This is a genomic window from Micromonospora sp. BS32 (assembly GCF_059089345.1).
The window spans coordinates 1-49,509 of sequence record NZ_JBSSHR010000032.1; the positions used below are offsets into that span (position 1 = coordinate 1).

Below are 49,509 nucleotides of genomic sequence, written 5' to 3' on the forward strand. Positions count from 1 at the left end.
GGGGAGGGGTGGTCAGGGGAGGGGGTGGGAGATGTTGCGGGCGTGGTCGGCGAGGGCGGCGCCGACCACGGTGGCCTCGATCGGCAGCACCTCCAGACAACGGCGGACGGCGGCGGCCATCAGCGTGTTGGGCACCCGCATGGAGAGCGTGCAGTGCGGCACCCACCGCCCCGGCCGGTAGTGCTCGAGCAGTTCGACGCCGGCCCGGCTCAGCCGGCCGTGCACCAGCGCCTGGTGGGCGAGCAGCTCGGCGGTGGGCGTCACGCCGAGCCACAGCACCCGGCCGACGAACTGGCCGGCGTGCTGGAAGCTGAGCCGCAGCGGCGCGGCCACCACCGTTCCCGCCAGTGCCTCGGCCACCCGGGCGGGGTCGAAGCGGGGTGCGACGGCGAGCGAGACGTGCGGCCGGTGCCGCTGCGCCAGCAGGGAGCGCAGGCTCTGCACCCCTTCGGCCTCCAACGCGTCCCAGAGCACCCGGATGCGCCGGGTGGCGTCGGTGTCCAGATACAGCTCCAGGGCCGCGACCACGTGATCACCCTACGGCCGGGTTTGCCGGCCCCGGTCCGCGGTACCAGAGTCAGGTCCGCCTGAGAAGGAGTGCCTGGTGAACGTCGACGACCTGCTCACCGAGATCTACGACCGGCTGCCCGCCCTGGTGCGGGCGGCGGTGGACGGGCTCAGCCCGGAAGAGCTGCGCCGGGCGCCCGGGCCGGGCGCCAACCCGGTCGGCTGGCTGGTCTGGCACCTGACCCGGATCCAGGACCACCACGTCGCCGATCTGCTCGGCGCGGAGCAGATCTGGATCACCGGTGGCTGGCCGGTCCGTTTCGGCCTGCCCGCCGACCCCGACGACACGGGTTACGCCCACGGCCCCGAGCAGGTCGCCGCAGTACGCCCGGAGAGCGCCGAGGCGCTGGTCGGGTACCACGAGGCGGTGGTCGGCCGGACCCGACAGTTCCTGTCCGGCCTGACGGCGGCGGACCTGGACCGGGTGGTCGACGAGGCCTGGGATCCGCCGGTGACGCTCGGCGTCCGGCTGGTCAGCGTGGCCGAGGACGACCTCCAGCACGTCGGCCAGGCCGGCTACGTCCGCGGTCTGATCCGCTCCTGAGGGCGCTCCGCCCGGCGCAACGGTGCCGACCCGTCCCGGCCTCAGCCGCCGGCCCGGCGTCGGGCGGCGTGGGCGAGCAGGTGGAAGGCCTGCGCCTCGGCGGAGGTGCCCGGGTGCGTGAAGTCCGGCGCGCCGCTGACCGGGGTCACCAGCCCGTACCGGTCGACCTGCCGGTCTGCGGTGGCCAGCAGGTCCCGCCCCGTGTCCGCGTATGACGGGGGGAGCCAGCCGTCGGCGGCACCGGTCAGCGCGGTGTAGGCCAGCATCTGGGCGACGTTGGTCTCGACGTGGCTCGCCGGGTCGTCCAGGACGTCGTGGAAGAGCCCGTCGGGCCGCCGGTGGGCCAGCGTGGCGTCGAGCACCGCCCGGGCGTGCCCGACCAGTTCGTCCCGCCGCCCGGCCGGCCAGTCGGCGCGCAGCCGCAGCGCCCGGGCGATGCCGGCGACCACCCAGCCGGCGCCGGTGCCCCAGTGCTGGGGGTGCTCCAGCCGCCCCGAGTCCTCGTCCCAGCGGGCGGCGTAGAGGCCGCTGGGCTCGTCGTACAGCCGGCGGCGGTGGCCGTCCAGCTGGTCCGCCGCCGCGTCGGGGTGACCGCAGAGAGCGAGCAGCGGCACCACCATGTAGACGGTGTCGGCCCAGACCTGCCGGCTGCCGAGCAGGTGGAACAGGGTCCCGTCGGCGGCCCGGGGCGCCCGGATGAGCAACCAGTCGAGCTGCCGGTCCAACGCCGCCGACCAGCGGCCACCGGGATCGGTCCGGGCGGCGTGCCGGACCGCCTCGCCGCAGGCCGCCCCGTTGACCGCGCCCAGTTCGCCGGAGACGTCGCCGAGCCGGCCGTCGGGGTGCTGCCGGGTCACCGCGGCGTCGGCCAGCAGCACCGCCTCCTCGGGGCGACCCAGGTCGAGCAGGGCGTGCCCCGTCACCCCCTGCTCCCACGACTGCCGCTGCATGGCCAGCAGCGCCGTCAGCACCCGGTCCAGCCGGGGATCGTCCAGTCCGCGCATCCCGCCCTCCCGCTCCTGCCGTACCCGGATCGAACCGGTTCCCACCCCCGGCCCGGCGGCCGGTTCACCCGATCCGGGTGAGCCGCGCTCACCCCGGTGACTGCGACCGTGCCGGACGGGAACTGCGAGGAGGGAGGCGGCCGTGGCGACATCGGCGGTGGAACAGCTGGAGCGGCTCGGCCCGGAGCGGCGCCCGGAGCTGCCCGAGGCGACTCCCGGCACGCTGCGCCTGGACATGCGCGAGGAGAACGGCCGCACCGAGCACTGGTACCTCAACGTGCGCGACCAGCGGGTGGACGTCACCCGCTCCGCCGCGGACGCCGAGCTTGTCGTCCGCGCCGACCGTGAGGTCTTCGACCGGATCGCCGGTGGGCGGACGCACCTGGCCGCGGCGCTGCTGCGCAACGAGCTCACCGTGCAGGGCGACATGCGGCTGCTGACGCTGCTGCGCCGGATCTTCCCCGGCCCGGCCGAGGCGCGGCATCCCCGGGACGTCGGCCGGGATCGGGACGTGCACCGGTGAGGCAGGAACGGGTCCACGTCGTCGCCGGCAACGCCTTCGCGGTCAGCGACGCCCAGGGCGACATGGAGATCGACCCGCACGCGCCGGTGGGACTCTTCTCCTTCGACACCCGGTTCATCTCCCGCTGGGTGCTCACCGTTGACGGCGAGCGGCTGAACGCGCTGTCCCGCGACGACATGACCTACTTCGAGACCCGGTTCTTCCTCGTCCCCGGAACGGCCAGCCACTACGTCGACGCGAACGTCACGGTGATCCGGCACCGCTCGATCGACGACAGCTTCAACGAGCGGATCACCGTGCTCAACCACTCCGCGGAGCCGGCCGACCTCCTGGTCCGGATGGAGATCGGCGCCGACTTCGCCGACACGTCGGAGATCCGCAGCCCGGTGCCCCGGCTGACGGCGATGAGCGCCTCCTCCGCGGACGGGGTGCTGCGGCTGCGCTACGAGCGCGAACGGTTCGCCCGGGAGGCGATCGTCTCCACCACCGCCCCCGGCAACGTCGACGAGGGCGGCATCTCGTTCCGGATCACCGTCCCGCCGCGAGGGCAGTGGATCACCGACCTGCACGTCGGGATGACCATCCGCGGCGAGGCCGGGCGCGACCTGCGGGCCAGCCTGGAGCCGCACCGGGAGCAGGTCCGCCACAACATGCGCGCCGACCTGGGGGAGTGGCTGGGCCGGGCGCCGCACCTGGTGGCCGAGCGGGACACCCTCCCGACCGTGTACGAGGGGGCGCTGACCGACCTGGCCGCGCTGCGGTACGTGCCGCTGACGTACCCCGGGCGGGTGCCGGTCGGCGGCATGCCCTGGGCGATGGCGCTCTACGGCCGGGACGCCATGGTCACCTGCCTGCAGACGCTGCCGTTCACCCCCGAGTTGACCCCGACCACCCTGCGCCTGCTCGCCCTGCTCCAGGGCGGACGGTTGGACGACTACCACGACGAGGAGCCCGGCAAGATCCTCTGCGAGCTGCGCTACGGCGAGTCCGCCGCCTTCGACGATCAGCCCACCGCGGTCTACTACGGGGCAGCCGACACCAGCCCGCTCTTCGTGATCCTGCTCGACGAGTACGAGCGGTGGTCCGGGGACGTCGCACTGGTCCGTGAGTTGTGCCACCCGGCCCGGATGGCGCTGGACTGGATCGACGAGTACGGCGACCTGCTCGGCGACGGCTACCTGCGCTACCAGCGGCGCAACCTGCGCAACGGGCTGGTCAACCAGACCTGGAAGAACTCGCCTGGCGCGATCGTGCACCGCGACGGCCGCGAGCCGGGTTTCCCCCGGGCGACCTGCGAGCTCCAGGGGTACGCGTACGACGCGAAGATCCGTGGCGCCCGGCTGGCCCGGGAGTTCTGGGGCGACCCCGCCTACGCCGACCGGCTGGAGCAGGAGGCCGCCGCGTTGAAGGAGCGGTTCAACCGGGACTTCTGGCTGCCGCACCGGGAGCACTACGCGCTGGCGCTGGAGCGGGACGGCACGCCGGTCGAGACGCTCACCTCCAACCTCGGCCACCTGCTGTGGAGCGGAATCGTCCCCGCGGAACGGTCGGCGGCGCTCGCCGCGCACCTGCTCGGGCCGGAGCTCTTCTCCGGCTGGGGAGTACGCACCATGGCCGATGGGCAGCTCCCGTACAACCCGGTGGGCGCGCACGTGGGTTCGGTCTGGCCCTCGGACAACTCGCTGGTCGCGGCCGGGCTGCGTCGCTACCACCACGACGACGAGGCGGCCCGGGTCGCGGCCGGCATCTTCGCCGTGGCGGAGCGGCTCGGCGGCTCGCTGCCCGAGGTGATCGCCGGCTACCCGCGCCCGGTGACCACGTATCCGGTGCGGCTGCCGGTCGCCGGCCGACCCCAGTCCTGGTCCGCCGGCGCGCTGCTGATGCTGCTCGGCACCCTCCTCGGGCTGCAGCCGTGCGGGGAGAATCTGCTGGTAAAACCCGCTCTGCCGGAGGGCTTCGGGTGGATCGAGCTGCTGGACATCCCCGGCCGGTGGGGGCGCTCCGACGCGTACGGCCGGGAGCGGTCCGCCGCCGCCGACGGCGGCCACCGCGGCCGGTTGCGCTGACCGGTCGGCGCCGACGGCGGTCAGGAAGGGGTGCGGTCCGGACGCCCGTCGGTCAGCGCTGCCCGACCGCGGCGTCCGTGGCGCTGTCGGCGGCGTCCTCGGGCGCCGCGCCCTGACCGGGCACCATGGCGTTCCCGGGGACGGCTGCTGGCGCGGGTCCGACGCTCGGGGCGCCCGGGGCGGGCCCGTCGGCCGGCCGGGCCGCGCCCCGCCGGGACAGGCCACGGTCGAGGCCCACGAAGAGGAGGCCGAGCAGCCAGAACGTGAAGGCGAAGAAGACCGCGCTGACCGAGACGCCGTCGTAGCCGAGCTGTCCGGCGTCGATGAACGGGTACGGGTAGCGGTGCACGACCAGGCCGCGCAGCAGCGCGAAACCCAGGTACGCCAGCGGGAACGCCAGCCACCAGGCGGCGTGCCGGATCCGGAGCCGGCCCCGCTGGTCGAACAGTGCCCAGTCGGCGATCGCGAGCACCGGCACGACGGTGTGCAGGAACTGGTTGCCCAGCGCCTCGCCGAGCGCCCGCTCCGGCTGGGTCATCGCGAACGGGCTGGCGGGGTTGGCGAGCACCAGGTGGTACACCACCCCGGTGATGGTGATGTAGAGCGTGACCGCCCCCTTGAGCGCCGACGGCGGTTCGGGCTGCCGCTGCCAGGCCCGCCAGGCGGCGTAGCCCGCGAAGAGTCCCACCGCCACGTTGCTCTGGATGGTGAAGTACGGCAGCAGGCCGCTGACCGTGGCCGGGCCGAGCGCGGTGAGCACGATCCCGGCCAGCACGCTGACCACGATCGCGATCCGGAAGGCCACCGCGAGGCGTCGACGCCGCAGACTCATCGGGGCAAGCTATCAGCCCCACCGCCCGGGCTCACCAACCGGCGGTGCCCGGGGCGCCCTTGAACGGCCCGGTGACGTCGCTGGTGATCCAACCGCCGTAGAAGTCGCCCGGCTGGACCGCGGCCCGCTCGCCGTCGACCTGGCACTCGTCCACCCGCCCGGGATAGAAGGCGACCGCGCCGGTCAGGTCGGCGTACGCCGGGGTGGGGTGCTCGTACGACCAGGCCGCCTCGCGGACCCGAACGTCACCGACGACCAGGTCCCAGTAGCTGGCCTCGCCCTTCCACTCACACCAGGTGCGCCCGGGCGACGGCGTCAACCGGCCGCCGGTGACGTCGGCCCGGGGGACGTAGTAGACCGGCGGGTGCGACGTCTCCAGCACCCGCCAGCAGCGGTCGCTGTCGACCACCGTCACCACGGCGTGCCGGATCATGATCCGGCGTGGGGTCCGCTCCAGGCGGGGCGGACGCGGGTAGTCCCAGACCGATTCCATCCCGCCACGGTACCCAGCCGCCCCGCCGTCCGGCCTGGAGAGCCGGCCGCTCGCCGGGTCAGCGCGGGCCGGACGTCGAGACCGTTGAGGGCGTCGACGGGGCGGGGTCGGTCGGGTGGGCCGGCGGCGACGTCGAGGAGATGGAGGCGCGGGAGGGCCGGGCGTCCGGCCGGGCGGTCGCTGGCGGGGGCGTGCTCGCCGGGGCGCTCGGCCTGGTGGGGCTCGCCGGCTCGCCGGTGACCTGGTCGCAGTACCCGGCCACCTTCTCGCGACCGCCCGCGTTGCGGATCAGGTCGGAGAAGACCGGGTTGTCGAGGGCCCGGCCGGGGTTGTCGCCCGCGCCCGCCCGGTAGGCCCGACACAGACCGATGCTCGATGCGCTCGCCCTCGGCCGGGTCGGGTCCACGGTGGACGGCGTGCCGGCGGGGGACGGGTGGCCGGTGGCGGAGGCAACGCCGGTGGGTCCGACGGACGGGACGACGGGACGGACATCGGGGCGGTGCAGCGGCCCGGGCAGGGTGCCGGTGGCGGCGGCGAGCGCGACCCCGCCGGTGGCGGCCACGGCGAGGCCCGCGACGGCGACCTTCAGCCCGGCCACGCGGCCGAGCAGGCCCGGGCGTCCGGCGCGGGCGGTCACGGGTACGGCCAGCGGCGCGCCGGCGCGGGCGAGGCGGAACGCCTGCATCGCGGCGTGCTCCCCCCGCAGCTCGGCGGGGCGCGGGGCGGCGCGGACCGCGGTCAGCAGCGCCGCGAGCGGCTCCCGCCCGTCCCTGGGGTCCACGACCGGCCCGACGAGCAGCCGCTCGACGGTTTCCTGGTCCATCCGATGTGCCTTCATCTCGTGTCCCTCAGCGCCAGCGGACCTTGAGACGTCACATCCCGGCCATCGGCGTGGCGCCGATCACGCTCGGTCGGCCGGTCACGCATCCGAGGGCAGCGTCGGCGTCCTTGCACTGTGTGGCCGCCCGGGTCCGCGGCCGTGGCCGAGGCGCGGGTGGCGCCGGGCGACCGGGTGGGGACCGAGGACGGCCTTTGCTGGTCGGGCTGACCCGCTGCGTGGTCGACCGCCCCCGCTGATCCGCCCCCTCAGCCCATCGTCTTCTGGCCGTCGATCGACTCGCGCAGGATGTCGGCGTGCCCGGCGTGCTGCGAGGTCTCGGCGATGACGTGCAGCACCACCCGGCGGAACGACCAGCTCGCGCCCGGCTCGAACCAGGGCGCGGCCGGCAGCGGCCGGGACGCGTCCAGGTCGCGGGTGGCGATCAGCTCGTCGGTGCGGGCGGCGACCTCGGCGTAGCGGTCCAGGAGACCGGCCAGGGTGTCGCCCTCGGTCATCCGGAACACCGACTCCCAGTCGACCTGCTCGCTCTGCATGGCCTCGGCGCCGCCGACGGCGAACCGCATCCAGCGTTCCTCGACCAGCGCCACGTGCTTGATCAGCCCGCCCAGGCAGAGCGCGCTGACCGTGCTGCGGGTCGCCGCCTGCTCGTCGGTCAACCCGCGCACGGTGTGCCGCAGGAAGCCGCGCTGCTGGGTGATGCTCTGCAGAAGGTCGGCCCGCTCATCGGTGCGGACCTGCTCCGAAGTGGTCATCCGCCCACCCCTTCCTCGATTTGTCGGGCCTCACGATGCCACGGGTCACCGACAGTTCCGGGGCGCCGCGCCTTCGCCAGCGGTTGCCGATCCGGCCGTAGGGCGGTGCACTGAATGACATGGCTGTGATTAAGGTCGGCACCTCCTCCTGGGCGGACCAGACCCTGCTCCGCTCCGGTTGGTATCCGAAGGCGGCCCGGACCCCGGCCGACCGGCTCGCGTTCTACGCCCGGAACTTCCCACTGGTCGAGGTGGACACCTCGTACTACGCGGTGCCGGCGCCGGAGACCACGCACGGCTGGGTGGACGCCACCCCGCCGGGCTTCACCTTCGACGTCAAGGCGTTCAGCCTCTTCACCGGCCACCCGACCCCGGTGACGATGCTGCCGAAGGATCTGCGTCCCGCCGCCGGCCCGACCCGGATCCGCTGGCGTGACCTGCCGGAGGCGGCGTACGAGGAGCTGTGGGACCGGTTCCGCGTGGCGCTGGAGCCGCTCGCGGCGGCCGACCGGCTCGGTGCCGTGCTGCTGCAGTTCCCGCCCTGGCTGGCCCGGAGCGAGAGCGCCCGGCGCCGGATCCTCGACCTGGCCGCCCGGTGCCGGCCCTGGCGGGTCGCGGTCGAGCTGCGGCACGGCTCCTGGTTCGACGGTGACGCGGCGGCCGAGACGGTGACCTTCCTGGCCGACCGCGACCTCTCGATGGTCTGCGTGGACATGCCGCAGGGGCACCCGTCGTCGGTGCCCCCCATCATGATCGCCACGGCAGAGCCGGCGGTGGTCCGGTTCCACGGGCACAGCCCGCACTGGGCGGGCGGCAGCAAGGAGGACCGGTTCCGGTACGCCTACTCCGACGGCGAGCTGCGCCGGTGGGCGGAGCTGCTCACCGACCTGGCCGACCACTCCGGTGAGCTGCACGTGTTGTTCAACAACTGCTGCGAGGGACAGGCCCAGCGTGACGCCGGCCGGCTGGCCGAGCTGCTCGGGGTGGCCCCGGTCCCGCAGCACGCCCCGGTCTGACCGGTTTGTCGCCCAACGGCGCGGGTACCGCCCGGGGGACGGACGGAGGAGCGCATGACGCACGAGGAACAGCGGCCGGGCGTGCCGGACGACGCGCGGGCCCGGCGGGTCCGCGAGGCCGAGGAGGCGCACGGCGGCAGCATGGCCCCCGGGTTGGTGGACGAGACCGGTCGCCCGGTCGCCGAGCCGCCACCCCCGCCCGCCGACGAGGTGGACGGCACCGGCTCCTGAACCGGGCCGGGAACGGATGACGCCCGGGGCGCCGCGTCGGCGGCGCCCCGGGCGTCCGTGTGCCCACCGTCACCGGCCGGCGGACCTCGCCGGACCAGGCGCGGCACGGCGCGTGGAAACAGGCTCGTGAACCCGGCCGGCGAACGCGGGGGACCCCGCTCCGACATGGACGTTCAGGCGGTGGGCCCGTCCGGCCGCCGGCGCCCGTCGGGTGCCCGGTCCGATGATCGCGGTACGGCTCAGACGGTGGCGCCGTTCAGCGCCGGCAGGTAGCCACCGGAGTGGCCGCTGGCGTTCGGGTGGTACGACTCGACGATCGGCCAGGTGGTGCCGTTGATCCACGGGCTGGCGGCGCAGACCCCGTGGCCGGCGAAGCGGCCGCGCACGTCGACGTAGCTGAACCCGGCCGCGCCGGCCCGGGCGGAGATCACGCCGGCCATGGTGTCCGAGCCGCCGTTGAGCAGGTTCCGCTTGTACTCGCTGATGCTGCCGAACCCGCAGTAGCCGAGCTCGAACCGCCGCGGGTAGCCCAGCACCACCACCCGCGCGCCCGGCGCCCGACCCCGGATCGCCCGGTACGTCTCGTCCAGCCGCCCCGGCAGGGTCCCGGTGATGTACGCCTTCGCGCTGCTCACCGCGCTGGCGCAACTGCTGTCGCTGCCCAGCCGGCAGGTGGTGACCACATCGGCGAAGCCGGCGTCGTTGCCGCCGATCGTGACGGTCACCAGGTCGGTGCCCGCGTCCAGGGCGCCCAGTTGGCCGTTCAGCAGCTCCCGGGTGGTGGCCCCGGAGCAGGCCACGAAGCGAAAGGTGGCCACGGTGTGGGTGTTCGCCCAGAGCCGTGGATACGCCTTCGGGCCGCGCAGGCAGGAGCCGCTGGTCCCGTCGTAGTTGTTGGTGCCGACGCCGGAGGAGTACGAGTCGCCCAGGGCGGCGTAGTCGGTGCCGGCGGCCGAGGCGGGGGTGGCCAGTCCGAGGGTGAGCAGCAGGCCGGCGACGAGGGCGGCGGCGGCGGGAGGGAGACGGAGACGCATCGGTGGACCTCCAGGGGGGTGGGAGTCCACTTCGTAACATGTCGTCTACTCGCTGGTAACATTCGTCGGGCGCGATCCCGCGCCTGGCGGAAAAGTCGCTCGGCTCGTGTTGCCGGCCGGGCTTTCATCGATGAAGATGGATGCGCGCGTGCCGGTCGTCAGGTCGTACGCGTCGCGGCGGCCCGGAGGATCCGGACCGCCGCGTGGTCGTTCGTCGTGGCAGAAGCGGGCCGCCGTCGGCCCGCGCAGGGTCAATGTGTCGTCCGGGTGCGAGCGGGCCATGGCCCGACTCCGGCCCCGGACCCGACCGGTCACACCGGCCGGATCACTCCCTGCTCACCCCCTCCGGGTGCATCCCGGTCGACTCCTCCAGGGAGTTGTCCGGCAGGTCGCCGCCGGCCGTGTCGTCCGGGAACGACCGCAGCGAAGGCGCCGGATCCGGCGGTGCGCCCGGCCCGGCCTCGGTGGTCCGGGTCGGTTCCACCGGGCCGAAACCGTGCCGCCCGGCGCGCCCGGACGGTCCCGGCGTCGCGCCGGCGCGGCGCTCACCGCGGTGGCCCTCCGGTACGGCCGTCTCCTCGCTGCCCTCGTCCATCGGGTCGTCCCCGCCGGTGCCCCAGGGCGGGTCCGCGTCGAAGCCGTCGGTGGTGCCCCACGGGGCGACCGACTCCGGCCCGCGCCCGCCGTCGCGCCTCGGTCCCTTGTTCGCCGTCATCGCCACCTCGCTGCTCATGTCCCGCCCGGGGCGTCCCACCCAGGGCAAGGCTCGCGTCCCGCCGGCGCGGGGCCCGCCGTCGACGTCGCGACGGCCGGGCCCCGTACCGGCCGGTCCCGGCGGGCCGGTCAGCCGGCCATCGCCATCCGGCGCTTGCTCGCCCCCATCGCCATCATCTTTCCCATCGCCCCCGGCGCGCTCATCAGCCCACCCGCGCGCCCCAGCATCCCGCGGAACACCTGGCCGGGCTTCTGCTGCTCGCCCATGTACGCCGAGACCACCACCAGCGCCCCGGTCAACGCCGGGATCGTCCACTGCAGCACCTTCATCTGCCGCTGCTGGGACGCCACGTCCGAGGGCGTCTGGTAGTTGGGCTCGGTGGTCCCCTCGACCGGCGCGTTGCCGGCCTTCTCCAACCTCATGCCGAGCAACCGGCTGTAGCCGGTCACCGCGAGCGCGCCGACGGTGAGCGCCGTCTTGACCGCGCTCATCTTGCCCACCCCCGACTGGGCCATCACCCGCGGGCTCTCCGTGGCCAGCTCACCGACCGCGCCGGCCAGGTGCGCGCCGATCGCCGCCGCGTTCACCGGCGTCCACCGGGACCACCCGGCCGAGGCGGCCGGGAGTCGCTGGGTCGAGTCGCTGATCTTCGCCGCCGCTCCGTTCACGCCAAACGCTCCCATCAGGGAGCCACCGAACCAGGCCGCCAGGCCCAGATCGTGCATCGAGCGCAGTGCGGTGTGCCGTTCGGACATCTGATCCCCCTCCACCATGTTCGGGCGCAGCGGCATACCCACCGATCGCGCGGTTACGCACCGAAGCCCGGGACGCCCGTCCCCACGTCGTTCGTGCCGGGGTGCGGCGTGCCGGCCAGGCGTCGATCGGCGGTCGCCGGGTAGGCCACGGCACGGAGACCGACCGTGAGGAGGCGACATGTCCCAGCCGGACGAGAGCCGCGAGAAGACCCCGTCCACCGACGCGGTGCTGATGCACCCGGGCAACGACCCACGCCGGGAGACCGCCGAGCAGAAGCCGCCCGCCGAGCGCGGCGAGACCCGGGTCGAGCGGAACGGCAAGATGATCCCTGTCGACCAGGTGGAGTGATTCCGGCGGTCGGGCGGCTCTCGCCGTCCGACCGCGCACCACACTCCGAGGATCCGCGCCGGTCGACGCGGAGGGCGTGGGTCAGCGGCGGGGCAGGGCCGCGGTGAACGCGGCCACCCGGGCGGCCAGGGGGGCGCCGGCGCGGATCCAGCTGAAGTGGTCCAGCGGGGCGCCGGCCTCGGCGGCGGTGTAGCGCTGCCGGGTCACCCGGGCGGCGGTGAGCTTGGCGCACAGGTGGTCCAGGGTGCCGTGCGGGGTGTACTGGTCGTCGTCGACGCTGACCGCGAGCACCGGCAGGTCCAGCCGGCGCACGGCGGCCTCGGCGTCCACCCCGTCCAGCACCGGGAACCGGCCGGTCCGGGCGGTGTACGCCCAGTCCCGGATCACCCCGCGGGCCTGCCGGCCGCCGAAACCCCAGCCCGGCCAGACGCCGAGCGCCCGGGCGACCGCCGCGATCCCCTGGGTGTACGGCAGCACGCCGTAGCCCCGGGCGCCCGGGTAGCCCCGCCAGTACGGCACGCCGACCGCGAGCAGGGCGAGCCCGTCGACCGCGTCGGTGCCGTGCACCGCCAGGTGCAGCAGGGCCGCCTGCCCGCCGAGGGAGTGCCCGAGCAGCAGCCGGGTCCGCCCGTCCAGCCGGGGCTTCAGCGCGTCGAGGACCGCGCCGACGTCGGCGGCCAGCTCGGCGTAGCCGTACCGGCAGGCGCGCGAGGGCGGGGGAGTGCTGGCGCCGGTGCCGCGCAGGTCGGCGACGACCACGGCGAGGCCGGCGTCGCGCAGCGCGGCGGCGAACGGACGGTAGTAGCGGGCCCGCACCCCCATCGCCGGCCAGATCACCACCACCGGCGCGCCGGCCGGGCCGTCGGGCTCGGGGTACACCTGCACCCCGATGCGTGCCCCGTCGACGTCGACGAACTCCTGGATGTACTCGATTTCCCCGCTCACCGCCCCAGCCTACGGCCGGAACCTACCGGCGGGTAGCCAAGGGGGTGGGCCGGGCCGCCGCGCCGCGCTCCACCCGCTGCACCGCGGCCAGTACCGCCGGCACGTCCAGCGCGGCCAGCGCTGGATGCACGCTTGCGTCGTCGACCGGCCGGCGCTGCCCCACCCAGAGCGCCTGGTGCCAGGGCCGGTCCGGCGGCGGCCCCCACTGAGCCGGCGGCACCGGGCCGAAGAGCAGCACGGACGGGGTGCCGTACCCGGTGGCGAGATGCCCGATCCCGGTGTCGCCGCTGATCAGCAGGCGGGCGTGCGCGACCAGCGCGGCCAGCTCGCCGAGGTCGGTCCGCCCGGCCAGCACCGCGTCGGCCGGCAGCCCGGCCAGGACGCGGACCTGCTCGGCGATGCTCCGCTCGCCCGCGCTGCCGGTGACCACCACCCGGTGGCCGCGGGCGGTCAGCTCCCGGGCCACCTGGGCGAAGCGGGCCGGTGGCCAGCGCCGCTGGGCCGCCTTCGCCCCCGGGTGCACGATGCTCACCCCGGTCGGCAGCCGGCCCGGAACCGGGCGGCGCAGCGCCAGATCGGTGCGGTCGGCGGGGATGCCGTACCAGGACAGCAGCCGGCACCACCGGTCGATCTCGTGCTCCTCGGCGAACCAGTCCGGCCCGTCGTGGTGGCCGGCCTCGGCGTTGGCGAAGGCGAGCAGCCGGCCCGGCCGTACGCCGGCCAGCATCCGGTGCGACTGCGGGCCCCGCCCGTGCAGGTTGACCGCCAGTTCCGGCAGCGGGCCGGACCACCCCAGGTGGCCCAGCCCGTCCGCCTCGACCAGCCGGTCGACGCCGCCGACCAGGTCGACCAGCGGCCTCAGCCAGCGCGGCGCGACCAGCGCCAGCTCCTCGCCGGGGTACGCGGCCCGCAACGCGCGCAGCGCCGGCACCCCGGTCGCGAGGTCGCCGACGCCGAGCGCCCGGAGCACCAGGATCACGGGTACGACGACTCCTGCTCGGCGCAGACCACCAGCTCGCGGACGGCGCACCCGGCCGGCTGCGACAGCGCGAACATGACCGCGGCGGCGGTGTCGGCCGGGTCGTTGAGGATCGCATCCGGCCCCGGCTTGTACTGCGCGTCGCGGTCGTCGAAGAAGGCGGTGCGCATGCCGCCCGGGATCAGCAGGGTCACCCCGACCTGCCCGGCCAGCTCGGCGGCGAGCGCCCGGGTGAAGCCGACCACCCCGAACTTCGCCGCGCAGTACGCGGTGGCGTCACTGACCGCCTTGATGCCCAGCGTGGACGCCACGGTCACCACCGTGCCGTGCGACCGCTCCAGCTCGGGCAGCGCCGCCCGGATCACCGCGGCCGTGCCGAGCAGGTTGATCCCGACGATCCGGTCCCAGGTCTCCCCGGGTACGTCGGCCAGCTTCCCCGGCACGTCCATGCCGGCGGCGGTGACCAGGCCGTCCAGCCCGCCCGCCTGCTCGGCGATCCGCCGGGTGGCCTCCTCGGCGGCCCGGGTGTCGGCCAGATCGCACTCGACCCACGGCACCCCGTCGGCCGGCGCCTGCCGGTCCAGCACGTACGGCCGCCCGCCGGCCTTGGTCACCGCGGTCACCACCGCCGCGCCGAGCCCGCTCGACCCGCCCGTGACGAGTACCGCTGATCCGTTCAGGTCCCTGCTCATCTCGCTCCCTTGACCAGTCGTGCGCCGCGCGACCGCGCGGCGGTGATCGTGGCGGTGGTGGACCGGCCCGCCAGGTACGGGACGGTCACCACCCGGCCGCCCCAGCCGCGTACCAGCTCGGCCTCGGGCAGCTCGGGGGCGCCGTCGCCGGCGTAGTCGCCCCCCTTGACCCAGACGTCGGGGCGCAGCCGGGCCAGCGCGGTCGCCGGGGTGGGCTCGTCGAAGACCACCACCGCGTCCACGCAGTCCAGCCCCGCCAGCAGCCGGGCCCGGTCCGCCTCGCCGTTGACGGGGCGCTGCGGCCCCTTGAGGGCGCGCACGCTGCGGTCGGAGTTGAGGCAGACCACCAGGCAGTCCCCGAGCCGGCGGGCCGCCTGGAGGGTGGCGAGGTGCCCGGCGTGCAGGATGTCGAAGCAGCCGCCGGTGGCGACCACGGTGCCGCCGTCGGCGCGTACCCGGGCGACGAGGTCTTCGACGGCGGAGGCCGGGCGGCGCGACCGGGCCGGCTCGTGGTCGGCCCGGGCCAGCCCGGCGGCCCCGCCGGCGGCCACGTACGCCGACGCGGCGGCGACCGCCTCCTGCACCGCCTCGGAGGTGACCGCGCCGGCGGCCAGCGCGGTGGCGGCGGTGGCGGCGAACCGGTCCCCGGCGCCGCAGGTGTCCTCGACGTGCGTCACGTCGGACGGCGGCGGCACCACCAGCGGAGTGCTGCCGGAGTGGCAGAGCACCGCACCGTCCGGGCCCATGGTCACTGCGACCGCGCCGACCCGCCACCGCTGGCGCAGCTCGTGCCCCGCCCGGGTGGCGGTGGACAGTGCCGTTCCGGCGCCGGCGTCGCCGGTGAGCTGACGCAGCTCGGCGAGGTTCGGCGTGGTCAGCCGGGCACCGGGCACGGCCGCCGGCCCCAACGGGTGCGGATCCCAGACCACCGGCGCGGTCGCGTCGGCCAGCGCGGCCCGCAGCGCCGACTGCCGGAGCAGCCCCCGGCCGTAGTCACTGACCAGGATGGCGCCGGCCGAGGCGAGTACCTCCAGCGCCGCCTCCGGCGGCTCGCCGGGGGCCTGCGGGTCGCCGCCGCGGTCCAGCCGCAGCAGGGTCTGCCCGCCGGCGCGCAGCCGGATCTTTTCCGGCGTCGCCCCGGGCAGTCGCAGCGGGTAGAGGCGGACTCCCGCGTTGGTCAGCAGCTCGGCGATCCGGGCGCCGGCCGTGTCGTCGGCGAGGGCGGTCACCAGGGCCACCTCGGTGCCCTGGGCGGCGGCGAGCAGGGCGGCCAACCCGGCGCCGCCCGGCCGGTCGGTCGCCGACCGCTCGTCGAGCACCGGCACCGGCGCGTCCGGGCAGATCCGGTTGACGGTGCCGAGCACGTCCCGGTCGAGCAGCGCGTCGCCGACGACCACCAGCGGCCCGCTCACGACGGACACCCCCGCCGGCCCGGCCCGTGCCCGTTGGCGGCGTGCCCGTTGCCGCCGGTTCCGTTGGTGGCGTGTCCGTTCGGGCCGTGTCCGTTGGCGCCGTGCCCGGCGAGGCCGTGGCCGCCCAGCGGGTAGCCGTTCACGGCGACCGCCAGGGCCCGGTCGTCCGCCCCGGCGGTCAGCCGACGGGACACGTCGGCGCCGCGCGGGCGCGGCGCCGACGCCCGCGGCAGCTGGCGGACCAGCGGCAGCGCCTCGTCGACGTACTCGCAGAGCAGGTGCAGCGAGACCAGGTGCAGCTCCTGCACCACCTGGCTGTCCGGCGAGGGCACCGCCAGCGCGTCGTCACAGACCTCGGCCAGCGGGTTCGGCGCCGGGCCGGTGAACGCCCAGCAGCGCACCCCGGCCTCCCGGGCGGCCTCCACCGCCCGCAGCAGGTTCGGGCTGCTGCCGCTGGTCGACATCAGCAGCAGCACGTCGTGCTCCCGGCCGTGCGCGCGGACCTGTCGGGCGAAGACCTCCTCGTAGCCGTAGTCGTTGCCGATCGCGGTCAGCGCCGAGGTCTCCGCGTGCAGGGCGATCGCGGACAGCGGCTCCCGGTCGTCACGCAGCTTGCCGACCAGCTCCGCGGTGAGGTGCTGGGCCTCGGCAGCGCTGCCCCCGTTGCCCGCCGCCAGCAGCCGGCCGCCGTTGGCCAGCGACCAGGCCAGCTCGGTGCCCCAGTCGGCCAGCCGCTCGGCGGCCCGCCGGTATGGCAGCAGCGCGGCGGCCAGCCCGGCCAGGTGGCTGTCGAGGGTGGACATGCCAGCGTTCATCAGGCCACCGCCGGTACGACGCGTCCGACCGTGCTGACCGCCGTGTAGACCGCGCTCAACTGTTCGGCGCAGCGCTTCCAGGAGTACCGGCTGCGGATCCGGTCCAGCGCCGCCGTGGCGTACGCGAAGCGGCGCACGTTGTCGGCGAGCAGCCGGCGGATCGCGACGCCCAGCGCGCGCGGGTCGCGCGGCGGCACCAGGTCCCCGGTCAGCCCTTCGACGACGGTGTCGGCGATGCCTCCCACGTTCGTGCCGATCACCGGCACGCCGCAGGCCATCCCCTCCAGCGGGGTCAGCCCGAACGGCTCGTACCAGGGCGCGGCGACCAGCACGTCGGCGGAGCGGTACCAGGCGGCCATCTCCTCCCGGGGCACCGCGCCGACCAGCTTGACCCGGTCGGCCACCCCGCACGACTCGGCGAGCGCCCGCAGCCGGCGGGCGAACGCGTCGGCCGGCAGCAGCTCGGCCGACGGCCCGCCGACCACCACGCACTCCGCGTCCGGCACGGCGGGCAGCGCGCGGACGACCTCCTGGAAGCCCTTGCGCTCCACCATCCGGCCGACGGTGAGGATCCGCTTACGGGCCGGGTCGCGCGGCGCGACCGGCCCCTCCGGGCGGAACATCCGCTCGTTGACCCCGGACGGGACCAGCGCCATCTTCGACCGCGGCACCCCGAGCCGGACCAGCTCGCCGATCTCGTCCTGGCACTGCACGATCACCCGGTCGGCGGCCCGGCCGAGCGCCCGCTCGTAGCCGATCCGGCCCGGCGGGCTGGTGTCCCGGGCACCCTGGTGACGCCGCTTGACCGCGCCGAGGGCGTGATACGTCAGCACCACCGGGGTGTTGGTGCGCCGCCCCGCGTGCAGGGCGGCCAACCCGCTCATCCAGAAGTGGGCGTGCGCCACGTCGGGGCGCCAGTCGCCGCGACCCCACTGCTCGGCCAGCCACCGCCCGAACTCGCCCATGTGCGGCAGCAGGTCGTCCTTCGGCACCCGCGACGCGGGGCCGGCCGGCACGTGCCGCACCTGGTACCCCGCGGAGGCGGACACCACGTCCGGCAGCTCGGCGGCGTCGCGGCGGGTGTAGACCCGCACGTCGTGCCCCTCGCCGACCAGTGCCGCCGCCAGCTCCGCGACGTGGGTGTTCTGCCCGCCGGCGTCCTCCTCGCCGAGGACGGCGAGGGGGCTGGCGTGCTCCGAGATCATCGCGATGCGCATGTTTCCTCCTCAAGGATCCGGTCCCAGTCGGCAAGGAACCGGTCGAGCCCGAAGCGTTCCTTCGTCACCTCCCGCGCCCGCGCGCCCAGCCGGTACGCGGCGTCGCGGTCCTCGGCCAGCCAGCGGGCCGCCTCGACCAGCGTGTCGACCCGGGTGGAGAGCACCCCGGCGTCGGGCGGCACCGCGTCGACGGCTTCGGTGGTGGCCAGCGCGACGACCGGCATGCCGATCGTCATGGCCTCGATCAGGCTCAGCCCGAGCGAGGTCCACCGGCACAGGTGCAGGTACGCCCGCCGGCGGGCCACCTCGGTGTGCATGACGTCCTGGGGCAGGTCGTCGTGGCTGGTCACCCGCTCGCCGGGCAGGCCGAGCCGGTCGGCCAGCCCGGTCACCCCCATCCCGAAGACGTCCAGCGGGGCGACGTCGGCGAAGCGGGGCATCAGGTCGGTGCCGGTGACCCGCCACCGGCGGATCGGTTCGTTCGTCACCACGGCGAGCCGGTCCAGCTCACCGGTCCACTCCACGGCCGGCGGGACCACCCCGTGCTCGACCACGGCGGTGCGGGTGGCGCCGTTGTCCCAGAACAGGTCGTTGAAGTGGGTGACGTGGGTGAGCAGCAGGTCGTCCCGGTCGGCCATCGGGTGGCGGGTGTTCGGCACGTCGCCCTTGGGGGTGTTGTGCTCCACGTAGATCGCCGGCAGGTCGCGGCCCGGACGGCGGCGCAGCCACCGCTCGGCCAGCTCCAGTTCCTCGGGGCGTTGCAGGACGACCAGGTCCACCTCGGCGTCGGCCAGTTCCTCGGGGGTCACCTCGACCGCGCTGTCCGGCCACGGGTAGGTGCGGGCCCGGCCCAGCCCGTACGGGCCGCGGTCGGGGGTGACCGGGACCAGGTAGCGGTGCGGACCGTGCACGAAGGACGTGGTCCAGGACCCGTGCACGTGCCAGAGCAGGATGTTCATGACCCTCCTTCAGCTTTGCGGTGGGGTGGGGGAGAGCAGCCGGACCGCCTCGACCACCTGGGTCGGGTCGATCCCGGCGGTGAGGCAGGGGTGTCCGGGGACGGGGCAGACGGCGGCGCGGGTGTCGCGGCAGGGCGCCTCGGCATCGCCGAGGCGGACGGTCGGCACCCGGTAGGGCCCCCACTGTCCGAACGGGACGGTGGGCGCGAAGAGGCTGATGACCGGGGTGCCGACGGCGGCGGCGAGGTGGGCCGGGCCGGTGTTGCCCACCACCACGCAGCGCGCCCCGGCGAGCACCCCGGCCAGTCCGGCGAGGTCCGTCCGCCCGCCGAGGTCGGTGCCGCCGGCTGCGGCCACCCGGGAGGTCAGCGCGGTCTCGGCCGATCCCCCGGTGACCAGTACCCGATAGCCGGCGGCGGTAAGCGCGGCGACGATCTCGGCGCACCGCTCAGGTGGGCAGGCCCGGGCGGGCACCGAAGCGCCGGGGTGCACCACCACGTAGCCGGGGTCGGCGGGCGGCGGGACGGCCGGCAGGTCGGCGCGCAGCCGCAGCACCGGGTCGTCTCCCGCCGGCAGCCCGAATCCGGCGGCGGCGGCCAGGGAGAGCGCCCGCTCCGGCTCGGGCACGCCGACCGGCACCCGGTGCCGGACGTCGAGCAGGGAACCGGGGTAGTCGTCGCTGATCGCGCTGATCCGGCGCACCCCGGCCATCCGCAGCAGCAGGGCCAGCGGGAGCGGGGACTGGTGGAAGGAGGTGAAGACGACGGCCTCGTCGGCGTGCACCCCGGCGAGGCGGTCGGTGAGCCGGCGGATGTCGTCCGGGTCGACGGCCTCGGGGTCGCCGTCGATCCAGGGCAGCCGCCACTCGATCAGCTCGTCGACGCCGGGCAGCAGGGCCGCGGCGGCGCGTCCGCGCGGGCCGTGCAGCAGCACCACCCGCTCGGCGCCGGCGGCGACGGCCCGGACGGCCGGGCCGGTGACCAGCACGTCGCCGGCGGAGTCGCTGCGGACCACCAGCACCGTGCCGGCCCGCTCGGGGCGGGGGGCGGTGGGTCGTACCACCGCCTGTCGGCGGAGGATCTCCGCGACCGCTGCCGGCAGGTCCCGCGCGACGTGCGGGGCGGCGGCCACCTCCTCCGGCCGGGTGACCGGGGTGGGCACCAGGAAGCCGGTGGCGCCGGCGGCGAGCGCGGCGGTGACGTCGCGGCCGATGTCGCCGACCAGCACGCAGCGGGCGGGCGTGGTGCCGAGCGCGGCGGCGGCCCGGTGCACCAGGCCGGGGGCGGGCTTGCGGCAGGCGCAGCCGTCGCCGTCGTCGTGCGGGCAGATCTGCCAGGTGTCGAAGGGGCCGAGCAGTTCCTCGACCCGGGCGTGCACCGCCCGCATCTGCGCGGCGGTGAACAGCCCCTTGGCGAGGCCGGACTGGTTGGTCACCACGCCGAGGCGCAGCCCCGCGGCGCGCAGCCGGTGCAGCGCCTCGCGGGCGCCGGGCATCGGGCGGACCTTCTCCGGGTCGCCGTTGTAGGGCACGTCCTCGATCAGCGTGCCGTCCCGGTCGAGCAGCACCGCGTCGAAGAGCGCAGGACCGGTCGACGCACCCCCGTTCATGGCGAAGCAGTTGCCCCGAGCAAGAGAAGTAAACATCAACTTCCCGCCACCGCGCGGTGACCGTCCGTCACGGACGCTCGGGTGCGCCACCAGCCGCGCACCCAGTGGGTGACCGCGAGCGGTGGGATGAGGGCGCTGGTGACGAGCATGGTCGTCACCTCGTCGCGGGTGCGCGGGCCGGGCGCGATCCGGGCCCGGGCGAACTCCGCGGTGCCGGTCAGCCAGCCGAGCGCCCCGGCGGTGGCCAGCACGCCGAGCGCCCGGCGCGACGCGTCACCGGTCGGCCGGCCGGCCCGCAGCGCGCCCGCCACCAGGGCCAGCGCACCGGCGGCGGTGACCGCCACGTGCCGGGGCCGGCGGCCGGGCGGCAGCCGCAGCTCGACCCGCCACTGTGGGCCGTACAGCCGGCGCAGCAGGGCGTCGTCGGCGTTGCCGCGCTGCACCCGCAGGCTGACCCAGCGGTCCTCGGGACGGACCGGATGGGTCACCGTGCGACGGCCACGGACCAACTCCCAGCCGGCGCGACGGACCCGGTGGGCCAGCTCGGCGTCCTCCCGGTAGGCCCGGGGAAAGCGCTCGTCGAAGCCGTCCACCGTGGTCAGCGCCGCCCGCCGGTAGGCCATGTCCGCGGTGATCCACTCGCCCTCCGCGAGGCCGGCGGTGCCGCGTTCCCAGTCGGTCGGTCGACGGTCGGCGGGCAGCGGTACCTCCACCACGCCCTGCACCCCGCCGACCCGGTCGCTGACCGCGAGGTCGTCGCGCAGCCGCCGGGCCCAGTTCGGCGCCGGGACGACGTCGTCGTCCACAAAGACCACCCACGGCTGCCGGGCGGCCCGCCAGCCGATGTTGCGGGCCGCCGCCGGGCCCGCGCCGCGCCCGGTCAGCACCTTCGCGTACGCGGACAGCGTCCCCGGCACGGCCAGCTCGCCGGTCGCATCGCACCGGTCGTCGACCAGCAGCAGCTCCACGTCGGGCAGGTCGGCGAGCTGCGGGGCGAGCGCGTCGAGCAGCACGGTGAGGCTGGGCCGGCCGAGCGTCGGCACGACGATGCTGATCACCGGCCACCGCCCAGCGCGTTCCGGCGGACCGCGAACGGGCCGAGGGCTAGCAGCTCCACCGGGGCCGAGCCGAAGAGCTCCATCGCCTCGCGCGGGGTGTCGACCATCGGGCGGCCGGCGGTGTTCAGCGAGGTGTTCACCACCACCGGCAGCCCGGTGAGCCGCTCGAACTCGGCCAGCAGCTCGGCGACCAGCGGCTCGGTGTCGGTGTGCACGGTCTGCACCCGGGCGGTGCCGTCGACGTGGGTGACCGCCGGGATCCGGTCCCGCCACTGTGGCTTCACCTGGTGCACGAAGAGCATGTACCGGCTGGGGAAGACCCCCTCGAAGATGTCGGCGAAGCGTTCGGCGCGGACCATCGGCGCGATCGGCCGGAACTGCTCCCGCCCCTTGACGTCGTTCATCCGGGCGGTGGTCGCCGGGTCGCCGGGGTGGGCCAGCAGCGAGCGGTGGCCCAGCGCGCGCGGGCCGTACTCGCTGCGGCCCTGGTACCAGGCGACGATGCCGTTGTCGGCCAGCACCCGGGCCGCCTCGGCGGCGATCGAGTCCGGCCGGAAGTACGGCAGGGCGGCCCGGCGCAGCTCCGCCTCCAGCTCCTCGTCGGACCAGCCGCGGCCCAGGTCGGCGCCGGTCATCGGGGCGGACCGGTCGCCGAGCGTGCCGGCGACGTGCAGGGCGGCGCCGAGCGCCGTGCCGGAGTCGCCGGCGGCCGGCTGCACCCAGACGTCGCGGTACGGCCCCTCGGCGGCGATCCGGGCGTTGGCCACACAGTTCAGCGCCACCCCGCCGGCCATCGCCAGCGTCGACGGGCCGCCCGCGGCGTCGTGCAGCCAGCGGGCCAGGTCGAGGATGACCTCCTCCAGCCGGACCTGCACACTGGACGCCAGGTCGGCGTGCTCGGCGGTCAGCTCGGCGCCCGGTGCGGCCGCCTTGGCCATGCTCGCCCAGTCGATCCGGTCGACGTGGAAGCCGCCGGAGTCGGTGACCGTCACCAGCTCACGCAGCAGGTCGAGGTGCTTCGGCTGGCCGTACGAGGCCAGCGCCATCACCTTGTACTCGTCGCTGGAGTGCATGAAGCCGAGGTGTCGGGTGAGGTCCTCGTAGAGCAGGCCGAGCGAGTGCGGCAGCTCCTGCGAGTAGAGCGGGGTCAGCTCTCCGCCCCGGTAGACGCCGGCCAGGTGGCTGGCCACCTCGCCCCGGCCGTCGAGCACCAGCACGGCGGTGTCGTCGCCGGCCGGCGGCGCGGCCAGCCCGGCCGAGGCGGCGTGCGCCACGTGGTGCGGCACGAAGCGCACCTTCTCCGGGTCGAGGCCGGGCAGGGCGGCGGCGAGGAACTGCGGGGCCCGCTCGGCGTAGTCGACGCGCAGCCAGTCCCAGGGGTCGGTCAGGCCGAGGCTGGCCGCGTCCCGGCACATGCCGGGGTCGAAGGAGTACGCCACGGCGTCGAGGCTGTCGACGTCGACGCCGGCGTGGGCCAGGCACCAGGCGGCGGAGAGCTCGGGCAGCTCCCAGGCCGAGAAGGGGACCGGGCGCTTGCCGTGCTTGCGGCGGCTGAACCGTTCCTCTTCGGCGGCGGCCACCAGCTGTCCGTCGACCACCAGGGCGGCGGCCGGATCATGGAAGATCGCATTGATACCGAGGACGCGCATGCACGGTCCCTACCCCCGCCCTGTCCTCCTAACCTGTAGATCATCGACTTCTCCGCCGACGGCCGGGGTCACGCGCCGCGCAGCATGCCCGGCCCGAACACCTCGTAGGCGATCCGCTCCACCGGTACGCCCCGGCGCAGCAGCCCGCCCCGGACCTGGTTCATGAACGGCAGCGGTCCGCAGAGGTGGACGTGGGCGTCGGGGGAGAGCGGGATGAGGTCCGGGTCGACCCATCCCCGGGTCACCTCGGCCGGCACGGTGGCCGGGGCGTCGGAGGTCTCCTCGTACCAGAGCTTGAGGCGCAGGCGGGGCAGGCGGGCGTGCAGCCGCGGCAGTTCGTCGCGGTGCGCGTGGGCCGCGCCGTCCCGGTCGGCGTGCACCAGCACGATCTCCCGCTGCGGCGTGGTGTCCGCCAGGTACTCCAGGGCGGCCATCGCCGGGGTGAGCCCGATGCCGGCGCTGACCAGCAGCAGCGGCCCGTCGCCGGCGATCGCGTCGACCTCGCCGAACGGCGGGCTGAGCCGGAGCGTGTCGCCGACCGCGACGCGCTCGTGCAGGAAGGTGGAGACCAGGCCGTCGGGGGCGCCGCCGAGGCCGCGGACCCGCTTCACGGTGATCCGCCAGTGGTCGGCGCCGGGCCGGCCGGAGAGGCTGTACTGCCGGATCTGTTGGCCGAGGTCGCCGTCGAGGTCGACGGCCACCGAGACGTACCGGCCGGGGACGAAGGTGGGCACCGGCCCGGCGTCGACCGGGACCAGGGTGTACGACCGCACGTCGGTGGCCTCCACGGTGACCTCGGTGACCCGCCACTCCCGCCAGACCGACGCGCCCTCGGCGACCCCGGCCTCGGTGTAGAGCCGGGCCTCCCGGGCGATGAGTTCGCAGGCCAGCAGCCAGTAGACCTCGTCCCAGGCGGCGGCGATCTCGGGGGTCACCGCGTCACCGAGCACCTCGCCGATGGCAGCCATCAGGTGCCGCCCGACGAGCGTGTACTGCGTCGCGGTGATGCCGAGGGAGGCGTGCTTGTGCGCGATCCGGTCGAGGATCGGACCCCACGGCGCCGCGCTCTCGCCGGTGAGGTGCTCGGCGTACGCGACGACGGCGGAAGCCAGCGCGGCCTTCTGCGCACCGGAGGCCTGGTTGCCCCGGTTGAACAGGTTGAGCAGCTCCGGGTGGGCGGCGAACATTCGCTGATAGAACCGGCCGGTGATCTCCTCCCCGTGCGCCTGCACGACGGGCAGGGTCGCGGTCACCACGGCGGTTGACGATTCCGAGAGCACGGTTCCTCCTAGTGCGTTGCCTACGGGAGCCACTTAAACAGGAGTTTGAGAGTCCTCTTCAGGGTCGAAAGTCCCGGGTCCGGTGTCGCCCACGTCACGGTCTCCCGGCCCCTGTCCCCGCCCCGGCGCGCTGGCTAGGGTCGGTACGTGAAGCTCAACCGGTCCACCGACATGGCGCTGCGGATCGCCATGCTCACCGCCACCGCGTCGACCCGGACCACGGTCGACGAGCTGGCCGAGCGGCTGGACCTGCCCCGCAGCCACGTCGCCAAGGTGGTGCAGCGATTGCAGCGGATCGGCGTGCTGGTCACCATCCGGGGCCGGGCCGGCGGGGTCGCCTTCGGCGAGGGCGCCGAGGAGGTCACCGTGGGCGAGGTGGTGCGCGCCTTCGAGGGCGAGGGCGAGGTCGTCGCCTGCGAGGAGTCCGGCTGCACGCTGCGCGCCGGCTGCCGGCTGCGGGTCCAGCTCCGCCGGGCCCAGGCGGCCTTCCTCGCCGTCCTCGACGACGTCCGCCTCGGCGACCTGGTCGACGCCGGCCCCACCGGCCCGCTCCTGCTCACCATCGCCGGGCCCGTGGTCCGGAGCTGACCCCGACAGCTCGCCCTGGGCCGGTAACGTGCGAGGAAGCCGTCCCCCCGTCGACGGGAGCGTTGATGACCACGTCCCAGGTCTCCCACCCGCTCTTCGCCCGGATCTTCGCCCGGGCCAGCGTGGCGATGGACCGCGCCGGCGTCGGCTCGCACCGGCACCGGCTGGTCGCCGGCCTGCGCGGTCGGGTGGTGGAGGTCGGCGCCGGCAACGGCCGGATGTTCGCCCACTACCCGCCCGAGGTGCAGGCGGTGCTCGCGGTCGAGCCGGAGCCCCGGCTGCGCACCGACGCGCTCGCCGCCGCGCGCCACGCCCCGGTGCCGGTGACGGTCACCGACGGGCTCGCCGAGGCGCTGCCGGTCGCCGACGCCGGCGCCGACGCGGTGGTGCTGTCGCTGGTGCTCTGCTCGGTCGCCGACCAGGGCGTCGCGCTGCGCGAGGCGTACCGGGTGCTGCGGCCCGGCGGGCAGCTGCGCTTCTACGAGCACGTCGCGGCCGGCACGCCGGGGCTGCGGCGGGCGCAGCGCTGGGCCGACGCCACCTGCTGGCCGCTGCTCTGCGGCGGCTGCCACACCGGCCGGGACACCGTGTCGGAGATCGTCGCCGCCGGCTTCCAGGTGGTCGCCCTGGACCGGTTCCGCTTCCCGCCCACCGGGGTTCCGATGCCGGCCTCACCGCACGTCCTCGGCTCGGCGATCCGCCCCTGAGGGCGCACCGCCGTCGCCGGGGCGCCGGCACCGCTCGGTCCGCTCCTGCGCCCGAGCGGTGCCGGCGTCGCGGCTCAGCCCACGTTCACCGTGCCGTCCGGCGACCGTACGCAGGACACCGCCCGGGTGGTGGTGGCCGCCGCGCCGGTCAGGCACCGGCCGAGCACCCGGTGCCCGGCCGCGCTCGGGTGCCAGCTCTCCTGGCAGGTCTGGAAGTACGTGCCGCAGGTGTCGGCGATCCGCTGGATGTCCAGCTTGTCGTAGCCGGAGAGGCTGGTGACGAAGACGCCGGAGGGGCCGTCCTGGAGTCGGATCGGGGTGGCCAGCGCGTTGGCCGGGCTGCCGGCCGACTCGCAGAGCCGGGCCCCGTCGAAGGCCCGCTGCACGTTGAGGTAGACCAGGTCGGCGGCGGGGAACTCGGCGGCGAGGGTGCCGCGGGCCGAGCTGACCAGTGTGCCCAGGCCCTGGGAGAAGCGCTGGCCGGGGGCGAGGCTGGCCCGGTGGATCGGGCAGCCGGCCGCGTACCGCTCGGCGCCCAGGGCGCGGAACTTGTCCCGGGTGTCGTCCCGGTCTTCCTCGGTCCAGTAGACCGAGGCCAGCTCCGGCGGCAGGGGGTTGGTGTAGTCCTGGAAGACCACCCGGTGCTGGCCGTCGGCGTCGATCTGGTCGAGGGTGGTGAGGATCTGGTGTACGGCGGCGGTGGTCTCCGCGGTCGCCGCGCTGAACTGGGCGGCGGTGGCCAGGTCCGCGTCGGTGCACGGCTCCTGCTCGACCGGCCCACCCAGGTACGCCCAGAACTCCCACCAGCCGGTCCACGCGTCCGCGATGAACCGGTTGGCGCACTTCTCCGCGACGCTGCCGAAGGTGAACGAGCTGTTGTTGGAGCCGAGGCCGATCAGCACCAGGTCGATGTCGTGCGTCTGCCCGACGGCGCGGAGCTGGTCTAGCTGGGCGGCCACCTGCCGGCCCTTGGTCCGGCTGGCCGAGGCGTTCGCGATGTCGTACGGCTGGCCGCCCGAGCAGGCCAGGTTGTACCGGTCGGTGATGCCCGGCAGCTCCGCCTGGAAGAGCGAGGCGTTCGGCGAGCGGTGGCAGAAGTACGCGTTGGCGTTCGGCGCGGACCAGCCGGGGAAGGCCTGCGGCACCCCGTTCAGGTCGACCACCGGCGAGTACGCCCCGGCGCCCTCCCCGCTGATGAAGCTGTCCCCGAGCGCGACCGCCGCGGTGGGCAGGGCCGCCGCGGCCGGGGCGGCCGGGGCGACGGCGGCGGAGAGGGCGGCGGCGGTGACGGCGAGCGCCGCCGCGAGGGCGGAACGACGGAACCTGGACATGGCGTCCCCCATCTGTCCATCGAAATGTGAAAGATCCTCCGAGAACGCGATCAGATCACCTGGGCACGACGGACGTCAATGGGTCATAACATGATCGTTGAAGGCCGGAAACGCCCCCGGGCCACGGCCGGGGCGTCGATGCCACGGCCGGGAAGACGCCGCCCTCCGCCGTCGTTGCGCCTCTCGTGGCTCACGACCGGCGGCCCGCGCACGGCGGGTCGCGCGGGGCTCCGCCGTTGTGTCGGGGCGTCCGGCTAGGCTCGCTGCGGCGCGCCGCGCGTGGAGATCGAGTCAGGGTGAATCAAGACGGTGAGCGGCACCACACCGCCGAGACCGGGGAGTACGTCCAGTTGACCGCACAGCCTGAGACCCTTTACGGGGCCGACGACCTCACGCACCTGGAGGGCCTGGACGCCGTCCGCAAACGTCCTGGCATGTACATCGGCTCCACCGACAGCCGTGGCGTGGGTCACCTCGTCAACGAGATCCTCGACAACGCCACCGACGAGGGTGTCGCGGGTCACGCCCGCAAGGTCGAGGTGATGCTGCACGCCGACGGTTCGGTGCAGGTCGACGACGACGGCCGCGGCATCCCCACCGACGTGCACGCCAAGTCCGGCATCTCCGGGGTCGAGCTGGTGCTCACCCGGCTGCACGCCGGCGGCAAGTTCGGCGGCTCCGGCTACAAGACCTCCGGCGGCCTGCACGGCGTCGGCGCCTCGGCGGTCAACGCGCTCTCCCGCCGGTTCGACGTCACGGTCCGCCGCGCCGGCAAGGTCCACGCGATGTCGTTCCGGCACGGCGTACCCGGGATCTTCGACGGCGACGGCCCGGAGGCCCCCTTCACCGCCGGCCCCGGCCTCCAGATCGTCGGCGCGATGAAGCGCGGCCAGCGCACCGGCACCTCGATCCGCTACTGGCACGACGCCCGCTACTTCGAGACCGGCGCGACGCTGGACGTCGACGCCGTGCGGATGAAGCTGCGTAACACCGCCTTCCTGGTGCCGGGCGTGGATTACCGGCTGCGCGACGAGACCGGCGAGGAGCCCACCGAGGAGCGGTTCCACTTCCCCAACGGCCTCGCCGACATGGTGGAGTTCCTCGCCCCGGCGGGCGACCGGCCGGTCTCCGGCACCCTGCTGGTCACCGGCGAGGGGACCTACCGGGAGAACGCCGCCGACGCCAACGGCGTGATGCAGTCCAACGTGCAGCGCCGGGCCGAGGTCGAGGTCGCGCTGCGCTGGGGCACCGGCTACGAGCGCACCGTCGAGTGCTTCACCAACACCATTCGCAACGCCCACGGCGGCACCCACCGCAAGGGCTTCGAGCGGGCCCTGGTCCGCACCCTCGCCGACGCCGTCCGCAACACCCGGGGCCTGCTCAAGGCCAAGGAGGATCCGCCCACCCTGGACGACGTCCTGGAGGGCATGACGGCCGTGGTGCACGTGCGGATCCCCGAGCCGCAGTTCACCTCGCAGACCAAGGACGAGCTCTCCACCGCCGGCATCACCAAGGTGATCCAGGGCCAGGTGGAGCAGCACGTCAAGGCGTGGCTGGAGGACCGGCGCACCAAGGCCGAGGCGCGCACCGTGCTCCAGAAGATCGTTGACGCGGCCCGGGTCCGGCTGACCCAGAAGCAGCAGAAGGACGCGGCCCGCCGCAAGACCGCCCTCGAGGGCGCGTCGATGCCGGCCAAGCTGGTCGACTGCCGCGCCGCCGGCATCGATCGCAGCGAGCTGTTCATCGTCGAGGGCGACAGCGCCCTCGGCACCGGTCGGCTGGCCCGCTCCTCGGAATACCAGGCGCTGCTGCCGATCCGCGGCAAGATCCTCAACGTGCAGAAGGCCAATCTCCAGCAGGTGCTGGACAACGCCGAGTGCGCGGCGATCGTGCAGGTGCTCGGCGCCGGCTCGGGGCGCACCTTCGACCTGTCGGCGCTGCGGTACGGCCGGGTCCTCATCATGGCGGACGCCGACGTGGACGGCGCCCACATCCGGACCCTGCTGATCACGCTCTTCGCCCGCTACATGCGGCCGCTGATCGAGGCGGGCCGGCTCTTCGCCGCGATGCCGCCCCTGCACAAGATCACCACCAAGGGGCGCAACCCGCAGACCATCTACACCTACACCCAGGCGGAGATGGAGGCGACGGTCCGCAAGCTGGAGAAGGCCGGCAAGCAGATCGTCACCCCGATCCCGCGGTTCAAGGGTCTCGGTGAGATGGACGCCGAGGAGCTGTGGGAGACCACGATGAACCCCGCCACCCGGGCCGTCCGCCGGATCACCCTCGACGACGTCGACGCCGCCGAGCGGATCCTCGAACTGCTGATGGGCGAGAAGGTCGAGCCACGCCGCAACTGGCTGATCGACTCCTCGGACCGGGTCGACCGCGACGCGATCGACGCATGAGCACGCTGGCCCCGCGCCCCGAAGGGAACGTGAACGATGGCACGCCGTAGGGACGACCGCGCCAAGGTGGACTTCTCCGCCTTCGACCAGGCCGGCGCGCGGGTCTTCGACAACCCGCTGGTCACCGAGGTCTCCGACTCCTACCTGGAGTACGCGTTCTCGGTCATCCACTCCCGCGCCCTGCCCGACGCGCGCGACGGCCTCAAGCCGGTGCACCGCCGCATCCTCTGGTCGATGCACGAGGCCGGCCACCGCCCCGACCGCGGGCACGTCAAGTCGGCCCGGGTGGTCGGCGACGTGATGGGCAAGTACCACCCGCACGGCGACACCGCGATCTACGACGCGATGGTCCGGCTCGCCCAGGACTTCTCGCTCAACGCGCCGCTGATCGACGGGCACGGCAACTTCGGCTCCCCGGACGACGGTCCCGCCGCCGCCCGCTACACCGAGGCGCGGCTCTCCCGCGAGGCGATGCTGCTCGTCGGCGAGCTGGGCGAGGACACCGTCGACGTCGAGCCCAACTACGACGGCTCGCTCACCCAGCCGACCGTGCTCCCCGCCGCCTTCCCCAACCTGCTGGTCAACGGCGCGTCCGGGATCGCGGTCGGGATGGCGACCAACATGATCCCGCACAACCTCGGCGAGGTGGTCTCCGCCGCCCGCTGGCTGATCAACCACCCGGACGCCGACCTCGACAAGCTGATGGAGTTCGTCCCCGGCCCGGACCTGCCCACCGGCGGCCTGCTGCTCGGCCTGGACGAGGTGCGCCGGGCGTACGAGACCGGGCGCGGCGTGGTGCGGATGCGCGGCAAGGTGGAGATCGGTCCCCTTGAGGGCAGCCGGGGCCGGCAGGCGATCACCGTCGTCGAGCTGCCGTACGGCGTCGGCGCGGAGAAGGTCATCGCCGCCATCACCAACGAGGTCACCAAGACCAAGCGGCTCACCGGCATCGCCGACGTCAAGGACCTCACCGACCGGGAGAGCGGCACCCGGCTGGTCATCGAGTGCAAGGTCGGGGTCAACCCGCAGGCGCTGCTCGCCGACCTCTACCGGCTCACCCCGCTGGAGCAGTCCTTCGGCGTCAACAACCTGGTCCTGGTCGACGGGCAGCCGCGCACCCTCGGGCTGAAGGCGCTGCTGGAGGTCTTCCTGGCCCACCGGTACGAGGTGGTGACCCGACGCAGCTCCTACCGCCGGCGCAAGCGCGAGGAGCGACTGCACCTGGTCGACGGTCTGCTGATCGCCCTGCTCGACATCGACAAGGTGGTCCGGCTGATCCGGGCCAGCGACGACGCGCAGGCTGCCAAGGACGGCCTGATGCGGCAGTTCAAGCTCTCCGAGATCCAGGCCACCTACATCCTGGACACGCCGCTGCGCCGGCTCACCAAGTACGACCGGATCGAGCTGGAGGCCGAGCAGGAGAAGCTGCGCGGCGAGATCGCCGAGCTGTCCAAGATCCTCGACGACGACAAGGTGCTCAAGAAGGTCGTCTCGGACGAACTGGCCGCGGTGGTGAAGCAGTTCGGCACCCCGCGCCGCACCACCCTGGTCGACGGTGACCTCAAGGAGGTGCTGGCGGCGTCCGTGCCGGCCGGCCCGCTGGAGGTGGCCGACGACCCGTGCCAGGTGATCCTCTCCGCGACCGGGCTGGTCGCCCGGACCGCGGCCGAGTCGGAGGAGGCCGCCGAGGGGCGCCGGCGCAACGGCCGGGTCAAGCACGACACGGTACGGGCCGTCGTGCACACCACGGCCCGTGGCCGGGTGCTCCTGGTGACCAGCGCCGGGCGGGCCTTCAAGGTCGACGTGCTGCCGCTGCCGGTGCTGCCCGAGCAGGCCGGCACGGTCTCCCTGCGCGGGGGCATGGCCGCCGCCGAGCTGGTGCCGCTGGAGCCCGGCGAGCGGGTGGTCGGCCTGGCCCCGCTGGGCCCGATCGGGCCGGGCTCACCGGGCCTGGCCCTCGGTACCCGGCAGGGCGTGGTCAAGGTCTGCGCGCCGGAGTGGCCGGTCCGCTCCGACGAGTTCGAGGTGATCGGCCTGCGCGAGGGCGACGAGGTGGTCGGGGCGACCTGGCTCACCGACGGCGCCGAGGCGCTGGCCTTCGTCACGAACGAGGCGTCGCTGCTGCGGTTCGCCGCGTCGGTGGTCCGCCCGCAGGGGCTCAAGGGCGGCGGCATGGCGGGGGTCAACCTGCCGGCCGGTGCGCGGGTGGTCTTCTTCGGCGCGATCCGCACCGACGACCCGGGGCACGGTGAGCCGATGGTGGTCACCTCGACCGGCGCGACGGTCAAGGTGACACCGTTCGGGTCGTACCCGGCGAAGGGGAGGGCGACCGGCGGCGTGCGCGCGCAGCGGTTCCTCAAGGGGGAGACGGATCTGGTGGTGGCGTGGATCGGGGCCCGCCCGGTCGGCGCGACGGCGACCGGCGACCCGGTGGAGCTGCCCCCGGCCGACCCGCGCCGGGACGGCAGCGGCTTCGCCGTGATGCTCGGCCCCACGGTGGTCGGCCACCTCATCGAACGCGACTGACCCTGACACGGCGGAGGGCCCGGGGCTGACGCCCCGGGCCCCTTTCCGTTCCGTCCAGCCCCCTGCGCCGAATCATGCAGGGATGGGTGGGGCCCTTCAGAGTTCCGGCTCGGGGGCGGGCCGGGTGGCTGGGGTGGTGCCGCGGAGGCGGGCGACCAGGCGCATGCCGTGGTAGATCAGCAGGGCGGCGGCGGTGCCCAGGGCGATGCCGTTGAAGGAGAGGTCACCGACGGTCAGGGTGTAGTTGGCGGCGCCGACGATCACCGCGACGGCGGCGGTCATCAGGTTCACCGGGTCGTGGAAGTCCACCCGGCTCTCGATCCAGATCCGCGCGCCGAGGATGGCGATCAGGCCGTAGAGCGCGGTGGTCGCCCCGCCCAGCACCCCCGCCGGCACGGTCAGGATCAGCGCGCCGAACTTCGGGCTCAGCCCGAGCAGCACCGCCGCCAGCCCGGCCACCCAGTACGCGGCGGTCGAGTAGACCCGGGTCGCCGCCATCACGCCGATGTTCTCCGCGTAGGTGGTGGTGCCGGAGCCGCCGCCGGAGCCGGCGAGTACGGTGGCCAGCCCGTCGCCGAGGAACGCCCGGCCCATGTCCCGGTCCAGGTTGCGGCCGGTCATCGCGGCGACCGCCTTGACGTGCCCGGCGTTCTCGGCGACCAGTACGAGGATCACCGGGATCACCAGCACCACCGCGCGCAGGCTGAAGCTCGGCGCGTGGAACTGCGGCAGGCCCACCCAGGCGGCGTCGCGCAGCCCGTCCACCGCCTTCGGGTCGAGCTGGCCGAGCAGGGCGGCGAGCAGCCACCCCACCACCACGCCGAGCAGGATGGACAGTCGCGCCAGGAAGCCCCGGAACGCGACCGTGGCGAGGAGGATCGCGGCGAGGGTGACCACCGCGATGAGCGGCTGCGCCTTGACGCCGGTGCCGCTGCCACCGCCGTCCCAGGCCACCGGGGCCAGGTTGAGGCCGATCAGCGCGACGATCGCGCCGGTCACCACCGGTGGCATCAACGCGTCGATCCAGCGCGACCCGGCGAGCTGCACCACCACCCCGACCAGGGCGAGCGCGACGCCGGCCACGACGATGCCGCCCAGCGCCGGTCCGATGTCGCCGCCCGCCTTCGCGGCCAGCACCGGCGCGATGAACGCGAACGACGAGCCCAGGTACGACGGCAGCCGGTTCCGGGTGATCAGCAGGAACAGCAGGGTGCCGAGCCCGGAGAAGAAGAGCGTGGTGGCCGGCGGGAATCCGGTGATCAGCGGCACCGTGAAGGTGGCGCCGAACATCGCCACCACGTGCTGCACGCCGACACCGACCGTACGGGGCCAGGAGAGCCGCTCGCCGGGGTGCACCACGTCGCCCGGGGTGACCGAGCGGCCGTCGCCGTGCACGGTCCACGGCGAGCGGCGGGAGGTGGGGGACTGGGTCATGGGGTGCCCTTCGCGTCGTCAGGTGACGGGGGCGTGGTCGACCCTGGGAGTTGTTTCTAGCATGGCTGGCGGGTGGCTCGGCACGCCCGGCCGGTCTACGATCGAGCGGTTCGTCCCCGTCGATGGCCCGGGTGCGCCGCGAAGCACCCCTTCTCATGATCGAATTCTTCCCCGGCGGAGCCGCCGGCACGGCGTGAGCCCCGCCATCCGGGTCCGCCCGCGCCAGGAGCTACGCGCTGCCCGCCGGACTCACGCCCACCGCTGCTGGGGTCACCTGATCGCCGCCCCGCTCTGGCCGATGCACGGTGCCAACCTGGGCACCCTGCTGCGTACCTGCGACGCCGTCGGCGCCTGCCTGGCCGTGCCGCCGTTCGGCTGGGTCGACGAGGCCCTGGCCCGGGGCAACACGCTGCGCCGGCCCACCTGCGTGCACCGGGTCGGCAGCCCGCTGCGCTGGCTCGCCGCCGAACGGGCCGCCGGTGCCCGGATTCTCGGCGTGGAACTGGCCGACGAGGCGATCCGCCTCGGCGACCTGCCCGCCGCCCGACGGCGCACGGTGGTGGTGCTCGGCCACGAGGCGACCGGCATCCCACCGGACGCCCTGGACGCCCTCGACGCGGCCGTGGAGATCCCGATGGTCGGCCACGGCCTCAGCCTCAACGTCGCGGTCGCCGGCTCCCTCGTCCTCTACCGGCTCGCCGGGCTGCTCTGAGGGGGTTCGGTGAGCCCACCTCGCCGGGCTGCTCCCGGTGGGGTCAGGCGACGCCGGCGGGGCGGAACTGGACGCTGACCCGGGGGCCGACCGGTCGGGCGGTCTTCGGGACGGCGTGCTCCCAGGTGCGCTGGCAGGAGCCGCCCATGACGACCAGGTCGCCGTGACCCAGCGCGAACCGCCGGCTGTCGCCACCGCCGCGCGGGCGCAGCAGCAACTGCCGGGGCGAGCCGAACGAGACGATCGCGACCATCGTGTCGGTGTGCGCCGAGCGGCCCTGGGTGTCGCCGTGCCAAGCGACGCTGTCCCGGCCGTCCCGGTAGAGGCACATGCCGGCGGTCACGAAGTCCTCGCCCAGTTCGGGGGCGTAGTGCCGGGTCAGCGTCGCCCGCGCCTCGGTGAGCACCGGATGCGGCAGCGGCCGCCCGCCCGCGTACCAGCAGAGCAGGCGGGGGACGTCGACCTCGGTGTCGTACATGGTGCGGCGCTCGGCGCGCCAGGGCACCTCGGCCAGCAGGGTGTCGAGCACCGCGTCGGAGCCCTGCACCCAGCCGGGAAGATGGTCGACCCAGGCTCCCCGGCTGAGCAAGTGCCGCCGCAGCCCGCCCGGCAGCGGGCCGAGGGACGGACCGGCGTCGGCGAGGTCGAGCATCGACGGCTGGTAGGCGGCCTGCGTCATGCCGCCCACCCTATCAGGGGTTTAGTACAGGCGTACGACGCTCGTGGACCGCGCCGAGGACGGCGTCGGCCACCCGGGCCCGGCCCCGCCCGTCCACCGTCTCCCAGGCCCGCGCGGAGAGCGCCGCGCGGGCCTCCGGGGAGCTGAGCAGGTCGTGCAGGGTCCGCGCGGCGGTCGCCCGGGCCGTCCGTCCGGCCAGCCCCGTGCCGACCAGCTCGGGCAGCTCGCCCAGGCCGGCGACCAGGCCGTGCGCCACCACCCGGTGGTACGACTCCCGCTGGTTGTCCACCACGCAGACCAGCGCGGCCGGCGCGCCCAGGCAGCACAGCTCCCACGTCGACGTGCCGGCGGCGCTGACCACCAGATCCGCCGCGCCGATCAGCGCGGGCAGACCGTCGGTCGGCGGCACCAGGTGCAGGGCCTGACCCCGGCCGGGGGAGACCGTCTCCAGCTCCGCCTCGATCTCCGGGCGGCCCACCACCACGGTCAGGTCCATCGGGTGACCGGTGGAGAGCAGCACCCGGGTCAGCACCGGGGCGGCGCCCACCGCGTCGGTACCGCCGAAGAAGGCGAGCACCCGGGGCCGGCCCACCGGCGTCGCCGGCCGGGGCGCGGTCGGCCGGGTGGCCACCACCGAGTCCCGCAGCAGCGTGTAGCGGGTGCCGGCGAGCAGCCGCTCGGGCGGCGCGACCGTGTCCGCGCCGAAGTTCTGGTCCAGGTAGAGGTCGGCGTCCTGGCCCCGGCTGTCGCCGTCGACGACGGCGAGGGTCACCACGCCGGCCGCGCGCAGCGCCCCCGCGCCGGCCGGGTCGAGCTCGTACGAGTCGAGCACCATGACGTCCAGCTCGTGCCGGCGGGCGGTCGCCACCAACTCCTGCGGGGTGTCCGGCCCGGGGTGCACGGTGATGCCCCGCGCGGTGAGCTGGGCGCTGGCCCAGCCGACCCGTTCGATCGAGCCGAACACCTCGACCCGGGCGCCCCGGGCCAGGAACTCCTCACCGAGGGCGAGGCACCGGATCAGGTGGCCGACGCCGCGCTGCGGGCCGGCGTCGAAGCGCAGCCCGACGCGTACCGTGCTCAGGACTCCTCCAGCCGCTTCTGGCGTACCGCGGAGTTGAGGGCGCGCAGCGCCGGCTGGCCGTCGAGCCAGTCGGCGAGCTTGGCCAGCGGCACGCTGACGTCGCCGAAGTGGTCGACGACCGCGCGGACCAGCGCCCAGTCCTCCTCGGTGTCCAGGGTGAGCCGCAGCGCCGACCGGTCCGGGGTGAGGGTCACCCCGAGCACCCGGAACAGCTCCGGGTGGGCGTACGCGTACGAGGTCACGTGCACCCGGTGGTGGTCGGTGGCGAGCCGGTCGAGCGTGCGCAGCACGTCCGCCCCGATGATCTCGACGTCCATGCCGCGCGGCAGCGTCCGGGCGATCGAGGTGCTGGCGTAGTCGAGGCCGGGGACCGCCCGGTAGACCGAGGCGACCAGCGTGATGATCTCCGGGTCGAGCAGCGGGCAGTCCGCGGTGAAGCGCATCACCGCGTCGCCGGGGTGCTTGTCCAGGGCGCCGATGAACCGGGCCAGCACGTCGTCGACCGGGCCGCGGTGGCAGGGCACGCCCAGCCGCTCGCACTCGGTGACCACGTCGTCGTCGACGGCGTCGGTGCTGGTCGCCACCACCAGGTCGGCGAGGACGCCGCTGTCCTGGGCGGCCCGCACCACCCGGCCGAGGACGCTGCGCCCGGCCAGCGGGCGCAGCACCTTGCCGGGCAGTCGGGACGAACCCATCCGGGCCTGCACCACGCCGACGATCCGCAGGTCGCCCCGGCTCGACGAGCCGGCGGACAACCCGCCCGTGGTGTCGTTCTGAGCGGTCACTGCTGCTCCTCCTGCTTCGGTCCCAGTGCCTCGCGGGCCCGGCGCTTGGCCGCCCGGGCACCTCGCTTCGCCAGTCTCGCAGGGGTGATGGCCAGCCGTCCGACCCGGTAGCTGAGCGAGCCGCTGAGCAGGTTGATCGTCGCCTCGGCGCGGCGCAGACCCTTCTCCCGCGAATCGAGCAGCTCCTCGATCCACGTGAGCTTCGCGGCCAGCCGGGTGATCTCCTCGCCCTGGCGTACCCAGGCCTCGCGCAGCTGCTGGTAGCTGCGCGGCCCGGCCGGCGGGTCGGTCGGCTCGACGGCGCGCAGCTCGGTGGCGAGGGTGACCCGGCCGTCGCTGTCCAGCCCGCGCAGCGCGGCGGTGATCGCGGCCTCCGCCTCGATCGCCGCGTCCACGGTGGCCCGACCGAGGTCCCGGCCAGCCACTCCGCCGAGGACCACGGTCAGCCCGGCCACGTCCAGGGTGGACGCCCACGGGTGGGCGTACCCGCCGGTGAGCAGCGCGGCGGCGAACCGCCACAGCGCCCGGGCCAGCGCCACGTCGCCGGTCAACGGCGCAACCGCCTGCCAGCTCGGGTCGAGCACGGCGAACTCGTCGCCGTCGACCACCACGTTGTCGGTGCCCGCGAGGGCCACCGCGCCGGTCAGCTTCCCGTCGGCGCCGGCCTGGTTGTCGAGCCAGGCCGCGTAGCCGCCCAGCAGCCGCTCAAGGGTGTCCAGGTCGCGGCGTAGGCAGGCGTCGAGCAGCAGGCTGCGCAGCAGCCGCCCGTGAGGGACCGGGCCGTTGAGAGCGGCCGGATCGCGGTAGGCCGCCTCCCGGCTGGCGAACGGCGCCGGGGTGCCCTCGGCGCGGGTCACCGGCCCGGTGGTCCGCCACCGCCAGCCGTCGCCCTCCGCCACCACCTCGGCGACCCCGATGCCGGGCGGCCCGGTCTGCACCAGCGCCACCGGCAGCTCCGGGAGCCCGGCGGCCGGCGCGGCGGCGCGGCGGGCCAGCAGCAGCCAGCCCGGCGCGAGGGTCGCGGCGAGCCCGGCGTGCAGCGCGTCGACCGCCAGCCGGGCCGGGTCCTGGAGCACGGTGGCGCCGGTGGGGCCGCCGGTGCAGGCGCCGTGCAGCACCGCGTCGAACAGGCCGGAGGTGGTTCGCCGGTCCAGCTCGTCGGCGTCGAGCAGCGCCGTCGTCGCGGCCGTTCCCGGGTACGCGGCGAAGCTGGCGTCGGTGCGCAGGCCGGCCTCGGTCAGCCGGGCGCGCAGCTGCGCCAGGTTGGCCGGCCGGGTGGCGTCGAGCACGCCGCTGATCGTCCAGGCGGCGTCGCCGCGGTCGGCGTACCAGGGCTCGGTGGCGACCAGTCGGGGCACGCCGAGTGGATTGTCCAGCCGGACCAGCAGGGCGCCCTCCGGGCGCAGCGCGCCGACCAGCCGGTCCAGTAGGCCCTGCCAGCCCAGCCGGGCGCCCTCGACCGACTCGATGACGTCCAGGCCGGCGGCGGCGATCACCACGTCGAAGGTCTCGCCCGCGGGCAGCCCGTTGGCCCCGCCGACGATCACCTGCGCGGCCCGGTCGGCCAGCACCACCCCGTCGGGGTAGCTGCGCAGCAGGCAGGTCACCTCGGCGTGCGCCAGCCCGTCCAGCAGCGCCGGGTCGTGCGGGCCGGCCACCAGCACCCGGGCGCCGGCCGGTACGACCCGCGCGGCGAGCGCGGCCAGCGGCCCGCCGCCGGTCAGGCGCTCCTCCGGCAGGTCGGACCAGGCCAGCATCTCCCCGCCGGGCAGCGCGACGTGGGGTGCCGTCTCAGTCGTCAACTCGTTCCTCCTGGAGGTTCGCCCACCCGAGCAGCTCGCGCAGCTCGGCCGGCGTACAACGGTGGTCGGCGCCGAGCTCGGCGCGGGCGATGGCCACGGCGGTCGGCAGGTCGACCTTCTCGCCGTGCAGCTCCGGCCACTGCCGGCGGATCCGCGCCTGCCCGCCGAACGTGGGGTCCTCGTTCGACAGCACCATCGGGTCGCCGTAGACGGCCGGTTCGCAGCCGGCGGCGATGCCGTAGAAGATGGCACTGGTCAGCCGGTTCGAGGCCACCCGCCGGTGCCGGCGCAGCTCGGTGAGCTGCTTGTCGAGGAAGAGCGGGTCGGTGTCCTTCCACCAGTGGCCGCGGTAGCCGTGGCAGATGACCCGGAAACCGGCCTGCTCGTAGAGCCGTCGGACCCGCCGCATCGCGTACTCGTGCCAGTAGAGGCAGACCGTCACCGGGCCGTCCTCGGTGTCCCGGATCCGGGCGATCAGCTTGTTGTGGTCGCCCTTGACGTGCTGACCCTCCCAGCCGTGGAACGGGTACCAGATGGTCCCCGCCCGCTCGGATTCCGGCGGGTCCTCCGGCCGCAGCGCGAGGAGGTAGTTGAACGGCGCACCGATGACGGTGACGTTGCGCCGCCCCACCGACCAGGCCCGCCGCCGGGTCTGCTCCGACCAGAGCAGACTCGGCGTGAACTCGGCGTACGGGTGGCCGGGGGCCAGCCCGTCGCCGATGTTCCACCCGTGCTGGACGTACCCGTCGATGCGGGGCGGGTGGCCGTCACCCAGACCGCAGTAGCGGGCCAGCACGTGCGCGTGGCCGTAGAAGTGGTTCGCGTGGTGCATCAGTCCCCCGTCAGGCGGCGGAGCGCGCCGTGGTGCCGCGCAGCGCCGCACGGAGTGCGTCGATGACGCGGTCCTGGTCGGCCTCGGTGAGGGTCGGGTAGAGCGGCAGTGACAGCTGCTGCTCGTAGAACGATTCGGCCACCGGGCAGGATCCGCGCTGGTAGCCCAGATCCGCGAACGCCGGGTGCCAGTGCACCGGGATGTAGTTGACCTGGACGCCGATGCCGGCGGCCCGCATCTTGTCGTACACCTCGCGGCGGCGGCCCTCCAGCACCCGGATGGGGTAGAGGTGCCAGGCCGGGTCGGCCCACGACTTCTGGGCGGGCAGCAGCACGCCGTCCAGGTCGGCCAGCGCCTCGTTGTAGCGGGCGACCAGGGCGGTCCGCCGGGCGACGAAGTCGCCGAGCCGGCGCAGCTGGCTGCGCCCCAGGGCGCAGAGCACGTCCGGGAGGCGGTAGTTCAGGCCGAACTCGTGCACCTCCTGGTGCCAGCCGCCCTCGTCCGGGAAGCGCAGCTCGTCGCGCTCGCGGACCATCCCGATGCTGCGGAACCGGCGGGCCCGCTTCAGGATCTCCGGGTCGAGCGCGGCGACCGCACCGCCCTCGGCGGTGGTCAGGTTCTTCGTGGGGAAGAACGAGAAGGTGGTCAGGTCGGCCAGGGAGCCGACCGGACGACCGTGGTACGTCCCGCCGATCGAGTGTGCGGCGTCGGAGAGCAGCAGCGCGTCGCTGCCCTCGACCGACTTCCGCAGCGCGTCGTAGTCGGCCGGGTGGCCGGCGTAGTCGACCGCGGAGACCACCTTGGTGCGCGGGGTGACCGCGGCGGCGGCCGCCGCCGGGTCGAGGCAGAAGGTCTCGTCCTCGACGTCGGCGAACACGATCTTCGCGCCGAGGGCGACCGCGCTGCTGGCGGTCGCCACGAACGTCATCGGCGGGACGACCACCTCGTCGCCGGGGCCCACGCCGGCCGCCGCGTACGCCACGTGCAGCGCCGCGGTGCCGTTGGAGACGGCGGCGACGCCGACCCCGCCGGTCCACCCGGCGAGGTCGGCCTCGAACGCGGCAACCTGCGGACCGATGGTCAGCCAGTCACTGCGCAGCGTCTCGACGACCGCGGCGACGTCCTCGTCGGTGACGGACTGCCGCCCGTAGGGGAGCATCGCCGTCACGCGCCGGTGATGCCGAGCATCTCGCGCAGCTGCTCCACGCTGAGCCACTCGTCGTTGGTGTCCGACTGGTACGCGAAGCCGTCCGGCACCGCGTCGCAGCCCACCGGCGGCTGGTAGCCCCAGGTGGCGATGGTCGGCTGGACGATGAACCGGTCCTTGCCCCGCAGGGTCCGCCGGCTGTCGTCCGGGGCGATCATCTCCTCGTGCAGCTTCTCGCCCGGGCGGATGCCGATCTCGTGGGTGGTGGCCGACGGGGCGACCGCCTCGACCAGGTCGAGGATCCGCATGCTGGGGATGCGCGGCACGAAGAGCTCGCCACCCTGCATCTGGTCGAACGAGTCCATGACGAACTGGACGGCCTGGTCCAGGGTGATCCAGAAGCGGGTCATCCGCTTGTCGGTGATCGGCAGGCTCTTGCCCTCGGCGGCGAGCCGGCGGAACAGCGGGACCACCGAGCCGCGGCTGCCGACCACGTTGCCGTAGCGGACCACGGAGAAGCGGGTCGGGTGCTGCGCGGCGTAGTGGTTGGCGGAGACGAAGAGCTTGTCGCCGACCAGCTTGGTGGCGCCGTACAGGTTGATCGGGCTGGACGCCTTGTCCGTGGAGAGCGCGATGACCTTCTTGACGCCGGCGTCGATCGAGGCGTCGACCACGTTCTGGGAGCCGGTGATGTTGGTGGCGATGAACTCCGAGGGGTTGTACTCGGCGGTGTCCACCTGCTTGAGCGCGGCGGCGTGCACCACGTAGTCGATCCCGTGCATGGCCCGGGTGAGGCGGCGCAGGTCGCGGATGTCGCCGATGAACCAGCGCAGTCGGGGGTCGTCGCCGAGCTGCTGCTTCAGCTCGTACTGCTTCAGTTCGTCGCGGGAGAACACCACCACGCGGGCCGGGTCGGCCTCGGTGAGGATGTGCCGGAGGAAGGTCTTCCCGAAGGATCCCGTTCCGCCGGTGATCAGAATGGAGGATCCATTCAACTCACTCAATTTGGTGCTCCCAAGATCGTGGTTGTGCGCCGGTGGCTGGGGGCCATGCGACCGGACGGACGCCAGCCAGGGTGGGTGTGACGGGCCGACGCCCCCGGGTCGGCACCGGGCAGTTAAACAGTTCGACCGTCGCGGTGTTCCGGCGGCCTGCCGCGGACGGCGCTGGCTAGAGTAACGCGTCTTGCGCGGCGGCTCCACCGCCCGCCGGGCCGCCGACCGGGGCCGAGCAGGGCATTGCGCCGCTGCGTGACCGACGACTCACGCAGCGCCGTCACGCGGTGTGACGCGGCGTACAGGCTGTCGTGCCACCGAATGCTCGCCGCCACGACTTCGTCCGGTTCGGTGCGGGCCGCCGCCGGGGTCGGCCGGCGCGGTGGTCCGGGATGACCCGTTTCCACCCCGGGTGCCGGTTTCCGCGCCACCGGCGAACGGCGGACGGCGGATCGGCGAATGCCCGGAAAGCGATTACGGAATCACCGTCGGCGACGGTTCTCCCGGTCCAGCGAAATCGGAATCACGGTGATTTCCCGCCCATCGTGGACCTCGGTCTGCGGGGTCCCCTCGACGAACCGGAAGCGCCGGTTCATCTGCCGGACGACCGCGTTGTGGCCGAGCACCTCACCGGAGAGCCGGTCCAGCTTCAGCTCGTCGAAGGCGTGGTCCACCGCCTCCCGCATGACCTCCAGCCAGGCGGGGAGCGTCTCGCCCCGCTCGGCCAGCCCGTCGGAGTCGAGGTAGAAGCCCCACGAGCCGGTGCGTGGCGGCTCCTGCCGCAGATCGAAGAAGGTGACCACGCCGCAGGGCACGTTGTCGCGGACGTACATCAGGACCCGGCGCGAGGGATCCACCCGGACCCGGGACCACCAGGCGGCGTGCTCGGCCGGGGTGATCTCGTGGCTGGTCTTGCTGACCTGCCGGTTGGTCTCCTGATTGCGCCACGACAGCATCAGGTTGACGTCGTCGTCCGTCGCCTCGCGCAGCACGTCGGCCTCGTTTCCCTCGGTTCCTCCGGTCGCCGCGACCCTACCCGGTAAAAGGGGAGGTCATTTGCCGGGCTGTACACTCCGGTCCCATGAACGAATTGAGTCGCGCGCAGATTCGCGACCTCATGGCGCAGGTCTTGAAGAACCAGGGCAAGGTGCTCCCGGACGACGACGCCGCGGACCTCCGCGAGATCGGCTTCCGGTCGCTGGACTTCTCCGAGCTGGCCCTGCGGGTCGAGGACGAGACCGGGGAGGAGCTCAACTTCGACGCTCCCGGCCTGCGTCGGATCGCCACCGTCGCCGACGTCCTCGACTTCCTCGTCGAGCTCCAGAAGCAGTGACCGTCGCGACCGCGAGCCCGGCCGGCCTGGACAACCGCATCGTCGTCGGGGGAGTGGCCCGCACCTGGCGGGACCTGCCCACGCCGGAGCTGCCGTCGCCCGCGGCGGTCCTCGCGGCCACCTCCACCGACGCCCTCACCGCGGCCCGGCAGCACGCCACGCACGGCGGCGAGCTGCTGTTGAGCACCCCGGGCCGGGTCGACGCGGCGATGCGCGACGAGCTGAGCGAGGCCGGCTTCGCGGTGACCGCGCTCACCGAGGGCGTGCCCGAGGTCGAGTACCCCACCGCGCCGCGCGCCGGTGAGCCGGGCCGGCTCTGGCTGCTCACCTCCGGCTCCACCGGGCGGCCCAAGCGGGTCGGCCACACCCTCGAGTCGCTGACCACCGTCCGGGGCAACCAGCCGGAGCGGACCTGGCTCTGCCCGTACGCCCCCGGCACCTACGCCTGGTGGCAGGTGGTCACCCTGTCCCTGACCCAGCCCGGCCAGCACCTCGTGGTGATCGACCCGGAGGAGCTGGACGAGTGGCCGGCGGTCGCCGCCGAGCACGGCGTGGACGCCGCCTCCGGCACCCCCACCTTCTGGCGCCGCACCCTGCACCGGGACGCCCAGGCGTTGGCCAAGGTGCCGCTGCGCCAGCTCACCCTCGGCGGTGAGCCGGTCGACCAGGCCGTCCTGGACCAGTTGCGGGAACTCTTCCCGGACGCCCGGATCTCCTGGATCTACGCCTCCTCCGAGGTCGGTGCCTCGATCGTGGTGCACGACGGCCGCGCCGGATTCCCGGTGGCCTGGCTGGACCGCGAGACCCCCGGCCGCCCCACCATCTCGGTGCGGGACGAGGAGCTGATCATCACGTCGCCGTACCACGGCGCCGGGCTCGACGGCCCGGTGCGCACCGGGGACCGGGTGCAGATCGTGGACGACCGGGTGCTGATCACCGGTCGGCTCGACTCCGACGAGATCAACGTGGGCGGCAGCAAGGTCTCCGCCGGCCTCGTCCGGGGCGTGCTGACCTCCCACCCCCAGGTGTCCTGGGCCCGGGTGACCGGCCGCCGGGCCCCGGTGCTCGGCAAGATGGTCGTCGCCGAGGTCGTCCCCGCCCCGTCCGCCGACCCGGCCGCCCCGCCGCTGGACGAGGCCGCGCTGGTGCGCTGGTGCGCCGACCGCCTGCCCGAGTACGCGGTGCCGCGCCGCATCCGCATGCTGACCGAGATTCCCGTCAAGGAGACCCTGAAGAGCGATGTCTGATTCCGCGCTCGTACCGCCCAGCACCGTCGTCCTCGTCTCCGGCGGGTCCCGGGGCCTGGGCCTGGCCATCGTCACCGACCTGCTCGCCGAGGGCGTCAAGGTGGCCGCCTTCGCCCGTACCGTCACGCCGGAGCTGGAGAAGCTGGCCGCCGAGCACCCCGACCGGGTGCACGTGGGCTCGGTGGACGTCACCGACCTCAAGGCCGGCCAGGCCTTCATCCGGCAGGTGGAGGAGAAGCTCGGCCCGATCGACGGCGTGGTCAACAACGCCGCCGTCGGCCAGGACAGCCTGCACGTGCACACGTCCAACGACGACATCGCCCGGATCATCGAGACGAACCTGACCGCGCCGTTGCAGCTCACCCGCCTGGTGATCCGGCGGATGCTCGGCAAGGGCCTGCGCGGGCGGATCGTCAACATCACCTCGATCTGCGCGCAGCGCGGCTACCCGGGCCTGGTCGCGTACTCGGCGACCAAGGGCGGGATGGACGCCGCCACCCGCTCGATGGCCCGCGAGCTGGGCGGTCGAATGCTGGTCAACGCGGTGGCCCCGGGCTTCTTCGCCTCGGAGATGTCGGCCGTGCTGGGCAGCACCCAGCTCGACCAGATCGTCCGGCGCACCCCCACCGGGCACCTCACCGAGCCGGAGGAGGTCGTGCCGGTGGTGCGGATGCTGCTCCGCGAGCAGACCAACATCAACGGCCAGGTCCTCGTGGTCGACGGTGCCGCCTCCATCTGAGCCGACTCGTCCGGCGCACCGGCCCGGGTCCCCGCAGGGGTCCGGGCCGTTCGCCGTATCCGGGACCGAGGCGGGCCGGGCGGTGACGCGCCCGGTGCCGGCGCTGCTCGGTGCCGCCGAACGGCACCTGCGGGTGGGCAGGCCGGCCGACCTGGCCGACGCGTCCACCCGCAGCCACCTCGACGACGGCCGCTGCGTGGGCTGGTACGGGCCGCCGACGCCGGGCTGGCGGGTCGCGGTGGACGCCGAGCGGGCGGACGCGGAGGTGCCCCCGGCGCTGGCCCGGCGCTTCGGCCCGGCTGACTTCTGGGACCGCTGGACCCGGGCGGAGAGCCTGTGCAAGCTGGCCGACGTGCCGGTCGCGGCCTGGTGGCGGCGGCACGGGCTGGCCGTACCCGTGGACACCCCGGCGGTATGGCGGACGCTGCGCCTGGCCGACCTGGTCGTCACGGTCGCCTGCGCGCCGCTGCCCTGAGACGACGCTGCCCCCGTCGCGCCGAGGTGGCGGTACGGGGGCAGCGGTCAGTGTGCGATCAGATGAGGTCCCAGCTCAGCGGGGTGCCCTTGGCCACGTCGGCGGCGAAGGTCCGGCCGACCACCTTGTCGATGTCCACCGGCGGCAGCCCGCCGGCCGGGCGGATCGAGCGGACGTTGGCCGGGGTGACCGTGTCGCCGGCCTTGACGTCCTCGACGACGAAGAGCGAGCGGCGGAAGCGCAGCCCCTCCTTCTCGGCCGGGGTCGGGCCGATCACCGTGCCGCCCATCGCCGCGAACGCCCGCTCCGACTCGACCACCAGCGACGCCAGCTCGGTCGGGTTGAGCGAGAAGTCGGAGTCCACGCCGCCGTCGGCGCGGTCCAGGGTGACGTGCTTCTCGATGAAGCAGGCGCCCAGGGCCACCGAGGCGACCGGCACGCCGATGCCGGGGGTGTGGTCCGACAGACCCACCGGCACGCCGAACGTGTCGGCCAGCACCGGGATGCGGCGCAGGTTGCTGTCGGCCGGCGGCGCCGGGTAGGAGGCGGTGCAGGCCAGCAGGATGATCCCGCCGGCGCCGCCCTCCCGGGCGGTCCGCACCGCGGCGTCGATCTCGGCCACGGTGGCCATGCCGGTGGAGATGACCAGCGGCTTGCCGGTGCTCGCGACCAGCTTGATCAGCGGCAGGTCGACCAGCTCCGAGGAGGCGATCTTGTACGCCGGGGCGTTCAGCGACTCCAGCAGCTCGACCGCGGTGGGGTCGAACGGGGAGGAGAAGACCGTCAGCCCGCGCTGCCGGGCCCGGTCGAAGATCGGCTCGTGCCACTCGTACGGGGTGTGCGCCTTCTCATAGAGCTTGTAGAGGTTCTGGCCACCCCACAGCTCGTGCCCGCCCGAGATGCGGAAGGCGGGGGTGTCGACGTCGATGGTGATGGTGTCCGGCCGGTACGTCTGGAGCTTGAGCGCGTGCGCCCCGCTGGCCGCCACCGCGTCGACGATCGCCAGGGCGCGGTCCAGGTCCCCATTGTGGTTCCCGGACATCTCCGCGACCACGAACGGCCGCTCCCCGGGCCCGACCGCGTGCGGGCCGATCTTCACTGTCGCCGTCATCTCCGACCTCTGTTCACCTGCGTCCGCGCCGGGGCGCGGTCCTCACGTCGTCGTCCGTGGACGACCTGCACATTCGTCGCCGCCGGGAACCGGTCCGGTTCCCGGCGCGGGTACGTCACGCCCACCGTCACGGGTTGCCGTGACCGGTCAGCGCCTCCGACTGGGCGGCGTCGTCGACGCCCCGTCCGCCCTGCCCCGGGACCGACGGCCCGGCGGAGGGGCCGGTCGTCGCGGCCGGAGCGGCCACCGGCGCCGCGGGGCGGCGCAGTCGGCCGGCGAGCCGGTGCGCCTGGCGCAGCGCGGCGTAGGCGAGGTAATTGTCCTCCCCGACCAACCGGTGCTTGAGGCCGGCCACCCCACCCGGACGAGGGTAGCCGGTCGCCGGGACGTGCCGACGGTACTGCTCGGCCAGCCGGTGGAAGAAGGCCCGGCGCATCCCGGGGTGGATTCGGCCGTCGTTGCCGACCACCACCAGCATGTGGCTGATCATGAGCTGGAACAGCTCGCCCTCGACGGTCGGGTCCGGGTGGTGTTGGCGGACCCAGTCGAGCTGCCGGTCGTACTGGTCGAAGGCGTCGAAGTGCCGCTCGCTACGGGTGGCGGTGATCGCGCCCTGCCGGCCCTGCCGGTAGAGGTAGCAGACCCGGTCCAGCACGGCGATCTTCTCCGCGCCGATCAGCAGCGGATTGCTGAACGGGACGTCCTCGTACCAGCCGGGGTGGAAGCGCAGCTCCAGCTCGTCCAGCAGGGTCCGGCGGACCACCTTGTTCCAGGCGGTGTGCTGCACCCGCAGCAGCTCGGGCCGGTCGGCGAGGCGGATCACCCCGGTCACCCCGCGCAGCAGCGGGCTGCTGGCGTCGGCCTCCTGCCGGCCGTTCTCGTAGACCCGCAGGTGATCGAGCATCAGCACGTCGGGCCGGTCGGCGCGCAGCCGCTCCAGCACCGCCGGGATCGTCCCCGCAGGCAGCCAGTCGTCGCTGTCGACGAACCAGACGTACTCGCCGGCGGCCACGTCCAGGCCGGCGTTGCGGGCCAGGCCCAGGCCGACGTTCTCGGTCAGGTGGACGACCCGCATCCGGCCGTGCCGGGCGGCGTACGCGTCGAGCAGCTCCCCGCACCGGTCCGGGGAGGCGTCGTCGACGGCGACGATCTCCACCGCTGCCTCGTCCCCGGTGGGCACGTCCTCCCGGATCGAGTCCAGGCACTGGTGCAGGTATGCCTCCACCTTGTGTACCGGGACGATCACACTGAGCAACGGCCCCGGCGCGGACGGGTCGATCACGTCGCCACCCTCGACCACGCGGGTGGACGGGTCCGGAACCTGATCTGACCGAGACACGCGGAGCTCCTCACCAAAGGCCGGCCGAAGGGTTAACGATAGGCACTCCCCGCCGAGCCGGTAAGGTCGCCCCGCGGTGGCACCGCCCGCTGTCGTCGTCGGCCGCCCCGCGCCGGCGGCTCCGGCCGGCAGGGGAGGGACGTGCGGATGAGCGTGTCGGCGGTCGGGTGCCCGGCATGACGAGCCCGACGACCGTGGCGGCGTCCCGGTCGAGCCGCCTGCCGTCGCTGACCGGGCTGCGCTGGGTGGCCGCGATGCTGGTCTTCGGCTACCACGCCGGCACCATGCGGATCGTCGGCCAGCCGGACGCCAGGGCCGTCGTCGAGTGGCTGTTCACCCTCGGCCTCTCCGGTGTCCAGTTCTTCTTCATCCTCAGCGGATTCGTGCTGGTCTGGTCGGCCCGGGACGGCGAGCGGCGGCGCGACTTCTGGCGGCGGCGACTGGCCAAGATCTACCCGAACCACCTGGTGACCTTCGCCGCCGCGCTGCTGGTGATGTGGTGGTTCGCCGACCCGGTGGCGCCCCGGGCGGCCCTGGAGAACCTCTTCCTCGTCCAGGCCTGGGACCCGACGCCGGGCTACTTCTACAGCATCAACAACGTGAGCTGGTCGCTCTCCTGCGAGCTCTTCTTCTACCTCTGCCTGCCGCTGGTGCTGCCCGTGGTCCGGCGGGTCCGGGTGAGCGTGCTCTGGGCGGTGGTGGTGGCGGTGCCGGTGCTGATCGTGGCCCTCTGGCCGGGTCAGCGGCTGGTGCCGACCGAGAGCACCTGGTGGTTCACCCAGATCTTCCCGCTGGTGCGCTCGCTGGAGTTCTGGATCGGCGTCGCCGCCGCCGAGCTGCTGCGGCGCGGCCGGTGGCGGGGCCCGGGGCTGCCGGTGGCCAGCGCGATCTTCGTGGCCACCTGGGTGGTCGCCGCGCAGTGGATCCGAGCCGAGCTGTGGGCGGCGATCCTGTCGGCGGCGTACCTCCTGGTCATCACCGCCGCGGCCGGCGCCGACGTGCACGGGCGCCGGTCGCCGTGGCGGCGCCGCACCATGGTCTGGCTCGGCGAGGTGTCGTTCGCCTTCTACCTGGTGCACGTCCTGGTGATGACGACCGTGCTCCGGCTGGCCGGCCGTCTCGGCGAGAGCCTGCCCGGCTGGTGGGGCCCGTTGGCCGTGCTCGGCTTCCTGGCGGTGAACCTCTTGCTCGCCGGGCTGCTGCACCGCTGGGTCGAGACACCGATGATGCGTCGCCTGGCACCCCGTCGCCGGGCGGCCGTCCGACCCGACGCGCCCGCCGTGGCCGGGCCGGACGCCGCGCACGCCGTGGCCGGGCCGGACGCCGGGCCCGCCGTGGCCGGGCCGGACGCCGCGCACGCCGTGGCCGGGCCGGACGCCGGGCCCGCCGTGGTCGGGCCGTCGACTGCGCTGGAGGGCGCCGCCGGGACGCTCCGGCGGGCGAGCGTGCCGGCGCCGCGGGCGGCCGCCGACGAGTCCGGGGTCGGGCGTCCGGTGGAGTACGCGGGCCGGCGCGACCCGCGCTGAGCGGTGTCCACGGTGGCCGGCGCGAACGGTAGCGCTTCGGTGCCCGCGCCCGCGGCCCGCCCGGGTCCCGCGTCGGCGTCGGTGTCGATGCCGGCTTGCCGTGCCGGGCGCTGGTGACCCGGTGCCCGTGCCCGGTGCCCGGGCCCGGTGCCCGTGCCCGGTGCCCGGGCCCGGTGCCCGTGCCCGGTGCCCGCCGGGGCCGGTCTGGACAGACGGGTCGCCACCGACCGGCGCCGAGGAAGACACCACCACGAGCGATATGACGCAGAGGCATAAATATGGGTCTTCTGCTGGGTTTGTGGGTCGGTGGTGGTCATCTGTTGGGTAGTTGGGGTCGGTGGCCGCCGAGGCTGAGCATGGCCAGGGCGATGAGGGC

48 protein-coding genes are annotated in these 49,509 nt (G+C 74.4%); 16 read left to right on the plus strand and 32 right to left on the minus strand.

Translation table 11 applies throughout. From position 1 onward, the window contains the following. Positions 1-12 precede the first annotated feature (12 nt). A complete protein-coding gene (locus AC5RWQ_RS28930; protein ID WP_494285771.1) occupies positions 13-528 on the minus strand; it encodes a 2'-5' RNA ligase family protein in 516 nt (171 codons plus the stop codon). A gap of 76 nt (positions 529-604) precedes the next feature. On the opposite strand from AC5RWQ_RS28930, the gene AC5RWQ_RS28935 reads away from it, so the two are divergent. Beyond that, on the plus strand, positions 605-1,111 hold the full coding sequence (locus AC5RWQ_RS28935; RefSeq protein ID WP_494285772.1) for a mycothiol transferase: 507 nt from the start codon (positions 605-607) through the stop codon (positions 1,109-1,111). A gap of 41 nt (positions 1,112-1,152) precedes the next feature. Here the strand turns inward: AC5RWQ_RS28935 and AC5RWQ_RS28940 are convergent, their stop codons facing one another. Then, positions 1,153-2,115 (minus strand): glycoside hydrolase family 88 protein, encoded by a 963-nt coding sequence (locus AC5RWQ_RS28940; protein WP_494285773.1) that lies wholly within the window; start codon positions 2,113-2,115, stop codon positions 1,153-1,155. Positions 2,116-2,257: 142 nt separating this feature from the next. Here AC5RWQ_RS28940 and AC5RWQ_RS28945 point away from each other — a divergent pair, with 142 nt between their 5' ends. Continuing rightward, entirely contained in the window at positions 2,258-2,638 is a 381-nt protein-coding gene (locus tag AC5RWQ_RS28945) for an SCP2 sterol-binding domain-containing protein (RefSeq protein ID WP_494285774.1), read from the plus strand. Next, positions 2,635-4,704 (plus strand): amylo-alpha-1,6-glucosidase, encoded by a 2,070-nt coding sequence (locus tag AC5RWQ_RS28950; RefSeq protein ID WP_494285775.1) that lies wholly within the window; start codon positions 2,635-2,637, stop codon positions 4,702-4,704. The genes AC5RWQ_RS28945 and AC5RWQ_RS28950 overlap by 4 nt, the downstream gene beginning before the upstream one ends. Positions 4,705-4,756: 52 nt before the next feature. Here the strand turns inward: AC5RWQ_RS28950 and AC5RWQ_RS28955 are convergent, their stop codons facing one another. From AC5RWQ_RS28955 to AC5RWQ_RS28970, 4 genes are all read right to left on the minus strand, one after another. Then, on the minus strand, positions 4,757-5,536 hold the full coding sequence (locus AC5RWQ_RS28955) for a Pr6Pr family membrane protein (RefSeq protein ID WP_494285776.1): 780 nt from the start codon (positions 5,534-5,536) through the stop codon (positions 4,757-4,759). A gap of 31 nt (positions 5,537-5,567) precedes the next feature. Further along, positions 5,568-6,029, minus strand: coding sequence for a DUF427 domain-containing protein (locus AC5RWQ_RS28960; protein ID WP_494285777.1), 462 nt, complete (start codon positions 6,027-6,029; stop codon positions 5,568-5,570). Positions 6,030-6,087: 58 nt separating this feature from the next. Continuing rightward, positions 6,088-6,852, minus strand: a complete 765-nt coding sequence (locus tag AC5RWQ_RS28965) for a hypothetical protein (RefSeq protein WP_494285778.1) — start codon at positions 6,850-6,852, stop codon at positions 6,088-6,090. Positions 6,853-7,115: 263 nt separating this feature from the next. Next, positions 7,116-7,622 carry a DinB family protein gene (locus AC5RWQ_RS28970; protein ID WP_494285779.1) on the minus strand — a complete coding sequence of 169 codons (507 nt, stop codon included), beginning with the start codon at positions 7,620-7,622 and terminating at the stop codon, positions 7,116-7,118. 119 nt (positions 7,623-7,741) lie between these two features. Between AC5RWQ_RS28970 and AC5RWQ_RS28975 the strand changes: the two genes are divergently transcribed. Next, entirely contained in the window at positions 7,742-8,638 is an 897-nt protein-coding gene (locus tag AC5RWQ_RS28975) for a DUF72 domain-containing protein (protein WP_494285780.1), read from the plus strand. Between the two features lie 54 nt (positions 8,639-8,692). After that, positions 8,693-8,869, plus strand: a complete 177-nt coding sequence (locus tag AC5RWQ_RS28980) for a GTPase activator (protein WP_334491701.1) — start codon at positions 8,693-8,695, stop codon at positions 8,867-8,869. Positions 8,870-9,108: 239 nt separating this feature from the next. On the opposite strand, the gene AC5RWQ_RS28985 is transcribed toward AC5RWQ_RS28980, so the two are convergent. From AC5RWQ_RS28985 to AC5RWQ_RS28995, 3 genes are all read right to left on the minus strand, one after another. Continuing rightward, a complete protein-coding gene (locus tag AC5RWQ_RS28985; RefSeq protein ID WP_494285781.1) occupies positions 9,109-9,903 on the minus strand; it encodes an SGNH/GDSL hydrolase family protein in 795 nt (264 codons plus the stop codon). A 325-nt stretch (positions 9,904-10,228) separates the two neighbouring features. Further along, complete coding sequence (locus AC5RWQ_RS28990) at positions 10,229-10,657, minus strand: hypothetical protein (RefSeq protein WP_494285782.1); 429 nt, start codon at positions 10,655-10,657, stop codon at positions 10,229-10,231. A gap of 89 nt (positions 10,658-10,746) precedes the next feature. Continuing rightward, positions 10,747-11,373, minus strand: coding sequence for a hypothetical protein (locus AC5RWQ_RS28995; protein ID WP_494285783.1), 627 nt, complete (start codon positions 11,371-11,373; stop codon positions 10,747-10,749). Positions 11,374-11,551: 178 nt separating this feature from the next. Here AC5RWQ_RS28995 and AC5RWQ_RS29000 point away from each other — a divergent pair, with 178 nt between their 5' ends. Further along, entirely contained in the window at positions 11,552-11,722 is a 171-nt protein-coding gene (locus tag AC5RWQ_RS29000; protein ID WP_494285784.1) for a hypothetical protein, read from the plus strand. Positions 11,723-11,803: 81 nt separating this feature from the next. On the opposite strand, the gene AC5RWQ_RS29005 is transcribed toward AC5RWQ_RS29000, so the two are convergent. The 11 genes from AC5RWQ_RS29005 to AC5RWQ_RS29055 form a co-directional block, all read right to left on the minus strand. Then, a complete protein-coding gene (locus AC5RWQ_RS29005) occupies positions 11,804-12,667 on the minus strand; it encodes an alpha/beta hydrolase family protein (RefSeq protein ID WP_494285785.1) in 864 nt (287 codons plus the stop codon). Positions 12,668-12,689: 22 nt separating this feature from the next. Further along, the gene (locus AC5RWQ_RS29010) at positions 12,690-13,646 is read right to left on the minus strand and encodes a glycosyltransferase family 9 protein (RefSeq protein WP_494285786.1); all 957 of its coding nucleotides are present in this window, start codon (positions 13,644-13,646) and stop codon (positions 12,690-12,692) included. Then, positions 13,643-14,338, minus strand: coding sequence for an SDR family oxidoreductase (locus AC5RWQ_RS29015; RefSeq protein ID WP_494285787.1), 696 nt, complete (start codon positions 14,336-14,338; stop codon positions 13,643-13,645). Before AC5RWQ_RS29015 ends, AC5RWQ_RS29010 begins: the two co-directional genes overlap by 4 nt. Next, positions 14,335-15,750: a PfkB family carbohydrate kinase gene (locus AC5RWQ_RS29020; RefSeq protein WP_494285788.1), complete on the minus strand. Its 1,416-nt coding sequence runs from the start codon at positions 15,748-15,750 to the stop codon at positions 14,335-14,337. Before AC5RWQ_RS29020 ends, AC5RWQ_RS29015 begins: the two co-directional genes overlap by 4 nt. After that, on the minus strand, positions 15,747-16,565 hold the full coding sequence (locus AC5RWQ_RS29025) for a D-sedoheptulose-7-phosphate isomerase (protein WP_494285789.1): 819 nt from the start codon (positions 16,563-16,565) through the stop codon (positions 15,747-15,749). Before AC5RWQ_RS29025 ends, AC5RWQ_RS29020 begins: the two co-directional genes overlap by 4 nt. Further along, complete coding sequence (locus AC5RWQ_RS29030; protein WP_494285790.1) at positions 16,565-17,782, minus strand: glycosyltransferase; 1,218 nt, start codon at positions 17,780-17,782, stop codon at positions 16,565-16,567. The genes AC5RWQ_RS29025 and AC5RWQ_RS29030 overlap by 1 nt, the downstream gene beginning before the upstream one ends. Continuing rightward, a complete protein-coding gene (locus AC5RWQ_RS29035) occupies positions 17,767-18,741 on the minus strand; it encodes a glycosyltransferase (protein WP_494285791.1) in 975 nt (324 codons plus the stop codon). The genes AC5RWQ_RS29030 and AC5RWQ_RS29035 overlap by 16 nt, the downstream gene beginning before the upstream one ends. Positions 18,742-18,750: 9 nt before the next feature. Next, positions 18,751-20,385 (minus strand): HAD-IIIA family hydrolase, encoded by a 1,635-nt coding sequence (locus AC5RWQ_RS29040; RefSeq protein WP_494285792.1) that lies wholly within the window; start codon positions 20,383-20,385, stop codon positions 18,751-18,753. Continuing rightward, on the minus strand, positions 20,385-21,407 hold the full coding sequence (locus tag AC5RWQ_RS29045) for a glycosyltransferase family 2 protein (protein ID WP_494285793.1): 1,023 nt from the start codon (positions 21,405-21,407) through the stop codon (positions 20,385-20,387). The genes AC5RWQ_RS29040 and AC5RWQ_RS29045 overlap by 1 nt, the downstream gene beginning before the upstream one ends. Then, on the minus strand, positions 21,404-23,056 hold the full coding sequence (locus AC5RWQ_RS29050; protein ID WP_494285794.1) for a carbamoyltransferase family protein: 1,653 nt from the start codon (positions 23,054-23,056) through the stop codon (positions 21,404-21,406). Before AC5RWQ_RS29050 ends, AC5RWQ_RS29045 begins: the two co-directional genes overlap by 4 nt. 68 nt (positions 23,057-23,124) lie before the next feature. Further along, the gene (locus AC5RWQ_RS29055) at positions 23,125-24,336 is read right to left on the minus strand and encodes a globin domain-containing protein (RefSeq protein ID WP_494285795.1); all 1,212 of its coding nucleotides are present in this window, start codon (positions 24,334-24,336) and stop codon (positions 23,125-23,127) included. Positions 24,337-24,483: 147 nt separating this feature from the next. On the opposite strand from AC5RWQ_RS29055, the gene AC5RWQ_RS29060 reads away from it, so the two are divergent. Then, entirely contained in the window at positions 24,484-24,924 is a 441-nt protein-coding gene (locus AC5RWQ_RS29060; RefSeq protein WP_494285796.1) for an RrF2 family transcriptional regulator, read from the plus strand. A gap of 65 nt (positions 24,925-24,989) precedes the next feature. Beyond that, positions 24,990-25,631: a class I SAM-dependent methyltransferase gene (locus AC5RWQ_RS29065; RefSeq protein ID WP_494285797.1), complete on the plus strand. Its 642-nt coding sequence runs from the start codon at positions 24,990-24,992 to the stop codon at positions 25,629-25,631. 74 nt (positions 25,632-25,705) lie between these two features. Here the strand turns inward: AC5RWQ_RS29065 and AC5RWQ_RS29070 are convergent, their stop codons facing one another. Continuing rightward, on the minus strand, positions 25,706-26,962 hold the full coding sequence (locus tag AC5RWQ_RS29070; protein ID WP_494285798.1) for an SGNH/GDSL hydrolase family protein: 1,257 nt from the start codon (positions 26,960-26,962) through the stop codon (positions 25,706-25,708). 350 nt (positions 26,963-27,312) lie between these two features. Here AC5RWQ_RS29070 and AC5RWQ_RS29075 point away from each other — a divergent pair, with 350 nt between their 5' ends. Together AC5RWQ_RS29075 and AC5RWQ_RS29080 are read left to right on the plus strand one after the other, a co-directional pair. After that, complete coding sequence (locus AC5RWQ_RS29075) at positions 27,313-29,370, plus strand: DNA gyrase/topoisomerase IV subunit B (protein ID WP_494285810.1); 2,058 nt, start codon at positions 27,313-27,315, stop codon at positions 29,368-29,370. Positions 29,371-29,406: 36 nt separating this feature from the next. Beyond that, complete coding sequence (locus tag AC5RWQ_RS29080) at positions 29,407-31,896, plus strand: DNA gyrase/topoisomerase IV subunit A (protein ID WP_494285799.1); 2,490 nt, start codon at positions 29,407-29,409, stop codon at positions 31,894-31,896. Positions 31,897-31,992: 96 nt separating this feature from the next. Here AC5RWQ_RS29080 and AC5RWQ_RS29085 read toward each other — a convergent pair whose 3' ends face one another. Continuing rightward, complete coding sequence (locus tag AC5RWQ_RS29085; protein WP_494285800.1) at positions 31,993-33,330, minus strand: uracil-xanthine permease family protein; 1,338 nt, start codon at positions 33,328-33,330, stop codon at positions 31,993-31,995. Between the two features lie 193 nt (positions 33,331-33,523). Here AC5RWQ_RS29085 and AC5RWQ_RS29090 point away from each other — a divergent pair, with 193 nt between their 5' ends. After that, on the plus strand, positions 33,524-34,042 hold the full coding sequence (locus tag AC5RWQ_RS29090) for a TrmH family RNA methyltransferase (protein WP_494285801.1): 519 nt from the start codon (positions 33,524-33,526) through the stop codon (positions 34,040-34,042). Between the two features lie 43 nt (positions 34,043-34,085). Here AC5RWQ_RS29090 and AC5RWQ_RS29095 read toward each other — a convergent pair whose 3' ends face one another. From AC5RWQ_RS29095 to AC5RWQ_RS29130, 8 genes are all read right to left on the minus strand, one after another. Continuing rightward, positions 34,086-34,721 carry an alpha-ketoglutarate-dependent dioxygenase AlkB gene (locus tag AC5RWQ_RS29095; RefSeq protein WP_494285802.1) on the minus strand — a complete coding sequence of 212 codons (636 nt, stop codon included), beginning with the start codon at positions 34,719-34,721 and terminating at the stop codon, positions 34,086-34,088. A 13-nt stretch (positions 34,722-34,734) separates the two neighbouring features. Then, the gene (locus tag AC5RWQ_RS29100; RefSeq protein ID WP_494285811.1) at positions 34,735-35,802 is read right to left on the minus strand and encodes a PseG/SpsG family protein; all 1,068 of its coding nucleotides are present in this window, start codon (positions 35,800-35,802) and stop codon (positions 34,735-34,737) included. Then, positions 35,799-36,527, minus strand: a complete 729-nt coding sequence (locus AC5RWQ_RS29105) for a cytidylyltransferase domain-containing protein (RefSeq protein WP_494285812.1) — start codon at positions 36,525-36,527, stop codon at positions 35,799-35,801. The genes AC5RWQ_RS29100 and AC5RWQ_RS29105 overlap by 4 nt, the downstream gene beginning before the upstream one ends. 56 nt (positions 36,528-36,583) lie before the next feature. Beyond that, a complete protein-coding gene (locus tag AC5RWQ_RS29110; RefSeq protein ID WP_494285803.1) occupies positions 36,584-38,389 on the minus strand; it encodes a class I SAM-dependent methyltransferase in 1,806 nt (601 codons plus the stop codon). Next, on the minus strand, positions 38,379-39,221 hold the full coding sequence (locus AC5RWQ_RS29115; RefSeq protein WP_334492957.1) for a hypothetical protein: 843 nt from the start codon (positions 39,219-39,221) through the stop codon (positions 38,379-38,381). Before AC5RWQ_RS29115 ends, AC5RWQ_RS29110 begins: the two co-directional genes overlap by 11 nt. 10 nt (positions 39,222-39,231) lie before the next feature. Then, complete coding sequence (locus AC5RWQ_RS29120; RefSeq protein WP_494285804.1) at positions 39,232-40,389, minus strand: DegT/DnrJ/EryC1/StrS family aminotransferase; 1,158 nt, start codon at positions 40,387-40,389, stop codon at positions 39,232-39,234. Next, a complete protein-coding gene (pseB, locus tag AC5RWQ_RS29125; protein ID WP_494285805.1) occupies positions 40,386-41,372 on the minus strand; it encodes a UDP-N-acetylglucosamine 4,6-dehydratase (inverting) in 987 nt (328 codons plus the stop codon). Before pseB ends, AC5RWQ_RS29120 begins: the two co-directional genes overlap by 4 nt. 473 nt (positions 41,373-41,845) lie before the next feature. Beyond that, positions 41,846-42,355 (minus strand): GNAT family N-acetyltransferase, encoded by a 510-nt coding sequence (locus tag AC5RWQ_RS29130; protein WP_334492960.1) that lies wholly within the window; start codon positions 42,353-42,355, stop codon positions 41,846-41,848. 89 nt (positions 42,356-42,444) lie between these two features. Between AC5RWQ_RS29130 and AC5RWQ_RS29135 the strand changes: the two genes are divergently transcribed. From AC5RWQ_RS29135 to AC5RWQ_RS29150, 4 genes are all read left to right on the plus strand, one after another. Continuing rightward, the gene (locus AC5RWQ_RS29135) at positions 42,445-42,696 is read left to right on the plus strand and encodes a phosphopantetheine-binding protein (protein ID WP_334492962.1); all 252 of its coding nucleotides are present in this window, start codon (positions 42,445-42,447) and stop codon (positions 42,694-42,696) included. Further along, positions 42,693-43,943, plus strand: a complete 1,251-nt coding sequence (locus AC5RWQ_RS29140) for an AMP-binding protein (protein WP_494285806.1) — start codon at positions 42,693-42,695, stop codon at positions 43,941-43,943. Before AC5RWQ_RS29135 ends, AC5RWQ_RS29140 begins: the two co-directional genes overlap by 4 nt. Further along, positions 43,936-44,682 carry an SDR family NAD(P)-dependent oxidoreductase gene (locus tag AC5RWQ_RS29145; protein ID WP_334492966.1) on the plus strand — a complete coding sequence of 249 codons (747 nt, stop codon included), beginning with the start codon at positions 43,936-43,938 and terminating at the stop codon, positions 44,680-44,682. The genes AC5RWQ_RS29140 and AC5RWQ_RS29145 overlap by 8 nt, the downstream gene beginning before the upstream one ends. A gap of 82 nt (positions 44,683-44,764) precedes the next feature. After that, positions 44,765-45,157 carry a hypothetical protein gene (locus tag AC5RWQ_RS29150; RefSeq protein WP_494285807.1) on the plus strand — a complete coding sequence of 131 codons (393 nt, stop codon included), beginning with the start codon at positions 44,765-44,767 and terminating at the stop codon, positions 45,155-45,157. A 58-nt stretch (positions 45,158-45,215) separates the two neighbouring features. Here AC5RWQ_RS29150 and pseI read toward each other — a convergent pair whose 3' ends face one another. Both pseI and AC5RWQ_RS29160 read right to left on the minus strand, forming a co-directional pair. Then, on the minus strand, positions 45,216-46,268 hold the full coding sequence (gene pseI, locus AC5RWQ_RS29155) for a pseudaminic acid synthase (RefSeq protein ID WP_494285808.1): 1,053 nt from the start codon (positions 46,266-46,268) through the stop codon (positions 45,216-45,218). 127 nt (positions 46,269-46,395) lie between these two features. Next, the gene (locus AC5RWQ_RS29160) at positions 46,396-47,514 is read right to left on the minus strand and encodes a glycosyltransferase family 2 protein (RefSeq protein ID WP_494285813.1); all 1,119 of its coding nucleotides are present in this window, start codon (positions 47,512-47,514) and stop codon (positions 46,396-46,398) included. A 269-nt stretch (positions 47,515-47,783) separates the two neighbouring features. On the opposite strand from AC5RWQ_RS29160, the gene AC5RWQ_RS29165 reads away from it, so the two are divergent. Continuing rightward, a complete protein-coding gene (locus tag AC5RWQ_RS29165) occupies positions 47,784-49,133 on the plus strand; it encodes an acyltransferase family protein (RefSeq protein ID WP_494285809.1) in 1,350 nt (449 codons plus the stop codon). Positions 49,134-49,509 lie beyond the last annotated feature (376 nt).

Coding starts and splice junctions, on each gene's coding strand:
- AC5RWQ_RS28940 (WP_494285773.1), bottom strand. CDS start 2,115: ATGCGCGGACTGGACGATCCCCGGCTGGACCGGGTGCTGACGGCGCTG.
- AC5RWQ_RS28955 (WP_494285776.1), bottom strand. CDS start 5,536: ATGAGTCTGCGGCGTCGACGCCTCGCGGTGGCCTTCCGGATCGCGATC.
- AC5RWQ_RS28960 (WP_494285777.1), bottom strand. CDS start 6,029: ATGGAATCGGTCTGGGACTACCCGCGTCCGCCCCGCCTGGAGCGGACC.
- AC5RWQ_RS28965 (WP_494285778.1), bottom strand. CDS start 6,852: ATGGACCAGGAAACCGTCGAGCGGCTGCTCGTCGGGCCGGTCGTGGAC.
- AC5RWQ_RS28970 (WP_494285779.1), bottom strand. CDS start 7,622: ATGACCACTTCGGAGCAGGTCCGCACCGATGAGCGGGCCGACCTTCTG.
- AC5RWQ_RS28975 (WP_494285780.1), top strand. CDS start 7,742: ATGGCTGTGATTAAGGTCGGCACCTCCTCCTGGGCGGACCAGACCCTG.
- AC5RWQ_RS28980 (WP_334491701.1), top strand. CDS start 8,693: ATGACGCACGAGGAACAGCGGCCGGGCGTGCCGGACGACGCGCGGGCC.
- AC5RWQ_RS28985 (WP_494285781.1), bottom strand. CDS start 9,903: ATGCGTCTCCGTCTCCCTCCCGCCGCCGCCGCCCTCGTCGCCGGCCTG.
- AC5RWQ_RS28995 (WP_494285783.1), bottom strand. CDS start 11,373: ATGTCCGAACGGCACACCGCACTGCGCTCGATGCACGATCTGGGCCTG.
- AC5RWQ_RS29000 (WP_494285784.1), top strand. CDS start 11,552: ATGTCCCAGCCGGACGAGAGCCGCGAGAAGACCCCGTCCACCGACGCG.
- AC5RWQ_RS29015 (WP_494285787.1), bottom strand. CDS start 14,338: ATGAGCAGGGACCTGAACGGATCAGCGGTACTCGTCACGGGCGGGTCG.
- AC5RWQ_RS29025 (WP_494285789.1), bottom strand. CDS start 16,565: ATGAACGCTGGCATGTCCACCCTCGACAGCCACCTGGCCGGGCTGGCC.
- AC5RWQ_RS29030 (WP_494285790.1), bottom strand. CDS start 17,782: ATGCGCATCGCGATGATCTCGGAGCACGCCAGCCCCCTCGCCGTCCTC.
- AC5RWQ_RS29035 (WP_494285791.1), bottom strand. CDS start 18,741: ATGAACATCCTGCTCTGGCACGTGCACGGGTCCTGGACCACGTCCTTC.
- AC5RWQ_RS29040 (WP_494285792.1), bottom strand. CDS start 20,385: ATGTTTACTTCTCTTGCTCGGGGCAACTGCTTCGCCATGAACGGGGGT.
- AC5RWQ_RS29050 (WP_494285794.1), bottom strand. CDS start 23,056: ATGCGCGTCCTCGGTATCAATGCGATCTTCCATGATCCGGCCGCCGCC.
- AC5RWQ_RS29065 (WP_494285797.1), top strand. CDS start 24,990: ATGACCACGTCCCAGGTCTCCCACCCGCTCTTCGCCCGGATCTTCGCC.
- AC5RWQ_RS29070 (WP_494285798.1), bottom strand. CDS start 26,962: ATGTCCAGGTTCCGTCGTTCCGCCCTCGCGGCGGCGCTCGCCGTCACC.
- AC5RWQ_RS29080 (WP_494285799.1), top strand. CDS start 29,407: ATGGCACGCCGTAGGGACGACCGCGCCAAGGTGGACTTCTCCGCCTTC.
- AC5RWQ_RS29085 (WP_494285800.1), bottom strand. CDS start 33,330: ATGACCCAGTCCCCCACCTCCCGCCGCTCGCCGTGGACCGTGCACGGC.
- AC5RWQ_RS29095 (WP_494285802.1), bottom strand. CDS start 34,721: ATGACGCAGGCCGCCTACCAGCCGTCGATGCTCGACCTCGCCGACGCC.
- AC5RWQ_RS29115 (WP_334492957.1), bottom strand. CDS start 39,221: ATGCACCACGCGAACCACTTCTACGGCCACGCGCACGTGCTGGCCCGC.
- AC5RWQ_RS29135 (WP_334492962.1), top strand. CDS start 42,445: ATGAACGAATTGAGTCGCGCGCAGATTCGCGACCTCATGGCGCAGGTC.
- AC5RWQ_RS29145 (WP_334492966.1), top strand. CDS start 43,936: ATGTCTGATTCCGCGCTCGTACCGCCCAGCACCGTCGTCCTCGTCTCC.
- pseI (WP_494285808.1), bottom strand. CDS start 46,268: ATGACGGCGACAGTGAAGATCGGCCCGCACGCGGTCGGGCCCGGGGAG.
- AC5RWQ_RS29165 (WP_494285809.1), top strand. CDS start 47,784: ATGACGAGCCCGACGACCGTGGCGGCGTCCCGGTCGAGCCGCCTGCCG.